We start from the raw sequence: 57671 nt of genomic DNA, 5'->3' as shown, positions 1-57671 counted from the left end.
TACAAATAAAGGGGGCTAATCCCTAAATCAATATCTGTACAATCTAATGGATAGCCATCAGGACGGACATTACAAATGATTTCACAATGTTGATAAAAAAATTGTAATTCAGAAGAAAGATAGATTTTTTCATCGACATGAAGATTTGCTAATTTTGCTCTATAACGTACGCCACCATTTTTGTTAACTGGTTCTTTTGGATATTCATCCATAGCCTGTATGAATTTTAATACTGAATTTTCTAGTTGTTTCATAAAAAATGCTATCCTTTCGTTTAAATATATTGTTGCTTGATCTTTGAAGATTTACGAACATACCACCATCCAAGCCACTATAATAAATACGCTCAAAAATTTACCCTAATATTACCATAAAAATAAAAAAATATCATTTACGCTACAATTGCTCTATATTTACTCAATCTATAATACTTGCTAATTCCTTTCTGGACTAATTAATATTACATTCTTTGAATTGCGAACCTCTAAACAATTGTATTTTTGATTTAAACCCTCAATTGTTTTGCCATACTTCATCAGTGTGATATTTTCAATCATTAAAAAAGGTAATTTATTCAGTTTATCTCTCATATCGCGAATTGAAATTTTTAAATTTAAAGATTTTCTTATTTCCATCATAAATTTATTTACTTCAATTGGTTTGCTAACTACATAAACTTTAACCTCATCTATGAAATCAAGCTCATCTGAAGTCAAATTATCTTCAGCTATTATTGGATCATCTTCTAGCCAACTAAACAAATCAATATCTAAAGAATTAAAAGACAATGACAATGCCCCCAAATCTTGATAGAAAACGTTAAGGTCGCCATTCTTTTTTATAAACAATCCTCGCCCCCCTCCATCATCCCCTATCAAAATATATTCGGGTGCGTAACGACTTACTTCATACAAGCTGTTTCTTTCAGTTGCGATATAAAGGCCATAAATATTAATTCCGTTTTCAAATGAAACCTCACTATACGATTTCCAAAACTCAATCAATCTTGTAGGTAAGATAGTTTGAAAATGACTATTGATTTCATTTGCTTCGATGTTTCTTGCTGTTCGAGTGATGAAAGGTGTCGACTTAAAATGTATAATCATTTATTTCCTCCAATTTAAAGTGACCTAGCTTGTTAAATTGTTTAGCTTTGATATTTTACTTTCCAAAAAGACAATATCATTTAAAAACTAGAATGATAAGGGATAGCAGATTACCTATGACGCTGTCGTATTCTTTATCTTCATCCGTAACTAACCATCCTTTATTTAAAAGAAACGTTCTAACTTCATCGTTTATATATAATGTAATCCTCTCAAAGTGTTCTCTTTCTAAATAAATAAAAAACCTTGATAGAAAACTATTCTATCAAGGTTTCCAAATATTATCCATTAAGAAAATGAGGTAGTTTCTTTTCCCTTCCAATACATTTTGTTTCACAACGCTTTAAGGGGGACTTTTTATCATTCCCACATCCATTCTAATTTCGACAGATACCGTAAATTAATTTGCTCTGTTATTTTAAATTGTTTCATCTATCTATATTTTGTAAAGGCGACGAACAACCTCAACATAGTGCCATGTTTCGTTTCAATATTTCTTCCAATACTTCTTTAAAATCCAATTTTATTTTCTTTCTTAGTAACTCTACAAATTATTTCCCCTGTACAATATCTTCTAATTCCAATAATCCTTGTCTAAGTAGAACAAAGTTTGGACGTTTTATAATATTCGCATCTTTCACTACCAAATTTTCCAAATGTCGTCGTAATTCTTTCGTATAAGCTTTCAAAAAGGCCTTAAAATCAAATGTATATTCCCATTCTTCTGAATTAGAAAAGACGTCAAAATTTGTGATCACCATATAATTCCCTACTTTTTTAAAGGTATAGACATTTGCATTTCCAAAAGTATCAAGAACCTGTTTCTTGCACGTTCGATGTAGCTCAATTAATTGTCGACTAAATGTAATAATAATTGTACTGTGCAACGTTGTGGAGAAGAGAAAAATATTCTTATTATTTTCAAGTATAAATACTTCTAAATAGCTATCAAGATAATAATCTGCTCGAACATTTTTATTTTTTAGAACCGATACATCATCATCTTCAAGATTAAATCTAATTTTCATATTTAAACACTCCTTTATTTTCTTCTTACCGATGTACCACCATTAGGATACGATGTTCTGATAATATTATCTTTTGTAACAATTGTAGTCATCTCAGAAATACCATATTTTCTCGGATATGTGTAAATTTTTGTACCATCAAAATAAGTACTTTCTAATTTTCCTTTTTCTAATGATTCCATAATTAAATTTTTAATCTGTGCATCACCGAGTGCTCTAGGGAATAACGTTGTCCCTCTATTGGCAGTAGTGCCCGCAACATGTCTTTTGAAAATATGCTCCCAACCAGTACTATTATTTCCATCTAATAAAATTCCTCTAGCATTAAACTTCTGAATTTTGCCTAAACCGGCAAAGGCATCTACATCAGCGGATTTGCCCGCTTTTCTCAATAGTTCGAATAACTTTCCTGATTTAACGACTTTCCCTGCTGGGAAGAGGGAAACTAGCGCTACCCCTTTTTCTGTAATACCCGCATTTGGGTTAAAAATTGTTCTAACATCATCGAGTACTAAGAAGTTTATACCTTCTTTAGCTGCATCTACAGCAAATTGACCCGCTCTTTTCAGCCAACTAACTGTAGATTTTGCCCAGTTTAAAGCTGTATTTGCCTATGAGTTAGGTCTCACGGAAGCACGAGATGCTAGTAACCTAGCTTCACCTGAAAATCGATACGGTGTCTTTTTGTTGTTGCATAGCAAAATTTTTAATGCTTTTGTCATTGTTTTGGTATGATGAAGCAATTAATGGCGTAGTGCTACTAAATCTTTTCACAGATACATGCGTCGAATGTTGCTGCTTAAAGTTCGTATTAATTGACATATTAACCTTCCAATGAAAGTATTAAATTTTACGTTCATTATGCAATGGTGGTTTTTTCTATAAAAAATTATTTTTTTGAAATCTCGCCAATACTGATGAATTTTTATTACATTACTTTTTTAGAATAAGTTCCATAGGAAAATATTTTTCTCTTTTTTAAGTAACTTCAATTTTCCTCAAACACAAAAAAATGCCCGATCAGTATCGTAAAATACTGGTCGGGCATTAAAATTAATTATGCTTTTTGGTAGCGAAGCACTGGTGTACGAGCAGCGCGTGTTTCGTCTAAACGTGTTACGACTGTTGTATGTGGTGCTTCTTGTACGATTGATGGATTTTCTTCTGCTTCTTTCGCAATTTGAATCATAATGTCGCAGAATGCATCTAATGTTTCTTTTGATTCTGTTTCTGTAGGCTCAATCATTAACGCCTCTTCCACATTCAGTGGGAAGTACGTTGTTGGTGGATGGTAGCCAAAGTCTAACAGACGTTTTGCAATATCTAGTGTACGTACGCCCAATTTCTTTTGGCGACGACCAGAAAGGACAAATTCGTGTTTACAATGGCGGTTATATGGTAAATCATAGAATGGCTCTAGACGACGCATCATATAGTTTGCATTTAATACAGCATATTCTGTAACAGCTTTTAAGCCATCTGGACCCATTGTACGAATATAAGTGTAAGCACGTACATTAATACCAAAGTTACCATAGTAAGGTTTTACGCGACCGATTGATTGTGGACGGTCGTAATCGAAGTGGTATGAACCATCTTCTGTTCGAATAAGTACTGGTTTTGGCAGGAATGGAATTAAATCAGCTTTAACGCCGACTGGACCAGAACCCGGACCACCACCACCGTGAGGACCTGTAAATGTTTTGTGTAAGTTTAAGTGTACACAGTCAAAGCCCATATCACCAGGACGCGCTTTACTCATAACCGCATTTAAGTTCGCTCCATCATAGTAAACTTTACCGCCCACTTCATGAATAAGCTCTGCCATTTCGATAATATTTTCTTCAAATAGCCCAAGTGTATTTGGGTTTGTTAGCATTAAGGCCGCTGTATCTGAACCTACGACTTTACGTAAATCTTCAATGTCTACTAAGCCGTTTTCATCGGATTTTACTGTGATTGTTTCAAAGCCTGCAACTGTTGCTGATGCTGGATTTGTACCATGCGCTGAGTCAGGCACGATGACCTTATTACGATGTCCTTCGCCATTCGCTTCATGGAATGCACGAATCATCATTAATGCCGTCCATTCACCATGAGCACCTGCAGCAGGTTGTAATGTTACTTCATCCATACCAGTAATTTCTACTAATGATGTTTGTAGTTCATAGAGAAGTTCCATAGCACCTTGAACCGTTGACTCATCTTGTAATGGATGCACATTGGCAAATCCAGAAAAACGTGCTACTGATTCATTAATTTTCGGATTGTACTTCATCGTACATGAACCAAGTGGATAGAAACCAGAGTCTACACCGTGGTTACGACGAGAAAGTGCCGTATAATGACGCATAATATCAAGCTCTGAAACTTCTGGTAATTCCGCTGCTTCTTCACGAATACAGTTTGCAGGAAGTAAATCCGCAAGATCAACTTCTGGTACATCTAAAGCTTCTAAGCTATACCCTACGCGACCTTCTTTTGTAATTTCAAAAATGAGTGATTGATTTTCGTTATGCATTGAGAGCCCCCATTTCTGCAACAAGTGCATCAATTTCTTCCTTCGTGCGTAATTCTGTGACAGCGATTAATACGTGTTGCTTCAGTGAATCGTATGTTTGACCTAATGGATAACCGCCGATAATGCCTTTTTCCAATAAGCCTTTATTAATTTCTTTCACGCATTTATTTGTTTTAACAACAATTTCGTTAAAGTGCGCACCTTGGAATGCCACTGTAAAGCCTGCCGCTTCAAAAGCATTTTTTGCGTAACGTGTTTTTGCAATATTTTGCATCGCCATTTCTCGCACACCTTGCTTACCTAAAGCTGTCATGGCAACAGAAGCTGCAAGTGCTAATAGCGCTTGGTTTGAACAAATGTTAGATGTCGCTTTATCACGACGGATATGTTGTTCACGGGCTTGTAGTGTTAATACATAACCGCGACGACCTTCCCCATCTACTGTTTCCCCAACAAGACGACCAGGTACTTTACGCATTAATTTCGTTGTTACAGCAAAGAAACCACAGTGTGGCCCGCCAAAGCTTTCCGCAATGCCAAATACTTGTGCATCACCTACACAAATATCAGCACCTAGCTTACCTGGAGGTGTTAAAATACCTAGTGCAAGTGGGTTAGAAGAGACAACAAATAAACTTTTTGCCTCATGTGCAATATCCCCGATTACTTGTAAATCCTCTACTTGACCAAAGAAGTTTGGATATTGTGCAATTACAGCCGCTGTATTATCATCAATTAGCTCTTTTAAAGCCTCTACATCAGTTACGCCATCTTTATGAGGGATTGTAACGATGTCAATTGATTGACCGTATGCATATGTAGCAACGACATCACGATATTCAGGATGAACCGTTTCAGATACTAAAATTTTCTTACGACGTGTATGACCTGCAGCTAACATACCTGCTTCCGCTAGCGCCGTTCCACCATCATACATAGATGAGTTGGCAAGATCCATGCCTGTAAGCTCAGCAATCATCGTTTGGAATTCGAAAATTGCTTGTAATTCCCCTTGAGAGATTTCAGGTTGGTAAGGTGTATAGGCCGTGTAAAACTCTGAACGAGATATGACATGGTCTACAATAATCGGTTTATAGTGATTGTAAACACCTGCTCCTAAAAATGATACGTTGGCATTTGTATCTTTATTTTTTGCAGCAAGGGCTGATAACTCTTTTAATAATGCTGATTCAGATTTTGCTGCTTTAATATCATAAAGCCCTTTAAAACGTACTTTTTCTGGAATATCCTCGAATAACTCATCTACTGAAGATACACCGATTACGTCTAGCATTTGTTGTTTGTCTTGCTCCGTCATTGGTAAATAACGATGTTTCATAAATGTAGGTCCCTCTTTTCACATTTTATTTTGAACGCTTATAAAACGGTGTTTCAACTGTCACTACTTTTAAATGCTTACCACGAATTTCAATTTCTAATTCAGTTCCGATAGTTGCGAATTGACTGTCAATTAAGGCGTTACCAACATTACGTTTTGAAGAAGGAAGCTGAGTCCCTGTTGTCACTTCACCAATTTCTTGCCCATCTTTAAACACTTTGTATCCATGACGTGGAATTCCTTTATCGATCATTTCAATACCAACAATTTTACGCGCTAAGCCATGTTCTTTTTGTTCAGCTAACGCATCACGACCAATAAAATCATCTTTATTTAATTTCACGGCAAAGCCAATACCCGCTTCAAGTGGTGATATTGTTGCTGATAGTTCTTGACCATATAGTGGTAGACCTGCTTCAAAGCGTAGCGTATCACGACATCCTAAGCCTGCAGGCACAACGCCTTTGTCTTTTCCAGCTTCTAAAATGATATCCCATAAAGCTTTAATGTCTGCTGGCGTACCATAAAGTTCAAACCCATCTTCACCTGTGTAGCCACTACGAGAAACTAATGCGTTATGACCTGCAATTTCAACATCCTCTTGGAAGCGGAAATATTTAATCGCACTTAAATCCGTAGCCGTTAATGATTGAAGTAGCTCTTCTGCTAACGGTCCTTGTAATGCAATTTGGGCATATGAATCAGATTGGTTGTCGATTGTTACATCGTATTGATGTTGATTTTCCATCATCCAGTCATAATCTTTTTCGATATTTGCTGCGTTGACGCATAGTAAATAATGATTGTCTGCTAGTTTATAAGTTAGTAAATCGTCAACAACGCCACCATTTTCATAGCACATTGCGTTGTATTGTGCTTGACCTGTAGCGATTTTTGAAATGTCATTAGACAATAGATTTTGTAAAAAATCGAGTGCTTCTGGACCTGTTACTAAAATTTCACCCATATGTGACACATCAAATAAGCCCGCACGATTACGCACTGCATCATGCTCTTCTTTAATAGAAGAAAATTGCACTGGTAATTCCCATCCACCGAAGTCAATTGTTTTACCACCATACTTTGCATATTCGTCAAATAGAGGTGTACGTTTTAATTCATTCGTCATTACTATTGCCTCCTTATTGTTAGTATCATTTTTACTGGTAGTAGTTCGTCTGCTTTTTTAATGGTACAAAGCACATTGCCCTATGCACGTTAGCAAGTCACTGCTCCCGATAATACGTATGACAAATGTCTAGACATAAAAAAAGACAGACGAACCCCTTTTCGGGATTCTCTGTCCTTGCACCTGAAAGTTACACCAAACTAATTCGCATTACGAAAATGCCAATTTAGTAGGCTTTCCCCTTTGGTGGCTGTTGTATTACAGCACTCTCCAGAGTTGCGTCTTGTACGAGTCCTTTTACCTGAGAGATTCATAGCCCTTTGCTACTTGCTCCTTCGGTGGCGTCTACACGCGCTCTCCCCGTACAATCATCCGCCCAAGAATAATCTTGGTACTATTTAGTATTCAATGTACAAAAAAGTTACCTTATTAGTCTATATCCTAACATTGATTGTATTGAAAAGGCAAACATTTTTTAAATTTACTTAAAACACGAATGTTATAGTTAAATATATAATCTATCGTTCGCTTTTCAACCTTTTCACTTGAAATACTAAATACTCTAGAATATGTCGAATTGTTCTACCTTCTGTCAACACCTGAATATGTCCTGCGTCGCGATAGAATTTTCGTCTGTAATGATACAGCTCCTCTAGCTCTTCTTTCGTTGAGCTTTGTACTATTGGGCGATTAGGGTCGTGCTGTATTCGCTTATATATATCTTCGAATGTCGCATCTAAAAAGAATACAAGCCCACTGCGTCTCATAATTTTCCGGTTTTCCCCATTTACAGCTACACCGCCACCTGTAGAAATAATACATGCCTCGTCGCGGAAATTTTTCAAAAATTCCGTTTCTATTTCTCGGAAACGAGCCTCTCCATATTTCTCAAAAATCTCTGGAATCGTCATCCCCTGTTGTCTAACAATTTCACGATCCATATCATAGTACGGTAACTTCAATAAATAGCTTAACCTTCTTCCTAACGCACTTTTCCCGCAGCCCATAAAGCCAACTAAATATATTTTTCGCATTCGAATCACCTTCTTACTACGATTCTACACTGTCTGACAAAATTTGTCCTAATAAATTTATCGTAGCTCGAACATTCATCTTTTCTAATCCATTATATGTTCGAAACTGAATCTCATAAGACATGCAATACGCAAGAACAAAAGTAGTTACAAAAAATAATAATGCAATTGCGATTAAAAAGACAGCCCCTCTATCATTTTTCAATAATTGGTACATAATAGGTCCGCTCCTTTTGTAAACCGCTTGGAAATTCTACCGCAATGGTCAGTTCATGATTGTTAAGTTCAAACTGGCATTTATTAATTCCAATAAGCATTGGCACATGTCCACCATTTACCTGTTGTCGAATCATATTGCGATAACAATCAAAATGATGCAATGCATTAGATGTGTGCAACATTATCCTTCGCTGATTGCCACTAATAGTTATGGATGTGGCATTTGCTAAATTCGTATGCATTTCAAACGCAAATAACTCCCACTTAGTTTGCTCATCAGTCATCATCGTCGTTTTCATAGTCGTAGCCCACAGCATAACAAATACGAAAAAATGACATACCAGCACTAAGACGACTAATTGAAACATTACTTCCAATAAAGTATAGCCCTTTTCATTCATCGAACTTCACCTGTATGTTGGATACACTTTTGGCGCAGTTCTGTTGCATTTTGAAATGTCACACATATCCTTTGTCCATCAAACAGCCAGTAGTAGTCCACTTTCTCTATAGTCTTTACCCCTTCTGCTTGCTGTAAATCACGATATTGCTTTAAACCTTCAAAAGCTGTCTCAGCAGCTATAACCTCAAGCTTCTGATTATATAAATTGGTTTTCATCGTGTAACTAATGGGTATAATTGTCGTGCAGAGCACCATTAATATAACAATAGCAACGATTGTTTCGACAAACGAGTAGCCTGATTCATTCATTCGACCCTCGATCTCCCTCGACCCAAACTAATAACCACCTTTTTAGTGCCTTGTGGGGTTTTAAAATAAAGCGTTCCCGGCTTCATCACATTCCCTTTGTAATTATAGCTTATCGTCAGAATGTTACTTCGACTAAGCAATAATTCAACCCCTTGCGGAAAGGGACGAGTATATTCAGTTGTATAAAAATCTTTTTTTATACTATAACGTTGGGATGGACTTTCAAAACGCATAAATATATATTCATTATGCTGCATGCTATACGTCTGAATAAATTGCAGATCTAACTGCATTTGGTTAAAGAACCGTTCAATTTCTTGTGCTTCCGCTATTTTAAAGGAAAATTTTATAACTATCGCTGTTAAGGTCATAACAACAAACAGTACAATTACCATTTCCACTAGTGTGTAGCCACGCTCATTTTTTAGTCCCATCATTGACCATTGCCCTCTGCAGCCGATGACTGTTTGGCTAACTGCACTTCACCATTGCTAGTAATTACTAGTTCAGCTTTATTCGGGCAAGTCGTTCCTTGCTCTTTTAAATACCCCTTTGTGACCAAATCATCCAATGTTGGATACTCCATAAAATCTACTCGATAGGCCTCTACTTGTCCTTGCACCATTGATATATAGGCAGCGCAGCCTTTTTCATCAATTGTCGCAAAATGTTTTGTGACATTTGGAATTGTAATAAGTATTAGCATTGAGATAATCAACAATACAATCAACATTTCAATTAATGTAAATCCAGCTTGTTGTTTCATAAGCTTCATTGAAGATCCTCCTATATTAGTTCTATCATCTGATATATCGGCAATAATAAGCTGACGTAGGCAGCAATAATACATAACGCAATGAACACAAAAAACGTAGGTTGTACAAAAGCAAGCATTCTTTGTAACTGAAGCTCTTGCTTTTCTAATAACAGCTCACTATATAGTGTTAATTCCTTCCCTAAATAGCCACTTTGCTCACCATGTTCGACAAACGTAGCGAAATCATTGTGCCACACCGTTAGAAAAACAACTGCTTGTGTTAACGTATCACCATAGGTCACTCTGTCTTTTATACGACTTGCTAAATATTGAACATATGGTTGGAATTGCTGTTCCTCCAATATTTGAAGGCTTGCTTGTAAAGAGAAACCGCTTTGCAGCAGGCTACCCAAATAGGCAGCAAATTGTTTGGTGATCGTTAGCCGAAAATAGTGATGGACAAACGGTATTTTTAAAACGATATGGAGCTGTCTTGCAATGGATTGCCGTACTAATAAACAATAGCCAATCATACTACTACAAATTACTACGATGACCATCAATACAAGTGCGTCTGGAACATGTAATAAAAGTTCGGCTATAGTAATACTTGGTTGTTCTTCTATATCAATCGTACGGCTTGTCACCATTTTTTCTATATTAGGAAAGAAAAATGTACGAAATATTAGAAACAGCAGTAATAGAAATATAATCAGTACCACTGGATACAAAAGTAGCTTAATCAATTTATTTTTCGTCTCTTGACTCAATGACAATTGCTTTGCAATAGCATTTAATGCTTCGATCATATGTCCATTATTTTCAGCAATAGATATAGCGATTAAATGGTGCTTGGCTAGTTGCAATGTTTCAAATACACCAATAACACCTTTCCCTTGCCTCAATGCTTCATCGACAAAGTGTTGAACTTCCTCATGTTTTTCTACATGATGAGGTAGCAACATTGAAACTGCTTGTGCAAATAAATAACCTTCCTGTATTAATACACTTAATCGACGCATAAACTGAGCCTGATTCTTTAAACGCCATTTTGTTGCCCTTTTATGTTTCAATTGCAGATTATTAATAAACACGTTGAGCTTTCGCATAGTGTTGCCTCGCAATTTCTTCTTTTTGACCAGCAAGCGTTAGTTCAAAGGGCATTGTATAAACCTGATTTTGCTGTATTGCTTGAATTGCATAATCAAGATGTTCATCACTTAATATTTCAAACAATGCTCGCCGACCTTCTTGCTGTTGTGGTAGCGGAAGAAGAACTTGCGCCACAATGCCCAGTACTGTTTGACGAAGCTCTTCTAACGAAACACCTAAATCAATGAGTCGATAGAGACAGCTTACCGAATCTTTGGCATGAATCGTTGACAATACTAGATGCCCAGTTAAGGCTGCTTGAATAGCAATTTTAGCCGTTTCCTGATCACGAATTTCCCCAATCATAATGACATCAGGCGAATGTCGCAAAATCGCTTTTAAACCTGTAGCATAGGTAATCCCTGCCCGTTCATTTACTTGAATTTGCAAAAGATTACCTTGATGATTTTCCACCGGATCTTCTAACGAAATAACATGCCGTTGAAGCTCGCTCGAACAATGGTGAATTAAAGAATAGAGGGATGTTGTTTTACCAGAGCCCGTTGCACCGCAAAACAATAAAATCCCTTGCTGATTAGACACAAGCTGTATTAACTTATCTGCTGCACATTTGGAATAACTTAAAGAAGTAAGTGGAAAAGTGTGATTTTGAAGTAAAAGCCGAATAATAAGGCTTTCTTTTAAATAAGCGGAAGGAAGTGTAGAAACGCGAAATGCAAAATGATTTTGTTCAACAATTTTTTGAAATGAGCCACTTTGTGGTTTGCGGCGTTCACTAATATCTAATGCCGCTAAAAATTTATAATAGGACACGATACGCTCAGCAAGTTCATGGGGAAGCTCCCCTGCCTGCAGTAGCTTATCATATTTTCGAAAATAGATTATATATCGATTTTCTTCCGGTATGAGTAATAAATCGGAAGCACCAAAATGATAGGCTTTTACTAAAAGATGCTCACTTTTTTGTTCTATAACAGATTCGAAAGTTTGCATACTTACACCCTCTTTCTAGTTCATTCGAATATGACCGCTCTATTCGTTAATTCCTATTATATGAATGGCAAAGTTATGTGAAAAGCCCTTTTTCTAAAATAAAATCTTGAGAGACATTTCACGCTGAAATCGCCATTTTCCTAAAAAACATGTGGATAACATACAATTTTACTCAAAAAGCAAAGTAAAAACACGAAAAAGGTAATATTTATGTCTAAAGGAACTGTAACTTTTCCAATAATACAATATAATAGAATTAACATGATTTTTTTCCTAACTTTTAACTGACAACTATTTTCACAAAATTAAACTGAGGTGATGTAAATGATCCATCCATTAAAAATTACTAGTACATTAGCCGATGAAACAAGATACTCCATTTATGAGTATATTCTAAAAGAGAAAAAGACGGTAACGGTGCAAAATATTGCGGATAAATTCAATATTCATCCAAACGTTGCGCGTCTGCACTTAACAAAGCTCTCTGAAATTAATATTATTACGGCGGATTTTGCAAAAACCGGTAAAGGCGGACGACCTGGCCGTGTTTATAAGGCAGCTGAAAAAGGCGTGTCTCTAACATTTCCAAGACGTGATGAAGAACGTTTATTAAAATGGACAATCCAGCTTGTTGAAGAATTAGGACCATCCGCTCTATCTAAATGCCAAGACATAAGTTATCAAGATGGCTATCAGCAAATGAAAAATTATGTGACTGCAGAATTGAAACTAAATAATATGCTAACTTTCGATCAAAAGCTTCAATTATTAACAGACAATGCTGCATTGATTGGCTATGTGCCACAAATACAGCAAACGGACAAAGGGAAAAAGGTAATATTCTCTATATTTAATTGTCCATTCCAAGAGCAACTCAATACGCACTCTGAAATTGTTTGCACATTACATGAATCTTATTTAAAGGGACAATTGAACGCCTTATTTTCAAGCAATGAAATTGTCCAAATCGAAAGCATGGTACATAACTGTGATTTATGCAAATATGAAATTAACGTGACAGAAATGGATTGCTAATTTGTAAAATCCATTTGTTTGTCACAAAGAAGCAGAAGTTCCAGTTTACAGACACCTTTCATATCATTTATAATGAGTAAGAGATTATTGTGTCGTGGGCAAAAGGAGGGGAAATTTCATGGATAATATGTATAAAGTTATGGCATTCTGGACAGGTATTTTTGCAGTTATGTTCTACCTTGGTGGTATGAACGAGGTATCGCTATTATTCGTAGGTAATACAGGTTTATTCTTATTATTAGGCTTCTTAAACCTTTCAGAACGTATGTACATGTACATTTTCGGAGCATATTTAACTGTATTCTTCGCTGGCTTCACGTACTATACAACATTCATTCACGTACCAGGTGGCGGTCATTAATACAAAAAATCGCGTGTCTCAACAATTTCGAGACACGCTTTTTTTATTTCCCGCACTTACTTTGAACTTCATTAAAACCCATTTAAAAATGGATTTGTTTCCATTTCATTACCGATTGTTGTGTAATGTCCATGACCTGGGTAAACAATGGTATCTTCAGGTAAAGTTAATAATTTATCATGAATTGATGCTAATAATAGTTTTGTCGATCCACCTAATAAATCTGTGCGCCCTACACTTTGCTCAAATAATGTATCTCCGACAATGGCAAATCCATCCTGTTCAAAAATATAAGAAATGCTGCCTGGTGAATGACCAGGAGTAAATACTGCCTTAAACACAAAATTACTAATTTCAAAAAGTTGTTCTTGTTTAATAATATGTTCTTCTGCTGGTGCAGCAACTTTATAATCCGGTAATGCTGCATATTTTCCAGAACCATTCTTCGCTGGATCCGCAAGCCAACTGACCTCTTTTTCATGAATCCAGACCGGGATATTAAAAGTGTCTCTTACTTCATCGACTGCACCGATATGGTCAAAATGGGCATGTGTTAAAAAAATACCTAGTGGTTTAAGTCCATTACTGCGAATCATTTTTATAATTTTCGCCGCTTCTTCACCTGGATCGAAAATCAAACATTCTTTCTCTTTATTCGATACGATATAACAATTCGTTTGGATTGGACCAAGGGAATAGCTTCGTACATTCATCATTCATATCACCTCAACTTTATATTATACATTCTTTGCCACAATTTGACGATAAAAGTTCATACTTTGCTCTATATAGTCCTCGACAAAAACAGGTAGAACGTTTACAATTAAGGAGAAATATTGTTTACGACATTCATTTTCTGATGTCGAAAGGAGTGTCTTTTTTAATGAACTTATTAATGGTTATTTTTGGTCTAGTTTCTATTTTAGCTATCGTTGGTACATTCCAAGCAATTAAAGAAAAGAACTTACTAAGTATTGTTTTTAACTTAGCAAGTGCTGGGGTATTCGGTTGGTTCGTCATCATGACAATCATTCATAGCGGTTACCCTCCAACATTACACTAAAATTCAAACAGAAAAAGAGCAGTCTCTTAGGGAGACTGCTTTTTTCTGTTTTCTTTCAAAATGAGCGGTTTCTTCTAAACATTTACGTTATGATATAAGTAAGGATTTTGAAAAAAAGGATATAAATTATACATAAAGGAGATTATCATGAAACGTAAAAAATTTTACCTTGGCATTGCATTATTTATAGTGGTGGCATTAATAGCTCTTACTGTAAAAAATGAATTTTTTAAAGAGGAAATTCCACCTGAATTACTTATCAATAAACTAAACGGTATAGCAGAGGTCAACTTTGAAACACCATTAACTCTCCTAGATAAATCGACAACGACCTTAGAAGAATATCAAGGGAAAATTCTTATTATTAATTTTTGGGCATCTTGGTGTGGTCCTTGTCAGGAGGAAGCTCCAGATTTAAAGACGTTCTATGAGCAAAAACCAAAAAATGTTGAACTACTTGCAATCAATGCTACTTCATATGATAGTCGCGAAAACGCAATGAAGTTTCAGCAATTATACGATTTAAATTTCCCTATTTTTTTAGATACTGATCGATCGCTTGGTAAATCCAGTGAAGTTATCGCCTTCCCTACAACTTTAATTATTGATCAAAAAGGTATACTAAGACATACTATCGAGGGCCAACTTACACAACAAGATTTACAGCAGCTTATCTCAGAACTATAAAAACAATATATTACTATTATTCTATATATATGTAACTACGTTAAGTAAGCTTATGACTATACTATTGACCTTGCTTATGCGTAAAAAACACTGCTCTCTCCTCGGTACATATGTAAGCAACAACCCACGACTGGCACATGGCTGAAATTGAATTTAATAGTCAGAATTGTTTGAGTGACTGGCACTCAAAAAGGCATACTAGCTGAGCTAGCATGCCTTTTTGTTTACTCTACCGCATTTTGTTTTAAATTACCTGTTTTTTCATCATAGAATCGGAGTAAGTCACCATTAATGATGGCATCTGAATTTTCCAATTCAGTTGTTGCTCGATCTGCAAAAGGCTGACACGGCGCAACATCTATTTGTTCGCCCGTTGCTTTATCATAACAAGCTTCCCCAGCATAAACATATTTATCTGTAATGAATCGACCATCACGGAAGATAACAAAATCCTCGTGCTCTGGAGAGAATAAATCTGCTCCAAGTTGCATATCTTTCGATGTCTCAACACCAAGTAAATGTAAAATTGTTGGACGTAAATCTATTTGGCCTGCAACCTCTGTCATTTCTTTCCCCTCTCCATCGCCTGGTATATGGATGAATAAAGGTACTTCTTGTAACAATGCATTATCATATGGTGTAATACCATCTTTACCTAAGTATTGTGCCATCGCTTTATTGTGGTTTTCAGAAATACCGTAATGGTCACCATACATAACGATAATGGAATTATCGTAAACGCCTTGATCTTTTAAATTTTGGAAGAAATTTTTTAAGGCTTCATCCATGTAACGAACTGTTTGGAAGTAGCGATTTAATGTTCCTGAGTTTGATGTGTATTCAGGTATCATAATATCTTCCGGATCCAACGTAAATGGATAGTGGTTCGTTAATGTAATTAAACGCGAGTAGAATGGCTGTGGCATGTCTTTCATTAATGCAGCTGATTGCTCCATAAACGGAATATCTTTCATACCCCAGTTGACAGCTTGCCCTTCTTCTACCGTATATGAATCTACATCATAGAATTTATCGATTTTTAAAGATTGATACATCATATCACGATTCCAGAACGATTTATTGTTCGGGTGCATCACATTTGTAAAGTATCCATTTTCACCAAGGCGCTCCGCCATGGAGTTATACGTATTACCGCCATGTGTGAAGAATACTGCACCACGACCAAGACCAAATAAAGAGTTTTCTACAATAAACTCTGAGTCTGATGTTTTCCCTAACCCTGTTTGGTGATAGAAATTACTGAAATAATACGTATCTGGATCTTTTGTTAATGAATTTAAGAACGGTGTAATTTCATGTCCGTCCATATCATTATTAATCACAAAGTTTTGTAACGATTCGAGTGAAACAACAATTAAATTACGCCCTTGATATTTACCAAACATATTTTCGTCGCTTGCCGCTTGGTTTGAACGGATGTAGTTGTTCACTTCTACTAATTCACTGCCATCCGCTAATGCGCGTTGTGCCGATGATTTTGATTGAATGTAAATATCATATAAATGATAATTGTACGTTCCTATATTTTTCACAAGAAGTTCACGGTCAAAGCTACGTGTTAATAATTGTGGTCGCTCTGTTTCTGCTAATCCTAAGTTTAAAAAAGTCATAGCAACCGCTAGCACGAAGAACGCACGACGGAATTCTACGTTTACTTTAACCGAAGCTTTCATTTTTGGTAAATATTTATTAGCAATAATTAAAATAAATACATCAGCAAAATATAATAGATCCCAAGGGTTTATAATAGCAGCAGCTGATGTTCCTAAATCACTAAAGTTACTTGTTTGGAATAATACCGGTAATGTAATAAAGTCATTGTAGAAACGATAGAACGCAACATTTCCATATAAAACGATCGATAATAAGACACTAATCGTAATGATATAACGATTTCTTATTTTTGGTGTTTTAAAGAATAACGATAATCCATAAATAAACAGTAAAAAACTTAATGGATTGATAAACAAAATAAATTGTTGCATCGCATTTTCAATCTTCAACTCAAAGCTTGTGTGATACACAATGACCGTTTTTATCCAAGTTGCTACGATTGCTAGTATCATAAATGAATGTTTAGGCCACTTTTTTAATTTCATTCCTAACATCCTCCCTATTCCTTACAAAAAAATAATAAAATTTAACAAACTGTAACAAATTGCTACTGAAACAAATTATATCTTAATCCTTTTTTTACAGATAATCAACACATATATTTTTAGTAAGCCCTGTTACATGTACCCAATTATGCACGTAACATTAATATATACGTTTTAAAATGTAAAAAGTTTCGTAAAATCATAAAAACAGTGGAAAACCACTGTTTTTGACAATTTTACATACATATTACAATATTTTTACGATACCCAAATTATTCGTATTTAAAACATTATTGCTTATTTTGTTCAACCCGTAGCCTTGTCGTTTCTTGTCGGATTAATAATAAAGCCATTTGATAATCTTTAATGTCGAGTACATTCGCCTTGTACAACTCACGAATTTCATCCTCCATTAACAGTAAATCGCCAATGGGATCTCGCGTATAAATATAAGTGCCGTATGTCTTTAACAATTCATAAATATCTAACATTTTATCCATTTTACTTCGCTCCTCGATGCGCTACACAATCAATTCGTTTTGTCGGTGTAATCATAAGATCTACTGGGCAATCATGCTGCTCTACAGGTACATGTTCATATAGTTGCTCATCAAAAAGCAGAGACAGCAGTTTACCTTTTTTATAGTGTAATACATAGCGATCGTAATAACCACCGCCGTAGCCAATTCGGTAACCTTGTCTATCAAAAACAACACCTGGCACAAGGATAATATCCATTTCATTTGCGTCAACGAACTCACACAGTGCTGGAATTGGCTCACGCAAATGCATATAAACAGTTTCTAGCTGGGCAAACGACTCAATAGCGTAAAATGACATTTCTCTTGTTTTTGCGTTACATTTTGGAACCGCCACTTTTTTGCCTAGCTGCCAGAGTGCTTCAATTAGATGAATCGTATCAACTTCTGGCTTATTGGAAATAGTAATCCCAATTGTATTTGCTTCTATTATATATGGTTCCTGTAGCACTTTTTTGGCTACAGCAAATGATTGATCACGATATGTAGCTGCACTCATATTTGCCAGTACTTCTCGTACCTCATTTCGTAACATCGTTTTATCCAAGACAAGTACCCTCCTATTAAAATGTAGAAAGCCAAAACCACATGTGGTTTTGGCTTTAATGAGCGATTACTTTGTTTCACGGTGAAGAGTGTATTTCTTCTCGCGAGAGCAATATTTTTTAAGTTCAAGACGCTCTGGATTGTTACGCTTGTTCTTTTTAGAAATGTAGTTACGTTCGCCGCAATCTGTGCAAGCTAGAGTAATGTTTACGCGCATTATTAACCCTCCCACTCTATATCAAGAATTTAAATTTGAGCATGATTTATACGACTAACCTATTATAACATAAACTGAAAAAAAATCTACCTTCATTTCATATTAAGTTTGCATGTGGTAAAATATCTTATAATTACATAATTTAACGGGGTGAAACTAGTGGATTTATCCATCATACTTATGATTGTCGGTATCGTTCTAATCCTTTTATCGTTCTTTTTTAAAAACAGCGCGAAAAAAGTCGAACAAGATGTCGAAGAATTATCTATCTCCATTTTTCAAGAAACGAATAATTTAAAACGTCGACTAAAAGTTGTCGAGGAGGAGCTTTTATTAGAGCCAGAATTTCAAGTAAAATCATCAACAACAAAATATCCTGCTCCCCAAAATCCAAAAGTTCAACAAGTGATGCAGGCTGTTCAACAAGCCGCACAAGTAAAAAAAACGAATGTGATGCCAAATAACAGCAAACCGATTCATGACATTATTATTAGTCAAGTGCTTGAGCTAAACAAACAAGGTCTTTCTGTTGCTGATATTAGTATTCGCTCCAATTTAACAGAAGAACAAGTGCAACAAGTCATTGCTAACGGAGGTCGCTAATTATGAATAAGTCCGCTATCCGTGCATTTGGCATTGCCCTTTTCCTCGTCGGAGCATTACTATCTGTAGCTGATCGTTTCAATCTTAATATTGGTCTACCAACCGTTATCTCTTCTAATAATGAGAATGTGGCAGCGCTACAAAAAAAGCTCACTGAGGCAACAAATGAAATTGCATCTTTAAAGGCGCAATCTTCAAACGACACTACTACTGAAAAAAAGCAAGAAGACAAGCCTGCTGACGAAAATGAACAAGCTGATAAAGATAATACTAGTACCCCAGACACTAGCAATGAAGTCACGATGACACTCCAAGTATATAGCGGCATTACACCGTATATCGTGGCTCAAAAGCTTGAGGACGGTGGCATTATTTCAAATAGTGTCGAAATGGAACTACTACTCGCCAATGCAAAATATGCGCGAAGCTTACAAATCGGCTCCTATGAAGTGAATTCTTCCATGACGTTAGAAGAAATCGCCAAGTTAATTACAGGCAAAAAACAATAAGCTGTCAGAATTGTTTGCGTGACTGGCACTCGTACTACGCTTGTTATGGGTACTCAAAGCCCATAACTAGCGTATTGTGTTTTTTACTTGAACTATGAGATGCTAAATTGTCAGAATTGTTTGAGTGACTGGCACTCTAAAAAGGCTTGCACGATTTCAGTTCCTGCTTTCGTGCCAATGGACTCTGGGTGGAATTGTAATCCGACAAGTGGATAGTGCTTATGTTGAATGGCCATTATTTCCCCATCATCAATGGATGTGGCCATCACCATGAAATCCTCATGTAAAGTAGAAGGCTCTATAATTAATGAATGATAGCGCATCACTTCTAGATCACCATCAAACTGTGCAAAAACGCCTGTCTGTTCATAGTGTAATGTAGATAATTTACCATGCATAATATTTTTCGCTTGCACAATTGAGCCACCAAATGCCTGCCCAATCGACTGATGCCCTAAGCAAATTCCTAATATCGGATAGTTTTTATGCAATTTCTGTACTACTTGCACTGTAATGCCAGCCTCATTCGGTGTGCCCGGCCCTGGTGATAAAATAATCGCTTCTGGGTTTAATTCAATTATTTCTTCAATTGTTATTTCATCATTTCGTACTACGCGTACTTCCTTCCCAAGCATACTTACTTGCTGAAATAAATTATATGTGAATGAATCATAATTATCGATTAGTAGAATCATTTTCTTACCTCCAGTAGCGCACGTGCTTTATTAAGCGTTTCTTCATATTCAGACAAAGGCACTGAATCATAAACAATGCCAGCCCCTGCCTGCACATGTGCATGCCCATCTTTAATAACCATCGTACGAATCGCCAGCGCTAAGTCCATATCTCCTGTTGCTGAAATATAGCCTACTGCTCCGGCATAGACGCCACGCTTAACTGGTTCCATATCGTTAATTAACTGCATTGCTCGAATTTTCGGTGCCCCCGATACAGTACCTGCAGGTAAACATGCACTAAGGACATCTAATACATGTACCTCATCTCGCAGCTCGCCAATGACCTCCGAAACAATATGCATGACGTGCTTATAGCGTTCTATGTTCATATATTTCTGAAGTTTCACCGTGCCAACCTTGGAAATGCGTCCAATATCATTGCGCCCTAAATCAACTAACATTCGATGTTCAGCGATTTCTTTTTTATCGGCTAATAAGCTTTCAGCAATCGCCTCGTCCTCTTGTGGTGTTGCACCACGTGGCTTCGTTCCTGCAATTGGATTGGTCGTCACTTTGCGATTCTTGACCTTAACAAGACTCTCAGGAGAAGTGCCTAAAATAGTATACGACCCGAAATCCATATAAAACATATAAGGTGAAGGATTCGAAGTTCTCAACTGACGATACAAGGCAAATGGATTACCTGTAAACGGCGACGAAAATCGTTGCGAAAGTACGATTTGAAAAATATCCCCTTTTACAATATGTTGTTTTGCTCGTTCGACGATGGCAATAAACTCTTCCTTTGCTATCATCGGTTGAAAATCCAATGCACCTAGCTCCATCAAACCGAATGTAGTACCTGCACAAAGCTGCCTCTCTAGTTCAGCAATATTTGCTTCCATCGTATCTTGTGAGTGACCTTCATTAAATAAATCGATTGCTGCTAGTGTAACTTCTTGTTTTACATGATCAAATACAATAAATGTATCATAGAAAAAAACATGGACATCTGGCATATCTAAATGATCTTGTAAATACTCGCCAATTCTTTCGGCATAAAAGGCCGTTTCATAGCCAAAATAACCAATCGCGCCTCCAAAAAAGGCAAATGGATAGGCCGCTTCGTGAAATGGCATAACCTTCTTTAATTTTTTCAATACATTATCGCTAGACTTATCAATCTCCAAGCCTTTTGTAAATTGGTAACCGTTTCGATCTCCGATTAGCTCGGCTATCGGATTTACCGCAATAAAGGAATAACGTCCACTTTCCTCATGTTTCGCTGAAGATTCAAATAGCATTTTATGCTTCCCTGCTAAGGATTGATAAACCGATATAGGCGTCATCATATCCCCTTGTAATACCTTCATGGCAAATCTGCTAAGCTCAACTGTCATACTCAATCTCTCCTTTACTCTGCTCTGCTACACCAAAAAACCATATAAAAAGGCCTTTCCATCGCAAAGGACGGAAAAGCCGTGGTGCCACCTTCATTGCTCAAAAAATAGAGCCTCTCTATGCCTTGTAACGTAGGCAAACGCTAATCCATACTAGACATTTCTGAATTAGAGCTCCGAAGTCCATTCACTATTATGTTGTACTAGCTTCCACCAAGCGCTAGCTCTCTTAAACAAATAATAATAGTTACTACTCTTCATCTAAGCTGATACCTAGTCTTCATTGTAATGTAAAGTATCGAACAATTCAAATTATTTTCCGTTATATTGTCAGCAGTCGTTCGCTTGATCAGCAAGAATAATTTTGTCATCATAAACAATTTGTCGGATAGCAAATAACACGTCCTGATTTACACTTAACATCACTGCAGTATCATTCGATGCGACATAGAAACGTACTAACACACGATAAGAGGCTTGGTAAAACTCATCAATATAAACATGAATTAAATCTTTTTCCGTATCAGCATGTAAATAAATTTGTTGATGAATTGCGCTTAGTGCATTGCGTAATTTTTCCTCTTCATTTTCAGCAGCAACATATAAAAATAATTCACATTTACGTTTTTCTCGCTTCGATAAATTATATATCGGCTTATTTACTAAATAAGAGTTTGGCACATAAACTAGCCCTTTATCGCCTGTTTGGATAAGAGTACTGCGCAGGTTGATATCTTCAATTGTACCCTCAATTTTTTGATCCTCTGTCGCAATCCAATCGCCTATTTGAAATGGGTTATCAAGTGCAACTGACATCCCCCCAAATACATGTGCCAACGTATCCCGAATCCCAAAGGCAATCGCTACACCCGTTAATCCAATTCCAGTTAAAAACCCATTTAAATTAAAGTTCCAAAATGATGCAATCGTAAACATGGCTAAAATCATAATTAGCACTTTACCAATACGTAAAAAGAACGGTAAAAGCACATTTTGTTCTTCATCATTATGTAACTCTAATGGTTTCTTCGTATAATAATGTAGCACATCATAAATGCCTTTAAACGCAAAAAACACCATGATAGATAATACAAAATTTTTTGTTGCAAAATGTGTAAATAGAAATACTTTGAGTAAACTCGATAAACTTAGAACGACTACCGCTGACATAAACGCATAACGAATAGCATTATTAAATTGGGCAAGGACAGTCGCCTGAAAATTACGCTGTCTCTTTCTTAAAAATGTCACACTGCTCGTGATAATCTTCTTCAGTACAAAATGTTGGAATAGCCAACCAAATACACATAACGCCACTGCCACCATAATATCCATCCAAGTTGGTGCAGTTACGTTTGGAAATAACCATTTCATTGAATCCATGTAATTCTCCTTTTACTTACCTATGTACATATTTTACTCGAATAAGCTAGTCCAAAAAAATTGAAGCATCCGTACAAATAAGCCGACCAATGTGCTGGTCAGCTTTGCATGTTATTGAATGGCATCGTCGGCAAAAATAGCCTTATTAGCAAACCAAAAATGATGCTCATTAAAACGTTGTTCATTCATAGCAATAACGGAAAACTCGGCATGATAGCGTCGCTTCATTTCCTCTAACATTGTTTTTGCATGCTTCCCTAATAAATATGGTCCATCAACAGGATCACCTTCCGTAAAGATAATGACATCTGTTTCGGCACATTGCTGATTTTCTTGTAGCAACCCTTTTACAAACTGTAGAACGGGCAACATAGCCGCTTCCCCTTTAGCCTTATATTCAATAAAATCTTTAAAATCCGATAAATTTAATGTGCCATTTTCAAAGCGATAATGGACCTGAATTTGACAATCGTATGGCACGATATATAGATCCCTTTGCTCTTCATGGGCATTCAAAAACAAAGGTAAAATCATACTCTTACAAAGCTCTGAATATTTAGCCATTCCAGCTGTTTGTTCAAGACAAATAATCAGTGGACCTCGCTCTTGTTTGTAATCACCGAATGGAACATAGAGCACATTACCACTTTTGGTTGTTTGTTGCTTTAGCTTTAGACGCCTAGAATCTTGCCATTTTTGCTCATAATACAAGCGTTGCTCTTTACCATCCGCCAGCCGCTCTGCTTGTTCAATGGTCGGTACATTTTCACGAATTTCATGCATCACATCCGCTAGTTCAAGTGCAAATGCTGCCATTTTTCGGAGTGCCTCACTTTTATAAAAATAATCTACAAAAAAATGTTGTTCCTTGTCACTTAGCTCTTCTAAATGTAAATTTTCAAATAGAAAACCTAAGAATTTGCGTTGTTCAGACGAAATTTCTAGGCCAAATTTCTTGATAAGTGATTCTACATTACCTTTCATGAAACAGCACCTCCTACGCACCTTATTTTTCGAGATAATGTTTATAGTATAACCAAAATATTTTTTTGACAATACAATAGCACACCACAGTATTTGACGTATGCGCCAAGCGCAATGTTGCCGCTACTTGTTTGTTCTCAAAAATTTTATAAACGCAAAAAAAGAAGGACCACATGACGCAGCCCTTCAAGATGTTAAGTGCCAGGCACTCACACAATTTTAATTATTTAATTCATAATGTTTACCTTTGATTAAGTAAAATAAATGTTCGGCAATATTGGTTGCATGATCAGCTGAGCGTTCTAAATAACGGCAGACAAAAGTTAAATGTGTAATTTGTGAAATATGTGATGGATTTTCTGCACCAGCACGCAGTAATAAGGTAACGGTTGCTCCATATAAATCATCTACATAATCATCTAGTTCAGCTATTTCCTTTGCGCGCACAGTATCTTCTTCCCTGAAGGCTGTAATGATGCTCTCCAGCATTTCGACGGTTTTATTACACATTGTTTGTAAATTTGTTGTAGGGAAGACAAGTGGTTGTTTACCTAAACGGATTGTTTCCTTGGCAATGTTGACCGCATAGTCCCCCACTCTCTCCATATCAGAAGCTGCTTTGACAAGTACCATAAGTCGACGTAAATCTGTCGCCACCGGTTGTTGCTTGGCAATCATTAAAATAACCCGATCATTAATTTCTTCTTCAAGACGATTAATCATTAAATCATCTTCCAGCACTTTTAACGACTGCTCTAAGTTTTGCTCAAGTAACGCCTCAAATGCTGTTTTTAAAGCATCAATACTGCGCGTTGCAATTTCTACAAACTGCCCTTGTATTTCTTTTAACTCTTGCTCAAAGCGTTCACGAACTGCCATCTAACATTCCTCCTATGCTTAGCCGAAGCGCCCCGAAATATAATCTTCAGTACGTTGGTCAGCAGGTGTTTGGAAAATCACATCTGTTTTGTCATATTCAACGACTTCCCCACTAAGGAAAAATGCTGTACGGTCGGAAATACGCGCCGCTTGTTGCATATTATGTGTCACGATAACGATTGAATAATCTTTTTTCAGCTCTTGTACAAGCTCTTCTACTTTTAACGTAGAAATCGGGTCAAGTGCAGATGTTGGCTCATCCATTAAAATTACATCTGGCTCGATTGCTAAACAACGCGCGATACAAATACGCTGTTGCTGACCACCTGATAATCCATAAGCATTTTGATTTAAACGATCTTTCACTTCATCCCAAATTGCCGCACCGCGCAGAGATTTTTCAACAATTTCATCCAATATTTTTTTGTTTTTGATACCATGGATACGCGGACCATAGGCAATATTATCATAGATTGATTTCGGGAATGGATTCGGCTTTTGGAACACCATGCCTACGCGCGTACGCAATTCCTCAACCGTATAGTTCTTATCTAAAATATTGCGCTCTCGATACAAGATTTCACCTGAAGTTCGCACACTCGGCACTAGCTCTACCATTCTATTTAACGTTTTTAAATAAGTAGATTTACCACAGCCTGAAGGGCCAATAATGGCTGTTACTTCATTTTCATAAATACTTAAATTGATGTCTTTTAAACCATGGTGCTCACCGTACCATAAATTTAAGTTGCGTGTATCATAGACCACTTTTTTTGCCACTTCAGCAACAGGCTTTACATTCATATTGATTGATTTAACAATTGATTTTTCCTCTTTTAAATTTATTACCATAAGGTCACCTCATTAATAACGTTTTTGGAATTTATTTCGAATAAATATAGCGATGGAATTCATCAATAACAACACGATCATCAGCACTAAAATTCCCGCTGCCGCTACATATTGAAATGCCTCTTGTGGACGTTTCGCCCAATCATAAATTTGCATCGGTAGTGCAGTGAATTGACTTAATAAATCATTCGGTAAGAACTGCAAAATAACTGGAATTCCTATCACTACAAGAGGAGCTGTTTCACCAATTGCACGAGACAATGCTAAAATACTACCTGTTAAAATCCCTGGTATTGCGGCTGGTAATACGACACGTAAAATAGTTTGCCATTTTGTTGCGCCCATACCGTAGGATGCTTCCCGCTGTTCATTCGGTACTGCTCGAATAGCTTCCTGTGCAGCCACGATGATGACAGGTAAAATTAATAAGCTCATCGTTAAACCTGCTGCTAAAATACTTTTACCTAAACCCAACATCCGAACAAATATTGTTAATCCAAGTAAACCAAAAACAATAGAAGGTACACCTGCTAAGTTTGAAATATTCATGCGTATAAAATCATTGATTCTGTTTTTCTTTGCATATTCTTCTAGATAAATCGCTGTTCCTACACCTAGAATAATGGATACTGGCGCAACAACACCCATCAACCATAATGAGCCGACTAATGCCGCTTTTATTCCCGCCTTATCCGCAAAGCGAGAAGCAAAATTTGTTAAGAAATCGAAATTTAAATAACCAATACCTTGTGTCACGATACGGTAGAGCAATATAGCTAGCATCACAAGCGCAAAGGTAGTTGCCAAGAAAAATAAGGACTTCCACACTTTATTGAATGTAATGCGCTTTGTCATCCGTTTCTTGACAACTGCATCATCGATATAGCGCATGCTAGTAAACCTCCCTGAAGCGTTTCGAAATATAATGGGCGATTAAATTCATTACTAATGTAAAGATAAATAAAGTGAATCCAACTGAATAAATCGAATAATAAATCGTCGTTCCATAACCAGCATCGCCAGTAGAAACTTGTACAATGTAAGCTGTCATCGTTTGGATGGAATCAGTAACGTTGAAATCAAATTTCGGTGTCGATCCCCCTGCTAGCGACACAATCATTGTTTCACCAATTGCCCGGGAAATGGCAAGTACAACTGATGCCACAATACCCGATAACGCCGCTGGTAATACGACTTTTATTGCGACTTCAAACTTCGTAGCTCCTAGCGCTAATGCCCCCTCACGCATACTGTTCGGAACAGATGACATTGCGTCTTCTGAAAGGGATGTAATCATCGGTAAAATCATAATACCAACGACTATTCCTGGACTAAGTGCATTAAACAGCTTAAGCTCTGGCATAATCGCTTGTAACGCTGGTGTTACAAATGTTAACGCAAAGAAACCATAAACAATTGTCGGTACACCTGCTAATACTTCTAGTATTGGCTTCACTGTACGGCGAATTTTTTCACTGGCATATTCACTCAAATAGATAGCCGATGCGATACCAAATGGCACTGCTACAACGACTGCAATAATTGTGACTTTCAGTGTCCCTGCGATAAGCGGTAATATCCCAAATAACGGCTCCTTCCCAGAAAACGGTAGCCACTGTGTACCAAATAGAAAATCCGTAATCGAAACACGTTTGAAAAACTCAAACGTTTCAAAAATAAGGGTGAAAACAATGCCAAACGTCGTCAAAATCGAGATAAGCGCTGCAGAAAATAATAAAGCTGGCATGGCTTTTTCCACTATTTTCTTAGTTTTATGATTGCGCGAATTTGCAATTAATTGTTGCACAGATGATGTCTTATTTTCTTTTTGAGAAACCATTGGGTGCTCCTTTCCAATAAGCGAGGGAAAGAGCATACATCTCTTCCCCTCTATGCATGACTACTTATTTTAAGCCTTCTAAAGTTTTTAAGCCTTCAGCATATTTTTCCTCAGGTAGACGAACATAACCTACTGCTTCTGCCATATCCCCTGCATTTTCTAATGTAAATTGAATGAAATCATACGCAGCAGCATTATCTTTCATCGCACTGTTTTTCACATAAGTAAATAACGGACGTGAAAGTGGCGTATATTCGCCTTTTTCAATTGTGTCATGTGTTGGTTCAATACCATTGACTTTCACAATATTTAACTTATCTTTATTCTCTAAATAGTAAGCGAAACCGAAGAAACCAATTGCGTATTTGTCGCCTGCAATACCTTGCACTAGCATATTATCATCCTCTGATAATGTTGCTGCACTTACTAGATCCGCACCATCTAACACTACTTCATCAAAGTAATCGTACGTACCTGAGTCAGTACCTGGTGCGTAGAAGACGATTTTTTCTGAAGGCCAAGATGGATCGATATCAGACCATTTTTTCTCTGTGCCATCTTCAGTCCAAATTTTCTTTAATTGTTCAACAGTTAAATCTTTAGCCCAGTCATTTTCAGGGTTCACCACTACGGATAATCCATCATATGCTAAAGCTAATTCCGTATAAGCAATTCCAGCTTGTTCAAGCTTTTCTTTCTCTTCAGTTTTTATAAAACGAGATGCATTTGAAAAGTCTGTCTCACCTGCGATGAATTTTTCAAAGCCGCCACCAGTACCAGAAACACCTACCGATACTTTGACATCCGGTTGTGCACCTGCATACTCTTCAACAACTGCTTCAATAATTGGTGCTACTGTTGATGACCCATCTCCAGCAACAGACCCTTGCAGTTTTTCATCAGCAGCTTCTTGTCCTGAGTTCGCTGGTGCATTTGTTTCTGCATTGTTACCGTTTTGCGATGAGCTATCTCCACTACATGCACCTAGCATTAATGCTGAACCCATTACCGCTGTCATCGTTAAGTACTTCCACTTTTTCATCTCATTTGCCTCCGTCACTAACATTTTTATTTGTTACTTGCCTTACAATCTTTACTATAATGACTGAATGTTGAATTCGTATAAATCGTTCGTAAAATACACGTAAAGGAATGTAATGCTTTGTAAACGATTGTAAAGAAGCATTTACAATTGGCTTCTTATTGTTTGCTTCCTTCCCGAACGGTGTTATAATTAGCATTTGTGTCAGGAAATAACATCAGAGGGGTTTGACTTTGTGATGAAGCATGCAAAAGTACAAAATGCCGATTACTTTAAAACATATTTAACACTGCTCATGGATCATCGAGAATGTTCTTTACAGGAAGCAATTGATTTTATGGTGACATCTTATTTTTGTAATAATATAGAGCTGTTTGGACATAAACCGAAGCAACAATTTGAATTAGCAATCCGACAGCTTTCAGCATAATTCTAGTTAACTTAAAAATGTGCCCATAGTCTTGGTGCATGCTGTTAGAAGCTCATTTGCCTCAATCTAATTCGCTAATTTAAAGATAAAAAAATCCGCTAGGCATATAAAATGCGCTAGCGGATTTTTTATTCTTCTTCATCTTCACCAATTTTATCTTCCGTAATAGCTGGTAAAATTGGCTGCTCTACTTTATTATCTGATACTTTTGTCTTATCATATTTTTCTTTCAGGTCGTAATAAGCATCTAATGCACGTCTTGCAATCACGTTATTACTTGATAAATGTACATTCAAGTTCGTTGACACCCATGGAATAACAACAGCATAAGCAATTTCAGGATTTTCATATGGTGCAAAACCAACATGCGTTAAATTGGTCGTATTAGTGCCATAACGTTCACGTAATGGTCCATAATACACTACTTCGGCTGTCCCTGTTTTTCCGGCTGCAGTAAATGGTGCATTAGCAAATGCTGAACGTGCCGTACCATTAGAGCCTGTATAAACACGGCGTAGTCCTTTTTTAATATAGTTTATTTCATCTTCGGAATTATCTATTCGATTTAAAATTTTTGGCCCAACTTCTGTTACTAATTGTCCTAACTGCTGACCATCTTTTGACGGGTCACGCACTTCTTTGACAACATGGGGTTGAATACGGTAACCACCATTCGCTATCGTTGATATATATTGCGCTAGTTGAAGTGGTGTATACGTATCATACTGGCCAATTGCTAAGTCGAGCGCTTTACCGCCCTCTGTAGGACCTGATGGACCTTGGACCCCACTAAATTCATTTGGTAAATCAATACCCGTTTTAACACCTAAGCCAAACTGTGCATAGGAATTACGCATTTTCGGGAATGTTTGATCATTTAACCGTAGTGGCATGTTATAACTATACGGTGTGCCATTAATTAGTAAAGCCGTTTTAAACATATAAACGTTGGAAGATCGTTCAAGTGCACTTAAGCCGTCCATCGAAATATAACCACCAGGATTGAAAATCGATTTTTTTACAGGTGTTTGAAGTAAATGAATCGGCTCATCTCCCAATACCGTATTCGGCGTAATGGCCCCTAAGTTATAGCCAGTTAATAAAGTTGCAGCTTTTACGACAGACCCTGCCTCATAGGCTGTTGTGAATGAGCCATAGGCATAATCCACAACGACATTCTTCCCAGTTTCAGAATCCTTTTCGATTTTTTTACCAACCATCGATAAAATATCACCCGTGTTTGGATCCATCATGACTAAGAATGCGCGGTCTAATAAGCTAGAGCCAGACATTGCTTTTAATTTCAGTAGTTCTTCTTCTACAATTTTTTCGTTAGTTGCTTGTAACTCACTATCAAATGTTAAGATTAAATCTTTGCCAGGCTCCCCTTCATACGTTGTCACCGTATCGACAACTTGCCCTTTTTTATTCGTAATATTTTTCACAACAGTTTTTTGCCCTTGTAGTAGCTCTTCATATTGGGCTTCAATATAACTTTCTCCAACGCGGTCATTACGAGAATAATCTCGTGCCAAATAATAATTCAGCTTATCTTTCGGAATACCCTTCGTTGGCACAGTTGTACGGCCTAATACAGAAAGTGGAGATAGTTTGACACGCTTCCAGTCCGTTGTCGTGTTAACGCCTGGTAACTCTGTTAAGCGTTCAGAAACACGAGCAAATTCATCAGCTGTTACATTTTCACTTTTAATAATTTGTGGTGATAAATTATAACCCGATACCATCTCGCGGTATATCGCCAAGACTTCTAAATCAGCATCCGTCAACTGTGCTAACTCTTCGTCTGTAATGCGCTCACGCACAATCTTATCTATCTCGGCATTTGCTTGACTTGTCGTAATATTTTCTTGTGTTTTAATTTTCGTTTGCTCTGCGTCAGAAATTTTCGCGTAGGCTTTATCATGATTTTTTAAAATCCAAAAATCATACTTATCACGTAATGTGACACGGTTTGTTGGCTGATCAATCAATTGTGCCAGCTTTTCGGCGATTGCAAGCATTTCCTCTGTAGTTGTCGTCTGCATTTTTGTATAGGTAATCGCATTTTCCGGCTGATTATCAACTAAAATTCGGCCATAGCGATCATACATTCGACCTCTTGGCACACTTGTATTCACAGGAACTTCCTCCGTCCGTTCTAAGACACGAACATACTCTTCCCCTTTAACAATTTGCATATAGCCAAGCCTAAAAATTAACATCGAAAATACGATAAATATAGCAAAGAAAAGGACATTCATACGAAATGTTAAATTTGAGTGATGCTTGGCTTTAACACTCGCTGCGCGATTTTTCCCCGGTGCTTTGCGCATATGTATTCCCCTCCTCATCTAATTACTGTTTAAATACACGATACTTAGTATACCATTGGAAGTACAGTCAGAAAAGCCAATTTCATAATTCATCTGTTTAGCATTGAATAGCAAAATTGCCCAATAGTCCGACACTAGATTACATGCAAGTACCGCCCTGCTTTCCAAGCTATTCATTCATTTGCGTATTGACAAATACCGTCCTATTTTTGCTTTATTGCGATAGTTAATAATGCATTAACCCCTGCACGAATTCCTAACTATTTATTTGACGGAACTTCACTTGAAAAGTTCCTATTAAAGCCTGTCAATTTTATTTAAATTTTTCGTCTTTCATTGTAACTAAACAGCTATCGTCCTTATACATAAAAAAAGCTATGCCAAGGTGTTGTACACCTTCTGCATAGCTCTTTATGAAAAATATTATGCGAAAACTTCCGCTAGACATTCTGCTTAGCAAAATATCATCACTTTGCTTTTTGCAATAATTATTTTGCAGCTTGGTATTTAGCTTCTACTACATCCCAGTTTACTACATTCCAGAAAGCACCGATGTAATCTGGACGACGGTTTTGATAGTTTAAGTAGTAAGCATGCTCCCAAACATCTAATCCTAAAATTGGTGTTTTACCTTCCATAACAGGAGAGTCTTGGTTTGGTGTAGATGTAACTGCTACTGAATCACCATCAACGATTAACCACGCCCAACCTGAACCGAAACGAGTTGTTGCAGCTTTTGCAAACTCTTCTTTGAAAGCATCGAAAGAACCAAATTTAGCGTCGATTGCTTTTGCTACTTCACCAACTGGAGTGTTAGAACCGCCTGGTGCGATTAATTCCCAGAATAGTGTATGGTTAGCATGTCCGCCACCGTTATTACGAACTGCAGTTTGTTTGTCAGCTGGTAGTGCATCGATATTTGCGATTAAATCGTTAATGTCTTTCTCAGCAAATTCAGTACCTTCTACTGCTGCGTTTAAATTTGTTACATAAGTATTGTGGTGTTTTGAATAGTGAATTTCCATTGTTTTTGCGTCGATATTTGGTTCTAATGCGTCATAAGCATAAGTTAATTGTGGTAATTCATAAGCCATTTTAAAGTTCCTCCCTAAAATAAAGAAATAATTAGTACATCCTTAGATTATCAAAATTGGTCAAACCATTCAATGAAAAATACCTCAAATCAAAGATTTCAGCCTTTTGACCGAAAAAATAATCCATTTTCTAATATACCCATTTCTTTAATTTGTTAAACTTTATAATTACCTCCACAATTTTTTAAGTTAAATGGCAATAAAGAACAAAATAATCATAACAATTTGAATACCCGCTTTGGCAACCGTTGACGTGAAAAACCCAACAAGTGAGCCAACACCGCTTTTCACCGCTTCTCCAACAGTTCTTCGTTCGAAAATTAGCTCAGCAATAACCGCTCCTAAAAAAGGGCCTATTAAAATTCCCGCAACTGGAATAACGAATGGCCCAATTAACAAGCCAATTGTACTGCCCCACATCCCTGCGTTTGAACCGCCAAATTTTTTAAGACCCAATGCATTGGCAACCGTATCCGCAGCAAATAAAAGCACAACAAATACTATTTCAATAGCCCAAAACCACCAGCTTAAATCAGCAAATGAAAAAAATAATCCATACAGTAAAAAACCACCGATTAAAAATAACACACCTGGAATTATCGGATACACTAAACCAACAAATGAAACGATAAAGCAGGCAATCACTACAATCCAGCCAACGACTTCCATAAATACTCTCTCCTTTTGTCGTGCATTGCCTTACATACGAAATATATTGTCAAAAGTTTCATACTTAATGACGAATACCTAATATCGAATCAGCAATATTAACAGCATGATCCCCGATTCTCTCTAGATTACTAACAATATCCGTATAGACAATACCTGCAGCGCCGCTACATTCATTTGTATTTAAGCGTGCGATATGCTTTTGTCTTAGTTTATCCTCCATATCATCGATTAAACTTTCTAGCTCAGTCACTTCTTGTGCCAAACTTAAACTTGCTGTATCAAGTGCCTCTATGCTTTTACGTACCGCCTCAATGGCAAGACTAAACATGCCGATTAAATCTTGGCGCGCTGATTTACTTAACGTTACTTCATGATGTTCTTTATATTGTAAAAGTTCTAATATATTTTCAAAATGGTCACCGATGCGCTCAATATCACGTACATTCGTTAAAAGGGTATGATGACGAAGCGAATCTGCATGAGAAAGTGGTTGCTTTGACACCATCACTAAATAATTGGTGATCTCTTTATCTAAGTGATTAAGTGCCACTTCCAACTGGAGCACTGTCGGTATATGTGCAGAGTCCCCTGTTTTCATATAGGAAAAAGTTTCTTCTAAGCCTCTTAATGCATGCTCACCCATTCGTAAAACTTCCTCCTTTGCCTGCCCAAGTGCAATAGCGGGAGAAGAATCAATAAATGCTGGATCTAAATGTTTTGTCGTCACATCGATATTGCCATCATGTCCAGGCAATAATTTTGTTACAAGTAACGATAACCCTGCAATAAATGGTAGCTGAATCATCATATTAAAAATATTAAACGAACCATGAGCGACAGCAATTTGCATACGTGGTTCTAAGTGAAAGACCTGACTAATCCACTGTACGTAGTTGATGAATGGGGTGAATAGTACCATAAAAATAACTGTCCCAAAAACATTAAATAACACATGAGCTGCCGCCGCCCGCTTAGCGTAGATGGAAGCACCTAACGACGCTAACACAGCTGTTATCGTCGTGCCAATATTTTCGCCAAATAGAATTGGTAATGCGCCATCTAAGCCTATTAAGTGCTCTGCATATAAGCCTTGCAAAACACCCACGGTCGCTGTGGAGCTTTGAACAAGCAACGTAAAAATAGTACCGAGGAAGATGCCTAAAACCGGTTGATTACTCAGATGAATCGTGAGTGAAGCGAAATCTGCCAATTGATGTAACGACTGCATACTTGCACCCATTAACTCTAATCCTAAAAACAGACCCCCAAATCCAAATAAAATTTGCCCGATATGATGATAAAAGGCTTTTTTAAAGAAAAACAAACATGCTGCACCAATCGCAAGGAGTGGATAAAAGTAAATACCAATATTAATGCCAATAATAAATGCAGTGATGGTTGTCCCAATATTGGCCCCCATAATAACTCCAATTGCTTGCCTTAGTGTTAAGAAGCCCGCACTTACTAAACCGACAGTAATAACGGTAGTCGCAGAGCTTGACTGAATACATACTGTTACAATAATGCCAACTAACACACCCATTAATGGATTCGTCGTAAATCGATTTAACCATTCTCGAAGCCTATCATCTGCCGACTTTTGTAAGCCATCACCCATATATTTTATGGAAAATAAAAAGACCCCTAATCCACCTAAAAATTGAAATAAAATGCTTTGCCAATCTATTGTCAATGGTTTTCGCTCCAATTCCTACGTCTCTACTAATCTATTTCTAATCATTAAATGAAAATGTACAAAAAGTAAAGAAAACCTTTAACTTCTTTACACAATGTTAACATTTTACCAACGAATTCTCAGATAAAGTTACTTAGTCCATATCTAGACATTCTTGAACATGTTAGAATAACGCTTGGAGGAGATAAAAATTATGAAACACTCACAATTATTAATTGATAGCTTAATGCATCCTAAAAAACTAGCAGCCTATCGTTTATTACCTATAGGGAAAGTTATTCAATATACTTTTCTATTAATTACGATAGTGACAGTATTTTCATTCGGACGTTTTACTGCGGATATGTCTGTCAATACGTTAGATATTAGTGGGATAACAGAATACATAGATCAAATAAAATGGTTATTATATCCAGTGACGTTTATCATGCTGTTTGTTATGACAACAATGTTAATTTTCGGGCAAATTGCACTTTACGCTTTAGCAGGTTTGTTTATTTTAAAAGTGATGAAACGTCGGGGTGAATATCGCCATATTTGGCGCACAACAACGTTCACCATTACTTGGTCAACGCTAATAAGTATGCTAGCAGAATACCTTCCCAATGCAAGTACGATACTCTCAATATTGTCATTACTATTAACCATTACTCTATTAATTGTTGCCTTTACAAAATATCCAAAACAACCAAATTTAAAATAATAGGCATGATTCCCCTCTCTTCTCAATATAGTGTAGAAAAAGGAGGGGTTTTTTTGCGAGCATTCTTATTAACTGTTGCCATCGTGTTGATCGCATTTGTCGTTAAAGTAGATTTGACTGAAGGAACATTATCACTTGCCGCCTTCTATCCTAAAGAAGGTCAAAATGTACTGTGCGAAAATCAACAAGAACCTGCTTACATCACCGTCCAAACCATTCAAGGCGATACGTTACATAGCTTATTTGCACTACACCCTGCAAAAATGCCAATGACCTTTCCAGAACGGCTGGAGCTTTTTTATCAATTAAATCCACATCTTCAATTACAAGCACTTGTAGCTGGCGAAAATATTAAGCTTCCCCTCTCATTTGAATTCGAAAACAAGTGCGGAAAATGAAAAGTTAACGTTTCTTCCTTGTCCTTATTTTCTTACACTGCTAAAATAAGTGTCAGTGACGGCTGAAAGTTGTGGCCGAAAAGGAGAGAAAGTTAATGAGTGAAATTTGTCACCGTTCAAAAACACGTCCTGTACGTGTCGGTAATTTAACAATTGGTGGTAGTAATGAATTATTCATTCAAAGTATGTGTACTACAAAAACACATGATGTCGAAGCAACGGTTGCAGAAATTTTGCGACTTGAAGAGGCGGGCTGTCAAATCGTTCGTGTTGCAGTACCAGATGAGCGTGCGGCTGATGCCATTGCCGAAATTAAAAAACGTATCCATATTCCATTAGTAGCTGATATTCACTTTGACTATAAATTAGCTTTAAAAGCAATTGAAAATGGTATTGATAAAGTTCGTATTAACCCAGGTAATATTGGGCGTAAAGAAAAAGTAGAAGCCGTTGTGACAGCTGCAAAAGCGAAAGGTATTCCAATCCGTATCGGCGTAAATGCTGGTTCTTTAGAGCGTCATATTCTTGAAAAATACGGCTATCCAACTGCTGATGGCATGGTAGAATCAGCACTACACCATATTAAAATTTTGGAAGACTTAGATTTCCACGACATTATCGTGTCTATGAAAGCATCGGATGTTAATTTAGCGATTGAAGCATATGAAAAAGCTGCAAAAGCATTCGATTACCCGCTACATTTAGGTATTACAGAATCAGGTACCCTATTTGCCGGTACTGTTAAATCAGCCGCTGGACTGGGAGCAATCCTGTCAAAAGGTATTGGGAATACATTACGTATTTCGCTATCAGCCGATCCTGTGGAAGAAATAAAAGTAGCCCGTGAATTATTAAAATCATTTGGCTTAGCGTCTAATATGGCAACCTTAATTTCATGTCCAACATGTGGACGTATTGAAATTGACCTAATTTCGATTGCCAATGAAGTAGAAGAATACATTTCAAAATTAAATGTGCCATTAAAAGTAGCAGTTTTAGGCTGTGCCGTTAATGGACCTGGTGAAGCGCGTGAAGCCGATATTGGGATCGCCGGTGCACGTGGTGAAGGTCTGCTATTCATGAAAGGTAAAACGGTACGTAAAGTACCGGAAGAAACAATGGTAGAAGAGCTGAAAAAAGAAATCGATAAGTTAGCTGCCGAAATGGTAGAAAAGCGTGCAGCTGAAGAAGCAGCGAAAGCGAACGCCTAAGGAGGTGCTTGCATGACAACGAAGCCTCGTTTTGGGATTGATATTGACGGGACAGTAACATGTCCTAGTACACTTATCCCCCATATAAATAAACAGTATAATGTCAATATTACACTGGATGATGTCTGTGAATATGATTTTTTATCAGCATTCCCCCATCCAGTAGATCGCACTGCATTTAACACGTGGTTTAAGGAAAATGAACCTTTTATGTATGAAGTTTCTGAAGCAGCAAAAGATGCCAAAGAAATTTTAAATGCTTGGCAAAATACGTATGAGCTATATTACATTTCTGCACGTGGTGAAAATGTAACAGATATAACACGAAACTGGTTTAAATCTCAGGCAATTCCTTTTGATCATATTGAGCTCATCGGTAGCCACGATAAGCTTGCCACAGCGAAAAAGCATAGTGTATCAGCTTTCTTTGAAGATAAACACGATAATGCTGTAATGATCGCTGAAGAATTAAAAATACCTGTTATACTGTTCGATACACCTTATAATCGTCTGGCTGTGCCTGACAATGTAGTGCGTGTTTATAATTGGCAAGAAGCAAATCAGTTTATTACGAAGTACTTTAAGTAAAAGACGTAACATGTTAATTAAAAGAGCTGTGTTCAAATTGAAGAACACAGCTCTTTTTGTTTATAAACAAGCTGAACTTGTCTACCAATATTTTATGCGCATCCAATGCCTAAACTTCAAGAATCCCCCGCATCCAACGTTCAACAAAGTTTTCAAACGTAATCCCATAATTATCATATACTGCATGATACACAAAATACGTTCCTAAACGATCGAGTATCTCATCATTAATTTTCATTTTCAACCGCTCCCCTTCTAATGGTTTTCACGAAATTTCAACTAGCCTATCCCTTTGCTATCTCGAATCCGCTAAGAAAAGGTCGTATCGTTGCAAAAACGTCACAATCTGCCACTTACACACCCTTCCTTCATAATTTTCTTTTCGTTAATATAGTAGTAACAACTAGTGGAACTGGGGGTATTCCTTGTGAAATGGATGACAAAACTCACTTTTGTAACATGCCTGTCTGTCTTACTTGCTGGCTGTGGTGATCGACTCTCTGAAATTAAAGATGCCGTATCAGGCATTAACTCTGCTGCTGATGCTGCAGCTAGCGCAGTTAGCCGTGATGTCCATGCAATAAGAGCACTAACGATTAACTACAACAATGAATCTTTTACTATTAATGATCTATTTAAAACTATTTTACGTGACATACGCTGGGAATATGACGCAAAAAAAAATGAGCTTCATGTACAAGGTACTTGGCAAGCCCCATTATTTGCTGAACAAGCTTGGGATCAAGCCATGCAAAAACAGCTTGCAGAAACAGGTGTTGTAAATGTTATATGTGCAATGCAAGGCGAGGAGATTGATGCTTCACGTACAGAAATCACGCTCGTTTTTAATGATGAAAAAATACTGCAAATGAGTGGTGAAGATGCACTACAGCATCTGTATGATACATATTTAAATAAATAAAACTGCTAGCTTTTCTAACGATTATGTCGCTTAGAAGAGCTATTTTTTTGTACTTTCATACCGCCATAAAACAGTAGCTCTCCCCACATGCCTTGACAGCGAGAAATCTTACAATTTCGAAATCTTAACACTTTTTAATTGAATAGGAGTAAACCATCACGTTATAATCAAAGTATCACGTGATGGTTGGGAGGTACTTGCATTGGGACAGAAAAACTGAAAATCGGGGAACTTGCTGATATAACAGGCATTACAAAAAGAACAATAGACTACTATACAAATATAGGCCTGTTGGTAGCAGAACGTTCCGCATCAAATTATCGCTATTATGACCCTTCCATGATTGATCGACTTTATTTTATTGAACAACGTAAACAAGAAGGGCTTTCACTCGGTGAAATACAGCATGCCCTTCATCACACAGCTTATGAAGAAATCGATGTGCAAATACTACGATTAAAAATGCAAGATTTAGAACATGATGTAACTTCTTTACTTAAACAAATGAACGAGCAAGATAAGCAAAATATCCAATCAATTAAAAAAAATGTTTCACCCGAAAGCATAGCACTAATGCAATCGTTATTATTACTTATTAATACCTAGGAGGTGACGTTCTGTTTTGCAGAACGACTATTTGGAGACCATACTGAATTTATCAATTTTCACCATTTTATTAGCTTTAACCGCCTTTTTCGTCGCAACGGAATTTTCGATTGTTAAGATGCGTTCTTCTAGACTTGACCAATTAATTGCAGAGGGCAATAAAAAAGCAATTCCAGCAAAACATGTCGTCAATCATTTAGATGAATACTTATCTGCATGTCAGCTCGGCATAACAATCACTGCGCTCGGAATCGGGATGGTCGGTGAAAAAACATTTGAATTCATGTTACATCCATTCTTTAACACGATTGGTATTTCGGATAATTACATCCCTATCTTCACTATTGGTTCCGCTTTTGCTATCGCAACATTTTTACATGTAGTTGTCGGTGAATTGGCACCAAAAACTGCAGCTATTCAAAAGACAGAAACTATTGCATTACTTTTTGCTAAACCAATTATTGCTTTCTATAAATTGATGTATCCATTTATTTGGTTTTTAAATGGATCAGCACGACTACTTCTCGGTTTCTTTGGCATGAAGCCAGCGAATGAACATGAGATATCACATACAGAGGAAGAACTACGCTCTTTATTGTCTGAAAGTTTTAAAAGCGGTGAAATAAATAAAACGGAGTTAAAATTCGTTAATAATGTTTTTGAATTCGATGAACGTATTGCTCGTGAAATTATGGTTCCTCGTACAGAAATAGCAGGCATTGAAAAAAACGAAACTTTTACCAATATTATTCACTTTATCGCCACTGAAAAATATACGCGCTATCCTGTTTATGATGGTGATCGTGACAATATTTTAGGCTTTATTAATGCAAAAGAATTATTTACCCATGGTTTACTAGAGCAGCTAACAGATGATTCTTTAGTGCTCGAAAACTTCATTAATCCTGTTATTCGTGTAATAGAAACGACCCCTATCCAACAATTACTTGTCAGAATGCAAAAAGAACGCATTCATATGGCCATTTTAATGGATGAATATGGTGGTACTTCAGGGCTTGTAACAGTAGAAGATATTTTAGAAGAGATTGTCGGAGAAATTCGCGATGAATTTGATGATGATGAAGTAGCTGAAATTCGAAAAATAGGCGATAATCATTACATTTTAAATGCTAAAATGCTTGTGGAAGATGTAGAAAATTTATTACACGTATCGCTCGATACAGCAGAAGTCGAAACACTAGGCGGTTGGTTCTTAACTGTGAACAATGGCATTAAGGCCATTAAAAACATTGAACTAGCACAATATGTATTTAGCATTTATGAACAACATGGTCATCAACTTCACTATATTGAAGTACGTCCACTTCGTAAAACAGCCCCCGTTGCGACTGAAAGCTAATCTATTGGGCTATTTATAGGTTTCACTATACTTTCTGCTTATTCCACTATTCGCCATATTTTTATATAATAGACTTAGCTATAATTCTATTCCCAGGGGGCAATGTCATGAAACTTTTTAAACTATATCATTCAGACGGTATCCATATTATTACTGACGTCAAAAAACACAAAACAAATATTGAATTAAAAACGATTACTGGCGAAATATTATATATTATCGTTGTAACTGATGAAAACTATACCGTTTACGATGATCGCTTCGCTGGTGCTTCCAAGCAATTAAATTCTGTTGAGGCGTTTGATATTGACGGAAGCTTTAGAAGTCTTGATTTTGATAATATGCGCGCATTATTTAAAGAAGCTTTCACTAAACTTTTACAGGAAATCGCTGAGTGTGTAAATGACGGTGATGAACTAGTGGATCTTGATACGCTTCGCCATAAAGTAAGTGCCCAAATTAAAGGAATTCATTTCCGCGTAATATCTGACACAAAAAAATATGAATATTAAATAGCCTGTTATACTAACTAACAGACTGCTCAATAAGTAAAATTCTTTGAGCAGTCTATTTCTTTAGCTCCGTATACAACATCTTCTCAATGTTAACTCCCGAATCTTCGCCACCTATTTCATCTTTCATGTATAATGGAGCGTAACAACCTGATAGAAAGGGTGTTTGCATGAATCGTGAACAACTTAATTTACTCATCTCTGAAAAATTAAAATTAATTCGAACAGAAAAAAATTTAACGCAAGATCAAATGAGCGACCTATTAGGTCTGTCAAAAAAAACACTTGTGCAAATAGAAAAAGGTCGCATTAAAACTGGCTGGACGACTACAGTGGCTGTTTGTGCACTATGCCGAGACAGTTCTATTTTACAGCATGAACTCGGCGGCGATCCATTAGAGGTCGTTGACTTAATCGCTAATAACGGTACATTACAACCAAAAGAAAAAACGATGGGTGGATACATATGGTGGAAAAACCTGAATGAATGGCAAGGTTACCGATTACAACAAAATGTTATAAGTCACCACTTTCGTATTTTAGACACCGACAATTATCGCTTACTTTCAACCTTTGATGAAAAAATTGCCGAGCAAGAATGGAATAAAATGAAAAACTAATTCATGCTAATGTGACAATACATCTCGATAATAAAGGGATATATTATCACATTAGCTATTCCTCTTTATTACGATTTCCCCCTCCCATCTCCTTCCTTTCACTTATTTTTTAAATGTATAGACAAACGAATAATAGCTTATTCTCAAGCTGTCATAACATAGAAGACTACGGAAATGGTTTCTGACGAATAGTATCCCCTATTAACTTATATCTTTTTGCCGTTTATATTCAAACAGGCTTCAGTAACATCGCACATTCATAAACGAGATAAGTCGAATTTTGCAAGATTCTTCTCTATAATGAAGAGTAACGCCTGTTACAATTGGAAAGGATGCTTTACGATGACACGTATTCTAGCTATTAGTGATATACATGGAGAATTAGAACTGTTGGAAGAGTTATTATTAAAAGTGCAGTTCGATGCCACACAAGATCAGTTGATATTACTTGGTGATTATATTGATCGAGGCCCTGCTTCGTGTGGTGTTTTAAATATAGTTGCCGAACTTCAAGCAACTGGTGCACGTGTTCTACTCGGGAATCACGAGGCACTTATGTTAAAAGCCTGCCGTTCTGGCATTCCGAAAGCTTGGAATCATTGGGTTTCACTTTGTGGAGGCGATGCAACACTCGCAAGCTATGGCTATCAGGCGGAAGATTTTGAAGATGCACTTCATACAAATACATTACCTCATTACATTCAAACATTACCGAAGCTTGAAGAACATTTACAGCTAATCGAAACGTTTGAAATGTATATTGAATTAGAAGATGCAATTTTTGTCCACGGTGGTGTTGTACCTAATGTGGCCTTGGCAGAGACAGATCCTTTACAACTATTATGGATTCGAGAGGAATTTCATAATGGTTATCAAGGACAAAAAACCGTGATTTTTGGTCATACTCCAACATATAAACTGCATGAGGATCCTACTAATTACAATGTTTATTTTGGTAACAATCATATTATTGGAATTGATGGTGGCGCAGTATTCGGCGGCCAACTACATGCATTTGAATGGCCAACACGACACATAACATCTGTGGCAAAACCAAAAGACAACGAGCAAGAAGACAATCTAGAATAAACTTTCATTCCCTCTCAATAAGCTCCTTTTACGCAGGCACAGCTTCCTTAAATTTTTGCTCGTGCTGTTCCTGCTGGAGTGCGGTACTTCCACTGCAATGACTTATTTTAATAACTGTTCCTCACTTAGATGCACCTTCTCTCCAAATATTCCATTATGATAGAAGATGTTATATCACGTTCTTGAAAAATAAGACAAGCCCCACCACAAAAATTGTGATGAGGCTTGTCAATATAGGTGCAATAGTCATTAATATAATTTAAATATAACCCCTGCTAGCGAATAAATAATAACAGTTGAGAAGAGAATTGTCATATGGAAAAGTGAGAACACAAACATTTTTGTTGCCCATTTTCCTTGATCTGTATTGCTATGGTAACCGTAAATACTCATAACAAGCCATGCGACACTTAATATAAGTGCAACAAGCATAATCCCCATACTTAACGAACCAAATAAAAAGCTCGATAATATTAGCAAAATTAAATAAAAATTCGTTTGGTAGTACGTGCGACGCATCCCTTTAACAACAGGTAACATCGGAACATTCGCAGCTTCATAGTCTGCATGCTTACGAATGGCAATGGCATAAAAGTGTGGCATTTGCCAGATTACCATAACAAAAAAGAGCCCCATTAAAGCTGGATGAGTAATATCTGAAGATACCGCAGCCCAACCAATTAAAGGTGGAACAGCACCTGATATACTACCAACTTCCGTATTATAAATTGTGCGACGTTTTGTCCACATTGTATACGGTACAACATATAAAAAGACACCAATAAAACCGAATAAAGCTGCTAGTGGTGATGCTAATGCTAGGACACCTAACCCAACAATCAGCATGACAATCGCTAAAATTAACGTGGATTTTGCTGACATCTCACCTGTTACGGTAGGACGATTTTTTGTACGAGGCATAATCGCATCTATATCTCGATCATAGACGTTATTAAACGCCCCTGCCGCACCAATAACAAGAGCCGAGCCAATTGTGGCAAAAATGATTTCAGGTATATTGTCCAAGAGCGTCATTTTATTTTTATACATCCCGAGCGCTAAGCCAGCCCACATAGGAATTAAATTGGATTTTATAATACCAGTTTTAACTGTTTGTGCTAAAACATTAGAGAGCGAATGTTTCTCTATTGTTTCTTCTACAGTCTGCGGATTTTGATCCGTTTTTAGATTTTGTTCCATTCCTCTTAATTCCTTTTCTTTATAATTTCTACATGCATCCTTCGATAGAAAGAGACATTTTTTGCATTCTACATATCAAATTATTATTTTACCCCTTTTAGGGTGGCTATGTCTCAAAGTTCACATAAAGTACATGATTTCATTCATGAATTAGCAATATGCCAAATCACAACTCCTTCTATGATACCACCGACTGGCATGAATTTGAACCTTATTGCCTTCTTTCTTACATAATACTATTCAAGAAAAACAATCTGCACTATACTAATGGGTATGTTCGATCTTATTGAAGGAGTGTCTCAGACGTGAAATATGGATTTATTGGTCTAGGGAATATGACCACAGCGATTATAAAAGGCATGTGTAAAAATGGAGATTTCGATTCCTCTTATATATATGGCTATAATCGTACAAAAACTAAAACAACTCAATTAGCTACCTCTTATGGAATCCAAGCAACAAACTCCATCGAGGAACTTATGGCAAAATGCGATATTATTATTTTAGGCGTTAAACCACAAATATTACCTGATGTTTTACCTGAAGTTAAAAAACATTTACAAGCAAAGCATATGATTGTTTCCATTGCTGCGGGCAAAAACCTCAACTACTTCCAAGGCTACCTTTCAGAGTCCACACCTATTATTCGCGTCATGCCAAATATCAATGCACTGATTGGAGCTTCAACAAGTTGCTATACGGCAAATGAGCAAGTAACAGAGGCGCAACTCCGACTCATTACTACTTTATTTGAAACAATCGGTACAATTATTGAAGTACCTGAACATTTATTCTCTATCTTTACGACAATTGGCGGTGCATCACCGGCCTTTACCTACATGTATATCGATGCATTAGCTCGAGCAGCTGTTCGTGAAGGCATACCTAAAAATATGGCACTCGATATTGCAGCGAACGCTGTATTAGGCAGTGCAAAAATGATTTTACAATCCAATGAACATCCTTGGGCCCTTGTCGATCAAGTATGCTCTCCAGGTGGCACGACCATTCAAGGCGTTTCTTCCCTACAAAGTAATCATTTTGAGACGACAATCCATGATGCTGTTGCCGCAGTAACAGATAAAGACCGTAGTCTTTCTTAAGTAAACACCAATAGTAAAAGGCATCGAGTAACCCCGATGCCTTTATTGTTTTTATTGAACATTGTCTTGTAAATGTTGAGCTAGAAATACTGTTAAATCTTCCATATTCTCAGGTGTAACACCATGTCCATCTGGATATTGCTTAAAAATCACCGTTGCTCCAAATTGTTCGAATAGTTCCTTGCTTTCAACGCCCCATTGTGAGGGAATGACATAATCATAGTCACCATGAGAAATAAAAGCATGTAAATGATTAACAGTACGGATCGCATATTCCTCCGTAACAAATTTTGGAGTATAGCCACTCAAAGCAACAATACCTGTAATTAAATTTCCCATAACAAAAGCTAGTGATTGCGCAAGTACAGCACCTTGGCTAAATCCAAGAACAAAAACTTTATGCGGGTCAATTTGGAATTCCTCAATAGCTTCCAACACAAAGCGTTGCAGTGCAATTAACACTTTATCAAATATAGCTCGATCTGGTTTGCCAACCTCTTGAATTGTAAAAAATGCGTAACCAGGCTTTTGTGTGATTGGCCCTCTGACACTTATAATATGACATTGCTGTTGAAATGGTTGTACTAATTGCGGTAAGTCATCTTCATTACTTCCCATTCCATGCAATAAAAAAATAGCAGGGTATTTTTTTGTTGGATCCATATTTATCGGTTGTGTATGTTTAAATGTGAATGGTGTATTCATGGACATAATTCCTTTCAAGTAAACTCAAATCTAGTTTATCATAATACACAATTATCCTGCACAAATGTTGATTTCAAAAAGGTATATTGCTTATATAAGAAAAAAATCCACTGGGCTATCCGCGGGCATACATAGAAGCCGCAATAGTCTTCGTGGATTTTCACTTCGAATTTTCAGAATTGTTTGGGTGCCTGGCACTTATTATGTTAACTTTGTTTTTGAAATTAGCCCATCCGTATGATAGGCGATGTAACCGTTAATGATGCGCACTGTTTCGTGTGGATCCGCTTCAAATAACACTTTCGATTGTGCTGGTGTCGAGACGAGCACTGTCAGTAAATCCATACGCATCGAATGCGCCGCAGAACTATAGGCATAGTCATAAATAATATCCTCTTCTGATAGTCCTTCCGTTTCATACTGTTGATGGAACAAATCTTTTGCCATATCCATGCGTTCCGCTACTTGCTGGCGAATTCGCATCTGATGCATAAGCAATTCCTCTTCAAGTACACTAGGTTTTAACCATTGTTTGTTTTCTAGCATATGAATAAACTCTTTTTCCCAAACTTGTTCATTATCAGTAAAATACAGCATATTCATCATTAACATATCCCAAAAATCAGTTGTAGATTGTGCTGATTGGCGTTGCATTGCAATCGTTTGCTTAAAGTGCTGCTCAACTTTTGTAATATTCATATTACGCACTAAATGCTGACATACATTTTCAATAAATTTATTTGCTACTTCTTGTACCATGATAAAAACCCGTCCTTATCTCAACAAATCATTTCTTTTCTATCATACCATGATTGTTGAGCAGAAAGGAATCGACAACGTTTATCTTCGTTATGAATGTAACGATGCTATACCCGATTTGATAGCTGCTCTACTAACTGCTTGTGCGACAACACTTGCCACACGTTCGTCCATAGACTTAGGGATAATAAATTCTTCTGATAAGTCTTCAGTTGCTACTAATGAAGCGATTGCTTCCACAGCCGCAAGTTTCATCGCCTCGTTAATATCGCTAGCACGAACATCTAAAGCGCCTCGGAAAATCCCTGGGAATGCTAACACATTATTCACTTGGTTAGGGTAATCCGAACGACCAGTCGCCATAACCCGAACGCCCCAAGCTCGCGCATTATCATAGGTAATTTCTGGATTCGGATTGGCTAAAGCAAAAACAATCGGATCATCGTTCATTGATTCAATATGGCCTTTTGTTAATAAATCAGCCACTGATACACCAATAAACACATCACTTTCAGCAATGGCATCTTCTAATGACCCGATTAAACCTAGGGGATTAGAAACTTTTGCAATTTGTTCCTTTATGCTATTCATGCCCTCTGTACGCCCAAGATAAATAATGCCCTTCGTGTCACACATCACTACATTTTTATATCCCAATTGCAGTAATACACGCAAAATGGCAATGCCCGCTGCACCTGCGCCATTAATAACTACCTTCATTTGTTGCGGTTTTTTGTTCACTAATTTTATTGCATTCATTAAGCCTGCGCCAACAACAATGGCAGTGCCATGCTGATCATCATGGAAGACAGGGATATTGCATTCCTGCCGGAGTCGCTTTTCGATTTCAAAGCATCGAGGGGCTGAAATATCTTCCAGATTGATGCCGCCAAAAGTTGGTGCAATCGCCTTAACAGTCCGAACAATTTCATCGACATCCTTCGTTGCCAGACATATTGGGAAGGCATCCACATTAGCAAAGCGTTTCAATAATATTGCTTTTCCTTCCATAACAGGTAACGCCGCTTCTGGTCCGATGTCACCTAAACCTAAAACTGCTGTCCCATCCGTCACAATACCTACTAAATTACCTTTGATTGTGTAATCGTAAACGGTTTGCGGATTTTTTTGGATTTCAATACATGGCTGTGCAACACCAGGTGAATAAGCTAAACTCAAATCGTATGTATCCTGGACTGGCACCTTTGCAACTATCTCCATCTTCCCTTGTGCTTCCTTGTGCATTGCTAAAGCTTTTTGCATAATATCCATTGCTAGACCCCTATCCTCTAGGTTTTTCATTCACTATCTTTTATGATTTACCAGCTTCCATTACAGAAAATTTAAAGGTACATTCGTTATCATGCTATCCAAAATTAAAGATTTAATACTACACTAGCTGAGATCAGCACTTTAAAATGTTTACATGGACGGCAATGTTGATGGTGAATTTGTAAAAGAGTACAAACTAATTGATAACATAGACGCAGAAAATCGATTGCATAACAAAAAGTGTTAGATTGATGGCAGCCAATCTAACACTTTTTACGATAATAAAATCTCTATGGAATTGCTCATACTGAAGCATGGATTTCCTTTAAAATATTTTGCGCACGATGTTGGAGCTTTTGATAATTATCTTGTAAAAAGGCTGGATGCACCGGTTTGCTAAATAAAAAACCTTGGACTGTTTCACAATGACCTGCTATTAAATAATGGAGTTGCGCGACTTCCTCAATGCCTTCAGCCACTACCTTTAAACGGAGATGCTTAGCCATAGATAGGATCATATCAACTAAAGCCTTATCAGTAGGTTCACTTTGAATTTTTTGGACAAATGAACGATCAATTTTTAAGCAATCAATTGGAAAATCCTTTAAATAGGATAAGGATGAATAGCCTGTACCAAAATCATCTACAGCAATTGTGACGCCAAGTGCCTTTAGTTGCTGTAAAATCATCGTCATATGATCAAAATTGATGGTCATACTTTCTGTTATTTCTAATTGTAAATATTTTGGATCTAATTCGGTTTGATGAAGTACAGTGTGAATCATATCTACTAAATTTTGTTGAAACAATTGTCCTAATGAAAGATTGACTGCTACTTTAATAGGTGGTAAGCCTGCTCGTTCCCACTCCTTCACTTGCCTACAAGCTGTTTCTAATACCCATTGCCCAATAGGAATAATTATCCCTGTCTCCTCAGCAATAGGAATAAAAGTAGATGGTGCAATCAACCCCTTGTGAGGATGTTGCCAACGCACTAATGCCTCAACAGATAAAATATGGCCTGTCTGTAAATCAATCTGCGGCTGATATTCTAAAAACAGCTCGTTATTTTCTAAAGCATGAAGTAAATCATTTTCTAATAGAAGTCTTTCTGTAATATCACTGGACATGGGAGTTTCGTAAAATAACATGCGTGAAGGTACTTTACTCGCTTCATGCATAGCATAAATCGCAAGCCTGACGAGTTCATCTTCCTTAGAAGCATCCGTTGGAAATAAAGAAATGCCAATGTTTAAATTGCCATTTAAAGAAAAATGCTGAATTTGAAAAGACTCTTGCATTGCCAATTGCAGATTTTTACATAATTGCAGGATACTATCTGACTGGTTCGCTTCATCCATATACACGATAAAATAATCTTCCCGTAATAAACATAGTAAACTCTTTTCAGGTAAACACTCTTTCAGCCGCTGTGCTACCATCGTAATCATTTTATCTGCGTACAAACTTCCGAGGGAAGCTTTAATTGTTGAAATCCGCTCGATTTCGATTGCTAAAATTGCCTTATTGGTTTTAGTTTTAAAGAGGTTTTTATGTAAATATTCATTCAAAAAGCGTTCGTTCGGTAAGTTCGTTACTTCATTATGATAAGCCATGTAATGCATCTTCTCTCTAGAACTCTCTAAATGTTTTTGTACTTCTAATAATTCCCGAAATGGTTTTTCAATAGATGAGAAATAAATAGCTTTAAAAAGAAGATAAAAAGAACTTAATTGAAATAGATGACCGATGAAATTTTTAATATCGTATACATCGCGATAAATGGTAAAAAGAAAATCGCTAATGATTAAATAACAAGCACTGCCTAGTAATAATATAATGATTTTAGGTGCTTTTTGAAAGCCTTTTAATAATATGTACATGATGATAATATGACAGGCAATTGCTACATACTGCAAAACATTTTTTAACAACGTTGGACCGACGCCGTCGATAACAAGTGGCGGTAGGATAGGATTCGGTGCATATATAAGCATCGTTAAACTAACAATAACCACAAAGGGTGTACTATAAATGAACCAACGATATGTTTTCGTACGAATACCTTTTTCTTTCACAAAAAAAATAATAAGTATTCCACATGATAATACTAATCTGCCGATAATATAAAACCATGTTGGCGCATAACTTGCACTTTCTGTAATAAAATATGGCATGCCTTTATAAGCAAGGGTATGGGCAATTTCAATAAGACTGTATGTTAAAAATAAAGCACCTATATAAAGTGTCTTATTTGATAAAATAAAGGGTGTTGTTAACCATGATTGTATCGCTATTGTCATTGTGACAACAATAATTAGGATTTCTATAAACAAATGAAGCGAAACGTAATTGCTTTTGCCAAAAATTCCGTAAAATTGTTCGCTCCAGTAAGCGATGATTAATAACATTACGATAGAGAATAAAATGAAGTGAATTCCTTGCCTCCATAAAGAAACATGTTTATTTAATTCCGACAAGCTGACCCCTACCTTTTCTTAGTTCAATACGGTTACTTTTGCCATTCATTATTTATAAATAATTTTACTTCATACTACCAATAGATTACCATGATATACCTGAATTTCAATCAAAAGAGAGATTTGTTTACGCTCTTTCTTAAGCCGCTTCACAAAATTGTCACCTATATACAAATTCAATATTAGTAAACTTTTTATATATAGTGTGTATCTTGCTTAATCGCCATTTTCAATAAAAAAAGACTGAAGGCATTCCCGCAATTCTCGAGCTTGTCCTCAGTCTTTAATCGTTATACAACTAATTTATTGTTAAGAAAATACATAACTATCCATATTGTCGATTGTATTTTGAATCGCTTCTTTTAATGAGCGTTGATGCTCCTTACAACAAGCAATTGCTTCCTCTAAGGCAAAGGCTGCATTGGCCATAAAAGGTGCCATCTGTAAATCTTTTGCAAGCTGAATAAGCACCAGTGCTTTATTCCATTTCCAACGCGCATTGCTTGGATCTAAAATAATCGCCTGTTCCAAATAGGCAAGTGCATCGAAAGGCATCCACCCAAAACGATGCATCGTTTGGCCTGTGATTCCCCAATATAACGCTTTATTTGGGTTTTCTTTTACTGCCTGTTTAAAGCAATGCACACTCTCATTGTAATGATGTGCAAATAAAAACAGCTCGCCTTGCGTAAAAAATGATTGAGCTTTCTCATTCGCTGTCCCAGTTTTAGCACTTTCCTCTAATGCTTGCACACGTATAGAGAATGCCGCTTCATCTTTAATAGCGCGTATTTCCACAACTGTATCTGATTCAGGATAACTTTCATCACTTCGTTCCGTATGCTGTGTCTCTGCTAAAAGTGTTGGTTTTGGTAAAGTAGCAAGTTCATACTCATCTAGTAAAGTAATATATTTCGTCGCTAAAGCCTTTTGTGGCCCTTCTGCTTCTTGCAAAGCAGCCGCATAACATTTCATCAGCTCTCCATTATAAAAATACTCATCCATTGTCATAGCAAGTTCCTCCAGTTTAAACCTCAGCAATTTATCTACTTACCATTATACATATTTCGCAAAGTAAACGATGCATTATTTACAGATCACGTACAGCTTTAAAGTAGCTAAAAAAAGAGACTGTCCAATTTTCTTTTGACCAGTCTCTTTCGATGTTTATTTTTTTAACACTTCTTTATCTAAGAAAGAACGTAAATCTTCCTCCGCTAGAGCACCTACAAAACGAGCTGCTTCCTTACCATCTTCAAAACGAATGAACGTTGGTGTTGCTTCGATACCATATTTCTGCCATAGATCTTCATATTCATAGACGTTTAATTGCGCAATATTGACACCCAGTTCGTCTGCAATAGGCATTAACACCGGTGTGAATGCTTGGCAGTGTACACAAATTGGACTAAAGAAATAGGCATTCACATCTTCCCCTGCTGCAATCTTCTTCTCTAGTTCATCAGGTAACATAATGTTTTGGTAATTTTTATCATCTAACTGATCGATTGTTTCTTGTCTTAAATCTTTGTCACCATAAGGATTATTCGCACTAGCAAGTTTACTTTTGTTCGAATAATTTGTCAGCACTATAATCGATGCAAATAATACAACAATAACCGAACCAATAATTAATAGCTTCTTCAATTAAATTCCTCCGCTTTCACTTCAAAATGCCCTACTTTTAGTGTATTTGGAATTGATTATAAAGTTTTTTTAGAACCTAGTAAACTAATTAGACTTTGCTAACAAGTTTTCTAACATTTTAAACATAATTTAGTTCATTTAAGGGAACATACTTACTATACACGCAAAATGAATTTGGGGTGAAATTTAAGATGAAACACACTTTCCAACATGTTTTTCAAATTTATAAAAGTGATATTTTGAATATTGTTTCAAACTGGGTAGTTGCTGTCATCGTAGGTGGTCTTATTTTTTTGCCATCACTTTATGCTTGGCTAAATATTTATGCTTCGATGGATCCATACGCAAATACTGCCAATATGAAAATAGCCGTTGTCAATGAAGATAGCGGAACATCCATTAAAGGGGAAACAATCAATATAGGAAACGAATTAATGGTCAACTTAAAAGAAAACAATAGCTTCTCCTGGAATTTTATTCCTAGAGAACAAGCGCTCGATTCCTTGAAAAATGGAGACTATTTTGCAGTACTAATCGTTCCAAATGATTTTTCTGAAAAGCTTTCATCCATTGTGACTGATCTTCCTTCAAAAGCTCATATAGATTATTTTGTTAATGAAAAAATAAATCCAATTGCTCCTAAAATTACGAGCAAAGGTGCAGGTGTAATTACACAACAAGTTTCGAGTGAGTTTATATCGACAGTCAATGGTACACTTTTTTCGATGTTCAATAAGATCGGCATTGAAATCGAACACGATATTCCAGATTTTGAAAAGTTCGAACAGTATGTTTATTCAATTGAGCAACATTTACCTGATATCGAGTCGTTTTTAGCACAAACTGCTAAAGGTGGACAGGATGCTGAAAAACTATTAGACACTACTTTAAACGAAATCCCTGAAATAGAGAAAATGACAAATAGCGGTCTTACTACTATTCAAAGTGGATTAAAGCTAATGAATGAGGCAGATACATTGTTCAATAAGCTTTCACCGATTGTCAAAGAGGATTTAGCAAGTGCGCAAACAATCGCACAGCAATTCACACAGTTGCTCGAGAAATTGCAAAATGCAACGGCCAATACAACAACATTAGCACAAGCAAAAGACGAGCTTCAGAAACAATTAACGTCCTTGCAAGCAAAATTAAATAGTAGTATTGAAACGCTGGAAGCTTTACAACAACTGACGCAGGCGGATGCAACTACTCGTCAACAACTAGCGAATTCCTTGCAAAATATCATTACGTCTCTTCAAGAAAATGACGCCAATAAGGACATGATTCAGAAACTGACGTCTATCCAAGAAAAATTACAAGCAAATGCTAGCATAGTCGATTCTTCAACAGAAGCACTGTCGACATTAAGACAGCTCAATGCTTTAATAGCTGATAGTAACAATATAATACAGCAATTACCTACTATCGATGAACAAACGATTATAAAAGATCTAGCAGACGTGCAAAAAATTGCTCAAAATGCTGCTACTAATTTAGAGCAGTTTCTAAATTATTATACGGATAATCTTGAACCGCAAATTCATTCAACTTTGAACGCTGCAAGGGATACTTTAACAAATGCATCTACTATGCTAACTAAAGTACAAAACACTATCCCACAAGCGCAACAACGTTTAAACAATGCAAAAAATACATTAATAACAGCGAATAAGGCTATTTCTACTTTACAGGCGGACTTCCCGAAGTTAAGTAAAAAAATTAGCGATCTTGCAAATAAACTACGGACGTTTGAAAACGAAGCCGATTTATCTGAAATCGTTCAATTATTAAAGAATGATGTCGAAGCCGAACGGAATTTCTTTGAAGAACCGGTCAAGTTAGAAGAGCATAGAATGTTCCCAATTGCTAATTACGGAACAGCGATGACGCCTTTTTATACAGTCCTTTCTATTTGGGTAGGTTGCTTATTACTTATCTCTCTTCTTGCGGTAAATATTCACGACAATCAACACTTTAGTATTCGTGAAATTTATTTTGGACGATTATTGACCTTCGCTACCATTTCATTTATTCAAACGTTAATTATTACAATCGGAGATGTTTTACTATTAGATGTCTCCATTCGAGCCCCATTTTACTTTATTATTTTTGGTTTAATCATTAGCTTTGTCTTTATCACGGTTGTGTACACACTTGTCTCTGTATTCGGCAATGTGGGGAAAGCTCTAGCCATCGTGATGTTGGTCTTACAGATTGCGGGTTCTGGGGGAACATATCCAGTTGAATTGTTGCCGAAGTTTTTCCAAGTCATCAATCCATTTTTACCGTTTACGTATGCAATTGGCATGATGCGTGAGGCCGTCGGAGGGATTATTTGGTCAAAAATATGGCTGGACCTCACATTTTTAATTAGCTTTTGGTTAATCTTTATTTTATTTGGCTTTTTCTTCAAGAAATTACTAGGTGAAAAAATGGAACTTTTAATGAACAAAACACGTGGTTTAGATATATTTCATTGATTTTCGCCCTGCCTTGCTATAAATTTTGACATCAACAATGTTATAATGGAAATATTGTAAACAAGTAGGAGGCGTTTTTTTTGAAAAAACTTATATCCATTTTTACGTTGTTGTTACTCGTATTAAGTGCTTGCGGGTCAGAAAAAAAAGTAATTGAAGATAATTCGAATGAAACACAAACTGAAGCTTCACATGATGGACATGCCCATGTTTCAGGCGATATTCAAGAAGAAACAGCAAGTGCTGATGTTTTGCCTTCATTTTTAGATAGCCAATCTGAAAATATCCGTTTAGTTTATCAAATTGCCGGACAATCGACAGACATTTTAGAATGGATGCCATGCTACTGTGGCTGTGGTGAATCCGTTGGACATAAAAGTAATTTGAACTGCTTTATTCAGGAAAAGCGTCAAGACGGGACAATTGTATGGGACGATCATGGTACACGCTGTGGTGTTTGCTTGGAAATTGCACTACAATCAGCTAAGATGCACAAAGATGGCATGAGTCTAAAAGAAATCCGTCAAACAATTGATGAAACATACAAAAACGGCTATGCAAAACCTACGCCAACAGAGATGCCTGCTTAATCTTTAAGGGACTGGTACACATGACAAAAAGCAGCTTATAAAAGCTCTCCTTTCTTTAGCGTAAAGGCATTACCGAAACTTTAAAAGAAATGCGTTACTATATAATTTATAACACATGAAGCCCCACCACTATTTGTGATGGGGCTTCATGTGCATGTAGACTTCTATGACAATTAATTCTCTGGCTACGACTATGGAATACGCCTCCTCTACTTCATGGGGGTCTTATTTGTCATGCTTATCCCGCGGAAATCGAGTAAACCTTCCTAAACTGCTCTCTATGAACGAACATTTCTGTGAAAGAGCCTTGGCTATTTCACTAGTTGTAACACCGTTTTAAAATGTGTGTGATCCGCTCGTTGCAATAATTCATATAAAATCATTTCTGTGCTCGTTGGCATGATACCTAATGCTTTCATTTTTTCAAGCCCTATATCCTTATTAGCCTTTGTGCGAGAAGAAACGGCATCAACGACTACTTCCACTTCAAATCCTTGTTCCTTTAGTTGTCTTGCTGTTTGATAAACACAAATATGTGTTTCAATACCTGTCACTATAAATTGGGTACGACCACTTGCTTTCATTGCCTCCATAAAAGCCCCTTCTTGGCATGCACTAAAAGCCATTTTTGCAATCGGTTCTCCTTGAAGATATTGTGCAATCTCTAGCGCAGTCCCACCTAAACGGCTAGGATTTTGCTCCAGCCATAGAACTGGTATATTTAGTACTTGCGTAGCTTGTACAAGTCTGGACACATTTTGAATAACCGTTTCACTATCATCTACAATCGTCGCCAATTTCCCTTGCACATCCACGACAATCAGACTTGCTTGTTCGATTGAAAACATACAAACACCCCTTTTCATTACTTTGTAATCAGTATACCGAATTTTCTTTGCTAATGTAGGTTTTCAGATAACGCTATAACATTAAAAATAAATTGTGTGCAAATTGTATGCGTGCCTGGCACTAAAATGCTCACTTTGATCCTACATAAATAAAAAATTGAGAATTTTGTTTTTTCTCTTGAAAATTACGTTATAATCCAGTAAAGTGCTTTTATTAAACAAAACAAGGAGTGTACCACTTTGACACAACGAGCATTCAATTTTAACGCAGGCCCTTCTGCACTTCCGCTAGAAGTATTAGAAAACGCTCAACAGCAATTAGTTAACTTCCGTAATTCAGGGATGTCTATTATGGAAATGAGCCACCGTAGTGCAATTTTCGATGAAATACATAATGAAGCAATTGCTCTATTAAAAAAACTTTATGCGATTCCAGAAAACTATGAGGTCCTTTTCTTACAAGGAGGGGCAAGCCTTCAATTCACAATGGTGCCGATGAACTTCCTGCAAGCAGATAAACAAGCAAGTTATGTATTATCTGGTTCATGGGCTGAAAAAGCATTTAAAGAGGCGAAATTATTCGGTACTCCTGTTGAAGCAGCAAGCACAAAGGACAATAAATATCGTAATATCCCTGCATTATCAGATATTCAGTTCAATGACGATGATGCCTATTTACACATCACATCAAATAACACAATTTACGGTACACAATGGAAAGAGTTCCCTGAAACAGGCAATGTCCCATTAGTAGCAGATATGTCAAGCGACATCCTATCTAAACCAGTTGATATCAGTAAATTTGGTATCATCTATGCAGGTGCACAAAAAAACCTTGGCCCTTCTGGCGTGACAGTCGTGATTATTCGTAAAGACTTACTAGAAAAAGCAAATAAAGAAATTCCTACAATGCTAAAATATACTACGCATGCGGATGGCAATTCATTATATAACACACCTCCAACATTCGGTATTTATATGTTAGGTGAAGTATTAAAATGGGTGGAAGGTAAAGGCGGTATTGAAGCAATTGCTAAGCTTAATGAAGCAAAAGCTCAAGTAATTTACGATGCCATTGATCATAGTAATGGCTTTTACACAGGACATGCTACACCAGAAAGTCGTTCATTAATGAACATCACTTTCCGTGTCGCAGATGAGGAGCTTGAAAAACAATTCCTAGCAGAAGCGAAAGCAGCTGGATTTGTTGGTTTAAATGGACACCGCTCCGTAGGTGGTTGTCGTGCATCAACATATAATGCAGTACCATTAGAAACTTGTGAAGCACTTCGCGACTTTATGGTAGCATTCCAACAAAAACACCAATAAAATTTTACCGACGAATGAAAGCTTAAGCTAATTTCATTCGTCGTTTTTTTTCACCAACGGTTTACATGCTCAGCTCCTTCATTTCTATCCGTTATTCGCATAGAAAAAAACTATTTATATCCCCTATGATAGACTTCTATCTCTATGATAACTTGATTAGTACAAACATCCATTTACAAAATCAACTAAACTTTATTAATAAAATAATAGTTTTTTTCATTGTTTATCGGACATATTACCACCCTCCTTTCTTTTTATAAACATAGATTATAAGTGTAAGGCAATAGCTTTACATTATTTCAAATGAAAGGAGGTAGTATCAAATGGAAGATAGAA

At 36.8% G+C, this 57671-nt stretch carries 64 protein-coding genes, 1 riboswitch and 1 other annotated feature (2 of these 66 running past the window's edge); of the genes, 22 read left to right on the top strand and 42 right to left on the bottom strand.

The features are described 5' to 3' along the window. The 15 genes from ACIQXI_RS03190 to comGA all read right to left on the bottom strand — a co-directional run. On the bottom strand, positions 1-254 hold the start of the coding sequence (locus ACIQXI_RS03190) for a hypothetical protein (RefSeq protein ID WP_402921580.1). 388 nt of this gene lie to the left of the window's left edge; 254 of the gene's 642 nt are visible here — the first part of the coding sequence; the start codon lies at positions 252-254; the stop codon falls past the left edge of the window. 180 nt (positions 255-434) lie between these two features. Further along, entirely contained in the window at positions 435-1106 is a 672-nt protein-coding gene (locus ACIQXI_RS03185; RefSeq protein WP_402921579.1) for a hypothetical protein, read from the bottom strand. Between the two features lie 551 nt (positions 1107-1657). Further along, positions 1658-2134: a hypothetical protein gene (locus ACIQXI_RS03180; protein WP_402921577.1), complete on the bottom strand. Its 477-nt coding sequence runs from the start codon at positions 2132-2134 to the stop codon at positions 1658-1660. Between the two features lie 14 nt (positions 2135-2148). Next, complete coding sequence (locus ACIQXI_RS03175) at positions 2149-2526, bottom strand: hypothetical protein (protein ID WP_402921576.1); 378 nt, start codon at positions 2524-2526, stop codon at positions 2149-2151. A gap of 665 nt (positions 2527-3191) precedes the next feature. Further along, positions 3192-4655 (bottom strand): aminomethyl-transferring glycine dehydrogenase subunit GcvPB, encoded by a 1464-nt coding sequence (gene gcvPB, locus ACIQXI_RS03170; protein WP_402921574.1) that lies wholly within the window; start codon positions 4653-4655, stop codon positions 3192-3194. Next, on the bottom strand, positions 4648-5994 hold the full coding sequence (gene gcvPA / locus ACIQXI_RS03165) for an aminomethyl-transferring glycine dehydrogenase subunit GcvPA (RefSeq protein ID WP_402921573.1): 1347 nt from the start codon (positions 5992-5994) through the stop codon (positions 4648-4650). The genes gcvPB and gcvPA overlap by 8 nt, the downstream gene beginning before the upstream one ends. A 25-nt stretch (positions 5995-6019) precedes the next feature. Continuing rightward, the gene (gene gcvT, locus ACIQXI_RS03160; RefSeq protein ID WP_402921572.1) at positions 6020-7123 is read right to left on the bottom strand and encodes a glycine cleavage system aminomethyltransferase GcvT; all 1104 of its coding nucleotides are present in this window, start codon (positions 7121-7123) and stop codon (positions 6020-6022) included. Positions 7124-7402: 279 nt separating this feature from the next. Beyond that, positions 7403-7495, bottom strand: a riboswitch (glycine riboswitch). A 146-nt stretch (positions 7496-7641) separates the two neighbouring features. After that, positions 7642-8157, bottom strand: a complete 516-nt coding sequence (locus ACIQXI_RS03155; RefSeq protein ID WP_402921570.1) for a shikimate kinase — start codon at positions 8155-8157, stop codon at positions 7642-7644. A 16-nt stretch (positions 8158-8173) separates the two neighbouring features. Then, entirely contained in the window at positions 8174-8374 is a 201-nt protein-coding gene (locus ACIQXI_RS03150) for a hypothetical protein (protein ID WP_402921568.1), read from the bottom strand. After that, the gene (gene comGF / locus ACIQXI_RS03145; protein ID WP_402921567.1) at positions 8352-8777 is read right to left on the bottom strand and encodes a competence type IV pilus minor pilin ComGF; all 426 of its coding nucleotides are present in this window, start codon (positions 8775-8777) and stop codon (positions 8352-8354) included. Before comGF ends, ACIQXI_RS03150 begins: the two co-directional genes overlap by 23 nt. Beyond that, positions 8774-9088, bottom strand: a complete 315-nt coding sequence (locus ACIQXI_RS03140; protein ID WP_402921565.1) for a hypothetical protein — start codon at positions 9086-9088, stop codon at positions 8774-8776. The genes comGF and ACIQXI_RS03140 overlap by 4 nt, the downstream gene beginning before the upstream one ends. Then, positions 9085-9525 (bottom strand): competence type IV pilus minor pilin ComGD, encoded by a 441-nt coding sequence (gene comGD, locus ACIQXI_RS03135; RefSeq protein WP_402921563.1) that lies wholly within the window; start codon positions 9523-9525, stop codon positions 9085-9087. The genes ACIQXI_RS03140 and comGD overlap by 4 nt, the downstream gene beginning before the upstream one ends. Then, positions 9522-9863 carry a competence type IV pilus major pilin ComGC gene (comGC, locus tag ACIQXI_RS03130; RefSeq protein WP_402921561.1) on the bottom strand — a complete coding sequence of 114 codons (342 nt, stop codon included), beginning with the start codon at positions 9861-9863 and terminating at the stop codon, positions 9522-9524. Before comGC ends, comGD begins: the two co-directional genes overlap by 4 nt. Positions 9864-9874: 11 nt before the next feature. After that, positions 9875-10954 (bottom strand): competence type IV pilus assembly protein ComGB, encoded by a 1080-nt coding sequence (comGB, locus tag ACIQXI_RS03125; RefSeq protein ID WP_402921559.1) that lies wholly within the window; start codon positions 10952-10954, stop codon positions 9875-9877. After that, positions 10929-11951 (bottom strand): competence type IV pilus ATPase ComGA, encoded by a 1023-nt coding sequence (gene comGA, locus ACIQXI_RS03120; protein WP_402921557.1) that lies wholly within the window; start codon positions 11949-11951, stop codon positions 10929-10931. Before comGA ends, comGB begins: the two co-directional genes overlap by 26 nt. Before the next feature lie 324 nt (positions 11952-12275). Between comGA and ACIQXI_RS03115 the strand changes: the two genes are divergently transcribed. Together ACIQXI_RS03115 and ACIQXI_RS03110 are read left to right on the top strand one after the other, a co-directional pair. Further along, positions 12276-12986 carry a helix-turn-helix transcriptional regulator gene (locus tag ACIQXI_RS03115; RefSeq protein WP_402921555.1) on the top strand — a complete coding sequence of 237 codons (711 nt, stop codon included), beginning with the start codon at positions 12276-12278 and terminating at the stop codon, positions 12984-12986. 118 nt (positions 12987-13104) lie between these two features. Next, positions 13105-13347, top strand: a complete 243-nt coding sequence (locus tag ACIQXI_RS03110; RefSeq protein WP_024361272.1) for a DUF2626 family protein — start codon at positions 13105-13107, stop codon at positions 13345-13347. A 71-nt stretch (positions 13348-13418) separates the two neighbouring features. On the opposite strand, the gene ACIQXI_RS03105 is transcribed toward ACIQXI_RS03110, so the two are convergent. Then, complete coding sequence (locus ACIQXI_RS03105) at positions 13419-14063, bottom strand: MBL fold metallo-hydrolase (protein ID WP_402921553.1); 645 nt, start codon at positions 14061-14063, stop codon at positions 13419-13421. A gap of 167 nt (positions 14064-14230) precedes the next feature. Between ACIQXI_RS03105 and ACIQXI_RS03100 the strand changes: the two genes are divergently transcribed. Further along, a complete protein-coding gene (locus ACIQXI_RS03100; RefSeq protein ID WP_402921552.1) occupies positions 14231-14410 on the top strand; it encodes a DUF2759 domain-containing protein in 180 nt (59 codons plus the stop codon). 147 nt (positions 14411-14557) lie between these two features. Beyond that, positions 14558-15097: a TlpA disulfide reductase family protein gene (locus tag ACIQXI_RS03095; protein ID WP_402921550.1), complete on the top strand. Its 540-nt coding sequence runs from the start codon at positions 14558-14560 to the stop codon at positions 15095-15097. Between the two features lie 224 nt (positions 15098-15321). Here ACIQXI_RS03095 and ACIQXI_RS03090 read toward each other — a convergent pair whose 3' ends face one another. The 4 genes from ACIQXI_RS03090 to rpmG all read right to left on the bottom strand — a co-directional run bounded on the left by ACIQXI_RS03090 (position 15322) and on the right by rpmG (position 18519). Continuing rightward, the gene (locus ACIQXI_RS03090; RefSeq protein WP_402921549.1) at positions 15322-17217 is read right to left on the bottom strand and encodes an LTA synthase family protein; all 1896 of its coding nucleotides are present in this window, start codon (positions 17215-17217) and stop codon (positions 15322-15324) included. Between the two features lie 290 nt (positions 17218-17507). Next, positions 17508-17717, bottom strand: a complete 210-nt coding sequence (locus ACIQXI_RS03085) for a YqgQ family protein (RefSeq protein WP_402921547.1) — start codon at positions 17715-17717, stop codon at positions 17508-17510. A 1-nt stretch (position 17718) separates the two neighbouring features. Beyond that, a complete protein-coding gene (locus ACIQXI_RS03080; RefSeq protein WP_402921545.1) occupies positions 17719-18303 on the bottom strand; it encodes a 5-formyltetrahydrofolate cyclo-ligase in 585 nt (194 codons plus the stop codon). 66 nt (positions 18304-18369) lie between these two features. Beyond that, positions 18370-18519: a 50S ribosomal protein L33 gene (rpmG, locus tag ACIQXI_RS03075; protein ID WP_008408521.1), complete on the bottom strand. Its 150-nt coding sequence runs from the start codon at positions 18517-18519 to the stop codon at positions 18370-18372. 159 nt (positions 18520-18678) lie between these two features. Between rpmG and ACIQXI_RS03070 the strand changes: the two genes are divergently transcribed. Beyond that, positions 18679-19122 (top strand): hypothetical protein, encoded by a 444-nt coding sequence (locus ACIQXI_RS03070; protein ID WP_402921543.1) that lies wholly within the window; start codon positions 18679-18681, stop codon positions 19120-19122. A gap of 2 nt (positions 19123-19124) precedes the next feature. Further along, positions 19125-19631 (top strand): hypothetical protein, encoded by a 507-nt coding sequence (locus ACIQXI_RS03065; RefSeq protein WP_402921541.1) that lies wholly within the window; start codon positions 19125-19127, stop codon positions 19629-19631. 110 nt (positions 19632-19741) lie between these two features. Here ACIQXI_RS03065 and ACIQXI_RS03060 read toward each other — a convergent pair whose 3' ends face one another. The 9 genes from ACIQXI_RS03060 to ACIQXI_RS03020 all read right to left on the bottom strand — a co-directional run bounded on the left by ACIQXI_RS03060 (position 19742) and on the right by ACIQXI_RS03020 (position 28688). After that, entirely contained in the window at positions 19742-20326 is a 585-nt protein-coding gene (locus ACIQXI_RS03060; RefSeq protein WP_402921539.1) for an aminodeoxychorismate/anthranilate synthase component II, read from the bottom strand. Continuing rightward, complete coding sequence (trpE, locus tag ACIQXI_RS03055) at positions 20323-21708, bottom strand: anthranilate synthase component I (RefSeq protein ID WP_402921537.1); 1386 nt, start codon at positions 21706-21708, stop codon at positions 20323-20325. Before trpE ends, ACIQXI_RS03060 begins: the two co-directional genes overlap by 4 nt. Before the next feature lie 63 nt (positions 21709-21771). Further along, positions 21772-21981, bottom strand: a binding site (T-box leader). A gap of 57 nt (positions 21982-22038) precedes the next feature. Then, positions 22039-23091, bottom strand: a complete 1053-nt coding sequence (locus ACIQXI_RS03050) for a mechanosensitive ion channel family protein (RefSeq protein WP_402921535.1) — start codon at positions 23089-23091, stop codon at positions 22039-22041. Positions 23092-23202: 111 nt separating this feature from the next. Beyond that, entirely contained in the window at positions 23203-24075 is an 873-nt protein-coding gene (locus ACIQXI_RS03045) for a vWA domain-containing protein (RefSeq protein ID WP_402921534.1), read from the bottom strand. 219 nt (positions 24076-24294) lie between these two features. Then, complete coding sequence (phoU, locus tag ACIQXI_RS03040) at positions 24295-24954, bottom strand: phosphate signaling complex protein PhoU (RefSeq protein ID WP_402921532.1); 660 nt, start codon at positions 24952-24954, stop codon at positions 24295-24297. 18 nt (positions 24955-24972) lie between these two features. After that, a complete protein-coding gene (gene pstB / locus ACIQXI_RS03035) occupies positions 24973-25758 on the bottom strand; it encodes a phosphate ABC transporter ATP-binding protein PstB (RefSeq protein ID WP_402925645.1) in 786 nt (261 codons plus the stop codon). A gap of 60 nt (positions 25759-25818) precedes the next feature. Continuing rightward, positions 25819-26697: a phosphate ABC transporter permease PstA gene (gene pstA, locus ACIQXI_RS03030; RefSeq protein WP_402921530.1), complete on the bottom strand. Its 879-nt coding sequence runs from the start codon at positions 26695-26697 to the stop codon at positions 25819-25821. Between the two features lies 1 nt (position 26698). Next, positions 26699-27646: a phosphate ABC transporter permease subunit PstC gene (gene pstC, locus ACIQXI_RS03025; protein ID WP_402921528.1), complete on the bottom strand. Its 948-nt coding sequence runs from the start codon at positions 27644-27646 to the stop codon at positions 26699-26701. 64 nt (positions 27647-27710) lie between these two features. Continuing rightward, positions 27711-28688, bottom strand: a complete 978-nt coding sequence (locus tag ACIQXI_RS03020; RefSeq protein WP_402921526.1) for a PstS family phosphate ABC transporter substrate-binding protein — start codon at positions 28686-28688, stop codon at positions 27711-27713. Positions 28689-28926: 238 nt separating this feature from the next. Here ACIQXI_RS03020 and ACIQXI_RS03015 point away from each other — a divergent pair, with 238 nt between their 5' ends. Beyond that, positions 28927-29118, top strand: coding sequence for a hypothetical protein (locus tag ACIQXI_RS03015; protein ID WP_402925642.1), 192 nt, complete (start codon positions 28927-28929; stop codon positions 29116-29118). Between the two features lie 128 nt (positions 29119-29246). Here ACIQXI_RS03015 and ACIQXI_RS03010 read toward each other — a convergent pair whose 3' ends face one another. The 4 genes from ACIQXI_RS03010 to ACIQXI_RS02995 all read right to left on the bottom strand — a co-directional run bounded on the left by ACIQXI_RS03010 (position 29247) and on the right by ACIQXI_RS02995 (position 34910). Continuing rightward, on the bottom strand, positions 29247-31451 hold the full coding sequence (locus ACIQXI_RS03010; protein ID WP_402921524.1) for a peptidoglycan D,D-transpeptidase FtsI family protein: 2205 nt from the start codon (positions 31449-31451) through the stop codon (positions 29247-29249). A 488-nt stretch (positions 31452-31939) separates the two neighbouring features. Then, positions 31940-32545: a superoxide dismutase gene (locus ACIQXI_RS03005; protein ID WP_402921522.1), complete on the bottom strand. Its 606-nt coding sequence runs from the start codon at positions 32543-32545 to the stop codon at positions 31940-31942. A 189-nt stretch (positions 32546-32734) separates the two neighbouring features. Beyond that, positions 32735-33214 carry a DUF456 domain-containing protein gene (locus tag ACIQXI_RS03000; RefSeq protein WP_402921520.1) on the bottom strand — a complete coding sequence of 160 codons (480 nt, stop codon included), beginning with the start codon at positions 33212-33214 and terminating at the stop codon, positions 32735-32737. Positions 33215-33278: 64 nt separating this feature from the next. Further along, positions 33279-34910 (bottom strand): Na/Pi cotransporter family protein, encoded by a 1632-nt coding sequence (locus ACIQXI_RS02995; protein ID WP_402921518.1) that lies wholly within the window; start codon positions 34908-34910, stop codon positions 33279-33281. A 196-nt stretch (positions 34911-35106) separates the two neighbouring features. Between ACIQXI_RS02995 and ACIQXI_RS02990 the strand changes: the two genes are divergently transcribed. From ACIQXI_RS02990 to ACIQXI_RS02975, 4 genes are all read left to right on the top strand, one after another. Next, entirely contained in the window at positions 35107-35616 is a 510-nt protein-coding gene (locus ACIQXI_RS02990; protein ID WP_402921516.1) for a DUF1189 family protein, read from the top strand. A gap of 53 nt (positions 35617-35669) precedes the next feature. Then, on the top strand, positions 35670-36014 hold the full coding sequence (locus tag ACIQXI_RS02985) for a hypothetical protein (RefSeq protein ID WP_402921515.1): 345 nt from the start codon (positions 35670-35672) through the stop codon (positions 36012-36014). A gap of 95 nt (positions 36015-36109) precedes the next feature. Then, positions 36110-37225, top strand: coding sequence for a flavodoxin-dependent (E)-4-hydroxy-3-methylbut-2-enyl-diphosphate synthase (ispG, locus tag ACIQXI_RS02980; RefSeq protein ID WP_402886346.1), 1116 nt, complete (start codon positions 36110-36112; stop codon positions 37223-37225). Positions 37226-37237: 12 nt separating this feature from the next. Continuing rightward, positions 37238-37813, top strand: coding sequence for a 5' nucleotidase, NT5C type (locus ACIQXI_RS02975; protein ID WP_402921513.1), 576 nt, complete (start codon positions 37238-37240; stop codon positions 37811-37813). A 109-nt stretch (positions 37814-37922) separates the two neighbouring features. Here the strand turns inward: ACIQXI_RS02975 and ACIQXI_RS02970 are convergent, their stop codons facing one another. Next, positions 37923-38051, bottom strand: coding sequence for a hypothetical protein (locus tag ACIQXI_RS02970; protein ID WP_402921512.1), 129 nt, complete (start codon positions 38049-38051; stop codon positions 37923-37925). A gap of 198 nt (positions 38052-38249) precedes the next feature. On the opposite strand from ACIQXI_RS02970, the gene ACIQXI_RS02965 reads away from it, so the two are divergent. The 6 genes from ACIQXI_RS02965 to ACIQXI_RS02940 all read left to right on the top strand — a co-directional run bounded on the left by ACIQXI_RS02965 (position 38250) and on the right by ACIQXI_RS02940 (position 42922). Then, complete coding sequence (locus ACIQXI_RS02965; RefSeq protein ID WP_402925639.1) at positions 38250-38735, top strand: hypothetical protein; 486 nt, start codon at positions 38250-38252, stop codon at positions 38733-38735. A gap of 186 nt (positions 38736-38921) precedes the next feature. Then, positions 38922-39341 carry a MerR family transcriptional regulator gene (locus ACIQXI_RS02960; protein ID WP_402921510.1) on the top strand — a complete coding sequence of 140 codons (420 nt, stop codon included), beginning with the start codon at positions 38922-38924 and terminating at the stop codon, positions 39339-39341. A gap of 31 nt (positions 39342-39372) precedes the next feature. Next, a complete protein-coding gene (locus tag ACIQXI_RS02955) occupies positions 39373-40701 on the top strand; it encodes a hemolysin family protein (RefSeq protein WP_402925636.1) in 1329 nt (442 codons plus the stop codon). A 107-nt stretch (positions 40702-40808) separates the two neighbouring features. Continuing rightward, positions 40809-41213, top strand: a complete 405-nt coding sequence (locus tag ACIQXI_RS02950) for a hypothetical protein (RefSeq protein ID WP_402921508.1) — start codon at positions 40809-40811, stop codon at positions 41211-41213. 170 nt (positions 41214-41383) lie between these two features. After that, a complete protein-coding gene (locus ACIQXI_RS02945) occupies positions 41384-41833 on the top strand; it encodes a helix-turn-helix transcriptional regulator (protein WP_402921506.1) in 450 nt (149 codons plus the stop codon). Positions 41834-42175: 342 nt separating this feature from the next. After that, positions 42176-42922, top strand: coding sequence for a metallophosphoesterase (locus ACIQXI_RS02940; RefSeq protein ID WP_402921504.1), 747 nt, complete (start codon positions 42176-42178; stop codon positions 42920-42922). Between the two features lie 249 nt (positions 42923-43171). On the opposite strand, the gene cyoE is transcribed toward ACIQXI_RS02940, so the two are convergent. Further along, complete coding sequence (gene cyoE, locus ACIQXI_RS02935; RefSeq protein ID WP_402921502.1) at positions 43172-44122, bottom strand: heme o synthase; 951 nt, start codon at positions 44120-44122, stop codon at positions 43172-43174. A 305-nt stretch (positions 44123-44427) separates the two neighbouring features. On the opposite strand from cyoE, the gene proC reads away from it, so the two are divergent. After that, complete coding sequence (gene proC, locus ACIQXI_RS02930; protein WP_402921500.1) at positions 44428-45225, top strand: pyrroline-5-carboxylate reductase; 798 nt, start codon at positions 44428-44430, stop codon at positions 45223-45225. A gap of 51 nt (positions 45226-45276) precedes the next feature. Here proC and ACIQXI_RS02925 read toward each other — a convergent pair whose 3' ends face one another. From ACIQXI_RS02925 to ACIQXI_RS02900, 6 genes are all read right to left on the bottom strand, one after another. Beyond that, a complete protein-coding gene (locus tag ACIQXI_RS02925) occupies positions 45277-45930 on the bottom strand; it encodes an alpha/beta hydrolase (protein ID WP_402921499.1) in 654 nt (217 codons plus the stop codon). Positions 45931-46131: 201 nt separating this feature from the next. Further along, on the bottom strand, positions 46132-46689 hold the full coding sequence (locus ACIQXI_RS02920) for a hypothetical protein (RefSeq protein WP_402921497.1): 558 nt from the start codon (positions 46687-46689) through the stop codon (positions 46132-46134). 90 nt (positions 46690-46779) lie between these two features. Further along, positions 46780-47961: an NAD(P)-dependent malic enzyme gene (locus ACIQXI_RS02915; RefSeq protein WP_402921496.1), complete on the bottom strand. Its 1182-nt coding sequence runs from the start codon at positions 47959-47961 to the stop codon at positions 46780-46782. 302 nt (positions 47962-48263) lie between these two features. Next, positions 48264-50441 (bottom strand): bifunctional diguanylate cyclase/phosphodiesterase, encoded by a 2178-nt coding sequence (locus ACIQXI_RS02910; protein ID WP_402921494.1) that lies wholly within the window; start codon positions 50439-50441, stop codon positions 48264-48266. A gap of 309 nt (positions 50442-50750) precedes the next feature. Then, positions 50751-51452 carry a tetratricopeptide repeat protein gene (locus tag ACIQXI_RS02905; RefSeq protein ID WP_402921492.1) on the bottom strand — a complete coding sequence of 234 codons (702 nt, stop codon included), beginning with the start codon at positions 51450-51452 and terminating at the stop codon, positions 50751-50753. 156 nt (positions 51453-51608) lie between these two features. Continuing rightward, positions 51609-52088, bottom strand: a complete 480-nt coding sequence (locus ACIQXI_RS02900) for a thioredoxin family protein (protein WP_402921490.1) — start codon at positions 52086-52088, stop codon at positions 51609-51611. 191 nt (positions 52089-52279) lie between these two features. On the opposite strand from ACIQXI_RS02900, the gene ACIQXI_RS02895 reads away from it, so the two are divergent. Further along, positions 52280-54568, top strand: a complete 2289-nt coding sequence (locus ACIQXI_RS02895; RefSeq protein WP_402921489.1) for a YhgE/Pip family protein — start codon at positions 52280-52282, stop codon at positions 54566-54568. Between the two features lie 80 nt (positions 54569-54648). Then, positions 54649-55158 carry a PCYCGC motif-containing (lipo)protein gene (locus ACIQXI_RS02890; RefSeq protein WP_402921488.1) on the top strand — a complete coding sequence of 170 codons (510 nt, stop codon included), beginning with the start codon at positions 54649-54651 and terminating at the stop codon, positions 55156-55158. Between the two features lie 311 nt (positions 55159-55469). On the opposite strand, the gene ACIQXI_RS02885 is transcribed toward ACIQXI_RS02890, so the two are convergent. After that, entirely contained in the window at positions 55470-56006 is a 537-nt protein-coding gene (locus ACIQXI_RS02885; RefSeq protein ID WP_402921486.1) for a hydrolase, read from the bottom strand. A 240-nt stretch (positions 56007-56246) separates the two neighbouring features. Between ACIQXI_RS02885 and serC the strand changes: the two genes are divergently transcribed. Together serC and ACIQXI_RS02875 are read left to right on the top strand one after the other, a co-directional pair. Further along, on the top strand, positions 56247-57335 hold the full coding sequence (serC, locus tag ACIQXI_RS02880; RefSeq protein ID WP_402921484.1) for a 3-phosphoserine/phosphohydroxythreonine transaminase: 1089 nt from the start codon (positions 56247-56249) through the stop codon (positions 57333-57335). A gap of 323 nt (positions 57336-57658) precedes the next feature. After that, positions 57659-57671, top strand: partial view of a hypothetical protein gene (locus ACIQXI_RS02875; RefSeq protein WP_402921482.1) — the beginning only. The gene runs 326 nt beyond the window's last position; 13 of the gene's 339 nt are visible here — the first part of the coding sequence; the start codon lies at positions 57659-57661; its stop codon lies beyond the right edge, outside the window.

The sequence above is a fragment of the Lysinibacillus sp. NPDC097195 genome (assembly GCF_044762075.1).
Taxonomy (GTDB): domain Bacteria; phylum Bacillota; class Bacilli; order Bacillales_A; family Planococcaceae; genus Lysinibacillus.
The sequence above is the reverse complement of the archived record's forward strand: the minus strand, read 5'-3'. Positions and strand labels throughout refer to the sequence as shown.

What these genes read in the sequence shown, in the direction of transcription:
- ACIQXI_RS03185 (WP_402921579.1), bottom strand. Translation starts at nt 1,106, where the DNA reads ATGATTATACATTTTAAGTCGACACCTTTCATCACTCGAACAGCAAGA.
- ACIQXI_RS03180 (WP_402921577.1), bottom strand. Translation starts at nt 2,134, where the DNA reads ATGAAAATTAGATTTAATCTTGAAGATGATGATGTATCGGTTCTAAAA.
- gcvPB (WP_402921574.1), bottom strand. Translation starts at nt 4,655, where the DNA reads ATGCATAACGAAAATCAATCACTCATTTTTGAAATTACAAAAGAAGGT.
- gcvPA (WP_402921573.1), bottom strand. Translation starts at nt 5,994, where the DNA reads ATGAAACATCGTTATTTACCAATGACGGAGCAAGACAAACAACAAATG.
- gcvT (WP_402921572.1), bottom strand. Translation starts at nt 7,123, where the DNA reads ATGACGAATGAATTAAAACGTACACCTCTATTTGACGAATATGCAAAG.
- ACIQXI_RS03155 (WP_402921570.1), bottom strand. Translation starts at nt 8,157, where the DNA reads ATGCGAAAAATATATTTAGTTGGCTTTATGGGCTGCGGGAAAAGTGCG.
- ACIQXI_RS03150 (WP_402921568.1), bottom strand. Translation starts at nt 8,374, where the DNA reads ATGTACCAATTATTGAAAAATGATAGAGGGGCTGTCTTTTTAATCGCA.
- comGF (WP_402921567.1), bottom strand. Translation starts at nt 8,777, where the DNA reads ATGAATGAAAAGGGCTATACTTTATTGGAAGTAATGTTTCAATTAGTC.
- ACIQXI_RS03140 (WP_402921565.1), bottom strand. Translation starts at nt 9,088, where the DNA reads ATGAATGAATCAGGCTACTCGTTTGTCGAAACAATCGTTGCTATTGTT.
- comGD (WP_402921563.1), bottom strand. Translation starts at nt 9,525, where the DNA reads ATGATGGGACTAAAAAATGAGCGTGGCTACACACTAGTGGAAATGGTA.
- comGC (WP_402921561.1), bottom strand. Translation starts at nt 9,863, where the DNA reads ATGAAGCTTATGAAACAACAAGCTGGATTTACATTAATTGAAATGTTG.
- comGB (WP_402921559.1), bottom strand. Translation starts at nt 10,954, where the DNA reads ATGCGAAAGCTCAACGTGTTTATTAATAATCTGCAATTGAAACATAAA.
- comGA (WP_402921557.1), bottom strand. Translation starts at nt 11,951, where the DNA reads ATGCAAACTTTCGAATCTGTTATAGAACAAAAAAGTGAGCATCTTTTA.
- ACIQXI_RS03115 (WP_402921555.1), top strand. Translation starts at nt 12,276, where the DNA reads ATGATCCATCCATTAAAAATTACTAGTACATTAGCCGATGAAACAAGA.
- ACIQXI_RS03110 (WP_024361272.1), top strand. Translation starts at nt 13,105, where the DNA reads ATGGATAATATGTATAAAGTTATGGCATTCTGGACAGGTATTTTTGCA.
- ACIQXI_RS03105 (WP_402921553.1), bottom strand. Translation starts at nt 14,063, where the DNA reads ATGATGAATGTACGAAGCTATTCCCTTGGTCCAATCCAAACGAATTGT.
- ACIQXI_RS03100 (WP_402921552.1), top strand. Translation starts at nt 14,231, where the DNA reads ATGAACTTATTAATGGTTATTTTTGGTCTAGTTTCTATTTTAGCTATC.
- ACIQXI_RS03095 (WP_402921550.1), top strand. Translation starts at nt 14,558, where the DNA reads ATGAAACGTAAAAAATTTTACCTTGGCATTGCATTATTTATAGTGGTG.
- ACIQXI_RS03090 (WP_402921549.1), bottom strand. Translation starts at nt 17,217, where the DNA reads ATGAAATTAAAAAAGTGGCCTAAACATTCATTTATGATACTAGCAATC.
- ACIQXI_RS03085 (WP_402921547.1), bottom strand. Translation starts at nt 17,717, where the DNA reads ATGGATAAAATGTTAGATATTTATGAATTGTTAAAGACATACGGCACT.
- rpmG (WP_008408521.1), bottom strand. Translation starts at nt 18,519, where the DNA reads ATGCGCGTAAACATTACTCTAGCTTGCACAGATTGCGGCGAACGTAAC.
- ACIQXI_RS03065 (WP_402921541.1), top strand. Translation starts at nt 19,125, where the DNA reads ATGAATAAGTCCGCTATCCGTGCATTTGGCATTGCCCTTTTCCTCGTC.
- ACIQXI_RS03060 (WP_402921539.1), bottom strand. Translation starts at nt 20,326, where the DNA reads ATGATTCTACTAATCGATAATTATGATTCATTCACATATAATTTATTT.
- trpE (WP_402921537.1), bottom strand. Translation starts at nt 21,708, where the DNA reads ATGACAGTTGAGCTTAGCAGATTTGCCATGAAGGTATTACAAGGGGAT.
- ACIQXI_RS03050 (WP_402921535.1), bottom strand. Translation starts at nt 23,091, where the DNA reads ATGGATTCAATGAAATGGTTATTTCCAAACGTAACTGCACCAACTTGG.
- ACIQXI_RS03045 (WP_402921534.1), bottom strand. Translation starts at nt 24,075, where the DNA reads ATGAAAGGTAATGTAGAATCACTTATCAAGAAATTTGGCCTAGAAATT.
- phoU (WP_402921532.1), bottom strand. Translation starts at nt 24,954, where the DNA reads ATGGCAGTTCGTGAACGCTTTGAGCAAGAGTTAAAAGAAATACAAGGG.
- pstB (WP_402925645.1), bottom strand. Translation starts at nt 25,758, where the DNA reads ATGAATGTAAAGCCTGTTGCTGAAGTGGCAAAAAAAGTGGTCTATGAT.
- pstA (WP_402921530.1), bottom strand. Translation starts at nt 26,697, where the DNA reads ATGCGCTATATCGATGATGCAGTTGTCAAGAAACGGATGACAAAGCGC.
- pstC (WP_402921528.1), bottom strand. Translation starts at nt 27,646, where the DNA reads ATGGTTTCTCAAAAAGAAAATAAGACATCATCTGTGCAACAATTAATT.
- ACIQXI_RS03020 (WP_402921526.1), bottom strand. Translation starts at nt 28,688, where the DNA reads ATGAAAAAGTGGAAGTACTTAACGATGACAGCGGTAATGGGTTCAGCA.
- ACIQXI_RS03015 (WP_402925642.1), top strand. Translation starts at nt 28,927, where the DNA reads ATGAAGCATGCAAAAGTACAAAATGCCGATTACTTTAAAACATATTTA.
- ACIQXI_RS03010 (WP_402921524.1), bottom strand. Translation starts at nt 31,451, where the DNA reads ATGCGCAAAGCACCGGGGAAAAATCGCGCAGCGAGTGTTAAAGCCAAG.
- ACIQXI_RS03005 (WP_402921522.1), bottom strand. Translation starts at nt 32,545, where the DNA reads ATGGCTTATGAATTACCACAATTAACTTATGCTTATGACGCATTAGAA.
- ACIQXI_RS03000 (WP_402921520.1), bottom strand. Translation starts at nt 33,214, where the DNA reads ATGGAAGTCGTTGGCTGGATTGTAGTGATTGCCTGCTTTATCGTTTCA.
- ACIQXI_RS02990 (WP_402921516.1), top strand. Translation starts at nt 35,107, where the DNA reads ATGAAACACTCACAATTATTAATTGATAGCTTAATGCATCCTAAAAAA.
- ispG (WP_402886346.1), top strand. Translation starts at nt 36,110, where the DNA reads ATGAGTGAAATTTGTCACCGTTCAAAAACACGTCCTGTACGTGTCGGT.
- ACIQXI_RS02975 (WP_402921513.1), top strand. Translation starts at nt 37,238, where the DNA reads ATGACAACGAAGCCTCGTTTTGGGATTGATATTGACGGGACAGTAACA.
- ACIQXI_RS02970 (WP_402921512.1), bottom strand. Translation starts at nt 38,051, where the DNA reads ATGAAAATTAATGATGAGATACTCGATCGTTTAGGAACGTATTTTGTG.
- ACIQXI_RS02965 (WP_402925639.1), top strand. Translation starts at nt 38,250, where the DNA reads ATGACAAAACTCACTTTTGTAACATGCCTGTCTGTCTTACTTGCTGGC.
- ACIQXI_RS02950 (WP_402921508.1), top strand. Translation starts at nt 40,809, where the DNA reads ATGAAACTTTTTAAACTATATCATTCAGACGGTATCCATATTATTACT.
- ACIQXI_RS02945 (WP_402921506.1), top strand. Translation starts at nt 41,384, where the DNA reads ATGAATCGTGAACAACTTAATTTACTCATCTCTGAAAAATTAAAATTA.
- ACIQXI_RS02940 (WP_402921504.1), top strand. Translation starts at nt 42,176, where the DNA reads ATGACACGTATTCTAGCTATTAGTGATATACATGGAGAATTAGAACTG.
- cyoE (WP_402921502.1), bottom strand. Translation starts at nt 44,122, where the DNA reads ATGGAACAAAATCTAAAAACGGATCAAAATCCGCAGACTGTAGAAGAA.
- ACIQXI_RS02925 (WP_402921499.1), bottom strand. Translation starts at nt 45,930, where the DNA reads ATGAATACACCATTCACATTTAAACATACACAACCGATAAATATGGAT.
- ACIQXI_RS02920 (WP_402921497.1), bottom strand. Translation starts at nt 46,689, where the DNA reads ATGGTACAAGAAGTAGCAAATAAATTTATTGAAAATGTATGTCAGCAT.
- ACIQXI_RS02915 (WP_402921496.1), bottom strand. Translation starts at nt 47,961, where the DNA reads ATGGATATTATGCAAAAAGCTTTAGCAATGCACAAGGAAGCACAAGGG.
- ACIQXI_RS02905 (WP_402921492.1), bottom strand. Translation starts at nt 51,452, where the DNA reads ATGACAATGGATGAGTATTTTTATAATGGAGAGCTGATGAAATGTTAT.
- ACIQXI_RS02895 (WP_402921489.1), top strand. Translation starts at nt 52,280, where the DNA reads ATGAAACACACTTTCCAACATGTTTTTCAAATTTATAAAAGTGATATT.
- ACIQXI_RS02885 (WP_402921486.1), bottom strand. Translation starts at nt 56,006, where the DNA reads ATGTTTTCAATCGAACAAGCAAGTCTGATTGTCGTGGATGTGCAAGGG.